The sequence below is a fragment of the Thermogemmatispora sp. genome, assembly GCF_019683755.1.
Lineage (GTDB): Bacteria > Chloroflexota > Ktedonobacteria > Ktedonobacterales > Ktedonobacteraceae > Thermogemmatispora.
The window spans coordinates 1-41,695 of record NZ_JADGHT010000005.1 but is presented as its reverse complement, the minus strand read 5'-3'; the positions used below and the strand labels follow the sequence as shown (position 1 = coordinate 41,695).

Here is a 41,695-nt window from a genome sequence, read left to right as displayed (position 1 = left end):
CAAGGTCTAGGCCTTGCGCTATATTTATGTGGAGTAATCCCTACTATGTTACTTGGGATAACATAGAGGACAAAGAATATGGGGAACTTTCGGGATATCAGCAGGGAAGGAGCAGCAGACTATGCCCCAGATCAATGAGGCCGATGTGATCGAGGCCTTACGGGAATGCTATGATCCAGAGATTCCTGTCAATATCTATGATCTCGGCCTGGTCTATGGGATCGATATCAATCAGGAAACCGGCCATGTGCATATTAAGATGACGCTGACCTCAATGGGCTGCCCGTTGGTCGGCGATGTGATGTCTGAGGTCGAGATGCGCGTTAGCCAGGTCGAGAATGTGAAGTCATGCGACGTGGAGATGACTTTCGATCCACCCTGGACTCCCGATCGCATGACCGAAGACGCTAAGTGGGAGCTGGGCCTGATCTAGGTAGGTCTGGTCTGGCACGCCTCGCGCTCGGCTCAGCCCTTCTCTTCCAGGGACTCGCCTGGCTCTCCTTTGTATCTCTCTTGCCACAAGGCCTATCCTAGCACGTGACGACCCCACTGGCGCTTAGGAGCTTCTGTTCGCTTTTCGCAGCGATGGTGGTCCGCTACCTGCCGGCTGTGGTCTGTCACGTGTTATTTTTTTCTCTTTTTACTCTTCCCTTCGACAAAGCAGTGTGTTATACTGAGTGCTATCAATCAATACATTTATCTTCATGATATGAATGGATGGGGAAGAAGCATCCTTCTCGCAGGGAGCAATACCTCTAGCCTTTTTTCTTCTACGATCTGTCCAGTCACACCAGTCTCGATCTAGAGACAAGGCAGGAAGAGCAGGCGCAGAAAGAACACCCTGGAGACATCAAACCTACCGGCTGAGTCAAAGAGCTGGCAGCCTGCGATGGGGGGAGCATTGGTCCTGAGTTTTCCGAAAACAGCTTGCTGAAAGCGAAAGAATCCTAGAGAGGCAAGGAGCTAACAATATCGATATAAGGATAGCAAAGGAGCTAGATATTCAGCAGACGAAGAGCAAGGAGCTTTTGTCTCAGAGAAGCAAGCGGAGACGCTGATAGCTACAGCAACGAGGAGGCCGATGTGCGGCCCACTGAGAGCAGGAGGTTGAAGAGATCTCATGATCAGGCACTGTGAGTTTTGCTACGCAGCGGTGCCCGAGAGCTACACCACATGCCCTGTCTGCGGGGCGGCGCTGGGGGGCGGCCGGGGTCCGGCTCAGCCCAGCCAGCACGCGGATGACGCTTCCTCTGCGATCGTCTCGCAGGCTACCCCAGTCGCTCCCGAGGCCAGCGGCGCTACAGCCGGGAGCGAGAGCGGCACAGGAGCAGGAGGCAGCTCCAGCACGGAGACTGGTTCTCCTCGCCCACCGGGGGCCTATGATGCAGCACCTATCGGCGCCGTGACTACACCGCGGCGCCTGGCCCATTTTCATCGTAGCGAGTTCAAGGCTGAACAGCGCCCTGCGCTCTCACGCTCGCTGCAAATGGGCTTTGTCTTGATGCTCTTGCTGTTTATGGCGGGAATCGGTTTAGTGATCTATGGAGGCCTGTACCATCCAGCCCGGTTGCGAGCGGGAGCCACGGCGACGGTCAGCGCCGCCCTGACGGCCCTTACTCAGGGGACAGCGCAGGCGCGTGCTCATGCGACGGCGACGGCCATCGCTCGGACCCAGGCCACGGCGACGGCTGCCGCGCAGGCCACGTCAATCGCTGTCGCTACCGCTACCGCTCAGCAGGCCACCTACGAGGAAGCAACGCAAGGGAATCCCACGCTGTCCGACCCTTTGACCGGACAGAATGGGAATCAGTGGACATTGGATAACAATCGGCGCGAGGGCTGTTTCTTCTCCGGGTCCAGCCTGCATTCGTTGGTCGCCAGCGATCATGTCTTTCTTCCCTGTCTGGCTGTGGCCACCAACTTTGCGAACTTTACGCTGCAGGTTCATATGCGGCTGACCCAAGGCGATGGTGGCGGCCTGGTCTTCCGCGCCAATGCAGATAACGGCACGGGCTATCTCTTTTTCGTGGGTAGCGACGGAAACTATAGCCTTATGCTCTCTGACGGGACGCAGGCCAATGCCCTGGTGGGCGGTCCGACAAGCGCCATTCACACGGCAACAGGCCAGGATAACCTGCTGACAGTGATCGCCCGCGGTTCCTCGATTCTGCTCTACGTGAACAAGCAGTATGTTGGTAGCGCTCAGGATGCCAACTTTAGTACAGGGCAGATCGGCGTGTTCGCTATTGACTTGGGCCATGTGACCGATGCCTCTTTCTCCCAACTTGAGGTCTGGTCACGTTAACGATCCTCCTGCCGCCTGCGCCTATTTCTCCCACAGTCATCCTTGTTGCTGATCAGGACAGGGAACTAAGAGTAGGGAACGGAATGCCAATAAGCAAAGCAAGACATTTTCCAAGGTGGAAGGGCCATTACTGGTGGCTGGCCCTACGCTAGCCAGTTGCCTACACTGAGATCGCTTGGCATAGATTGAAAAGCATGTTATGCTGATGATGCTTTAGGGAGTCTTTCTGTCCAGTCTTCGAGGAGGATTTTCTTAGCGATGCAATGCCAGATCTGCCAGGCCGAGCTACCCGCGGGGGCGCGCATCTGCCCCGCCTGCGGCGCTCCTACCCCTTACAATGTATTGGAGCCTGCGCCTTCTCAGGCTCCCTCGTCCTCGCCCGCCAGCCCGGACGCTACGCTGATTAAGCGCCGCTCCGAAACCAGCGAGCAGTCACAGTCGACCACCGTTGAGGATAGTGAGCGTACCTTGCGCGCCCCATATAGCGAGCCGACGGTACGCGCACCTTCACGCTGGCAGCAGTCCCAATCCCCCAGCGGGCAGGCTGAGGCCATTGCTCAGGCGGGGACAGCTCAGACAACTCCCTCCGAACCTGAGCGCGCGCCTCAGCAGACCAGTGCCGAGGCAGGAGCAGCGGCTTCACCCGCTTCTAGCGGCTCGGCGGCCTCTGCTCCCAGCAGTGCGACGCCAGTGCCTCCGCCACGCGACATCGCGACGAGCTATAGCTGGCCACCGGCGCCTTCTGGGCCTGCTACCCCTTCTTATGCTGGCCCGCCTGGTGCTTATCCGGCGCCGTCGGCCCAGACGCCAGCAACAGGCCAGCTACCGCAGCCTTCCGGCCAGCTCAGCCAAAGTGGAAGCTGGGCAACGTCACCAGGCTATCAGCAGCCTTCTGCGGCTCAGCCACCAGCGCCAACCAGCTTTTCTGGCTCCTTCTACCCCGGCTATCCTCCGCCGCCTTCTGCCTTGACCACTGGTCAGCTTCCTGCTGTGGGGGCAAGCAGAGAGGCCGGCGCAGGGCTGCCTCAGCAGGGACAAGTCGGTTGGCCGCCTCAGCCACAGCCGGCTCCTCTAGGAACGCCCGGGCCCGGCACTGGCTTCCCCCCCGTTGCTCCTACGCCCGCCGCCCCAGGAGCAGCCAGGGGAGGCAGGTCGGTGATAGTCTTTATTCTGGCCGTTCTGCTCATCTGTCTCATGGTCCTGCTGGGAACTGTTGTCTACCTTGGCGTCATTCGCCCCGGCCAGGAGCACGCCGCGGCCACAGCTACAGCCCAGAGTGCCACCGCTCTGGCTCGCAGCCATCAGACGGCGACGGCCATCGCCCGCGCCAACGCCACGGCAACCATAACTGCGCTGCAGAACGATCCTCAGGCGTTCTACAACTATATCATTTCTCAGTCCCCCCAGGTGAATGATGGGTTGAGCGGTCAGAGTGCCAGCAATTGGGACGATACGCTCAATAGCGACGGGAGCGGTTGCCAGTTTAACAATGGCGCGCTACATGTCCTGACAACGGCAGAGACACCACTTTGGGCCTGCATCGCCAATGCTCTCACGTATCAGAATCTGGCCTTTCAGGTCGACATGAAGATCATGAAGGGTAATAAGAATGGCCTCCAGACGCTGGGAGGCATGGTCTTCCGTTTCAATGAGGGGACACGCAGCTTCTATAGCCTTTTGATCAGTCCCGGTGGCGCCTATCTGCTGAGCAAGTTCTCCAACGAGGACTTTACCGCCCTCTCCGAGGGAGTCAGCAACGCCATTAACACGAATCTGGGCCAGAGCAATACGCTCACCGTCATCGCCCAGGAGAATATACTCATGGTGTTTGTGAACCAGCACTATCTTGCCACGGTTCATGACAGCAACCTGTCAAGCGGGCAGATTGGTCTAATCGCCCTGGATACTAGCAAAACGCCCGTTGATGTCGCTTTCCAGAACATGAAAATCTGGCGGCTCTAGCGAAAGAGCTAAGCCTTTCTGCCTGCGCACGAGAAGCATGGAAGCATGTGCGTTAGACGGAAAGCGCTGCCTCGCATGGTTCAAGGGCAGGAATGCTGGCTATGATCACGGGAACTAGCGGTCCAGACGCCTGGACTTCCCCGAGACTGCCAGCCCTTTTCTCCTTGCTCTTCTCGCGCGCCCTCGATTGTTTGTTGCCTTTGAGCTTGAGCTCCGGCTCGTCGGCGCTTTGCCAAAATGATTCAGGGCTAGCCTTACTAGCAGCGCTCATGCTATAGTAGCAGAGAGAAGCGAGCAGAAAGGGAAAAGGCTACTGTCAAGCGAGGGAACGCCACGTATGCCAGGGAAGCAGCAAGCAGGCCGCCCGCCGGCGAAGGATAGCCAGTCTGAGCCGGAGCGGCTGCCAGTCTATGGGAGGGAGCCGATGACTCCAGGGGAACACGAGGAGTCCCTGGCCAAACCGACCGAGGCGGAGGAGCAGACGAAGACAACCGCGCTCGTTCAGGCGCCTGTGGTTGCGCCTGCCCCTTTTCGGCGCAGGCGCGCTGGACTCTCTCGCGGGCAGTGGTGGCTTGCCGGGACACTTGCCGCCCTGCTGCTGTTAGCGAGCACAGCCCTCTTGGTGACGCTGACTACCGGCCAGGCTACGGCGGTGCTCCAGGCCCAGGCCACAGCTCGCACCCAGGCTACACGCAATGTCCTCTCCAGCGCAAGCGCCCAGGCCGCCGGCACGGCCCAGGCTCTGTCTACTCAGCAGGCCGCTATCTATGCCACCGCCACAGCCCAGAGCCTGGCAACAGCGCAGCATAGCCAGCTCACTGCAACCGCAACCGCCTATGATGAGCGCCTGAGTCAGATTACGCAGGGCCAACCAGCTTTCAGTGATGATCTCAGCTCTCCCGACGCAACCCACGGCTGGGACCAGGGCTTTAGCGATGCCGGTACCGGTTGTTTCTTTAACAACGGCGCCTATGAGGCGCGCGCAGGTCATCCTGGGTTGCTTCAGCCCTGTTTGGCCCATAGCACGCACTTTAGCCAGTTTGTCTACGAGGTGCAGCTAACGATTATCCACGGTGAGGAGGCTGGTCTGCTCTTCCGCGCCAGCACCGACGGTCAGCGTTACTATCTCTTTCGTATGAGCGTCACTGGCTCCTTCGCCCTCGATCTCTATGAGGGTACTTCGGCCCAAACCCTGCTGACGGGGTTCAGTCCGGCGATCAGCAGCGGCCTGACCCAAACTAATATTCTGAGTGTCCTGGCTACACAGGACACCATTGTGCTCTATGTGAATGAGCAGGCCGTGGGCAGCCTTCATGATCACTCGCTCTCGTCAGGCGCGATCGGCGTCGCCGCTATCGATGATCAGTTACCCTGCGTGGCTCAATTCAGCAATGCTCACGTCTGGCTATTGCCTCAGTGAAGCAACGAGCGCACGGGCTGCCCCACGTCGCTCGCGCCCAGCGAAAGCGGTCGCTGGGACTGTGACAGCCAGCCCCGTGTGATTGACAGAGCGCGCCCGCGTCTGCTATCCTATCGCTAGGAGCGAAGGAGAAAGGCGCAACAACGCCCCAATTCAGCAAAGGCGAAGAACAGGATCAGTACCTCATGGGCCAGACGCCAGAGAGCTGCGGGCCGGTGCAACGCAGTGTCGGACATGAGGGAATCCACCTGGGAGCCCACGCGATGAGCGTCTGCGGTTGCCCCCGTTAACGGGCCAATGAGGGGCTGCTCTGCCCAAGCCGTCAGGTCGCGGCCTGGCGCTTGCCATGTCAGCCGACTAGACATGCGAGGAGCAGAGCGCCTGAACGAAGGTGGCACCACGGCCTACGCTGTTGATCAGCGTTGTCGTCCTTACGCATAATGGACGATAACGCTTTTTTTATTGTATGAGACAGCCAAACCAGACAAGAGGCAGAGGGAGAGGGGAGAGAGCAGCGACGCCGCCGTCAACCAGCTAGTCAATGCTCAGCGGCTGGGCTAACAGAGGGAGATATCTCTTGTCAAGAAGCATAGGAGCATACACTAAGCGGAGCAAGTGGAGGATTTTTCATGCTCGATCTCGGTTTTATTCGTACGCATCCCGAGCTTGTCAAGGAGGCCGTGCGTCTCAAGCAGAGCGACTTTGATGTTGATCAGTTTCTCGCCCTTGACCGCCAGGTGTTGGAGTTACAGCATCAGGTTGAAGCTCTGCGTGCAGAGCAGAACCAGCTTTCAAAACGTATTGGGCAGGCCGGCAAGGACAAGGAGCTGCGCGAGTCGCTCATCGCCCAGGGCAAGCAACTGGCAGCGCGCCTGAAGGAGCTAGAGCCACAGCTCGAGGCACTGACCGAGCAGCGTCAACAGCTCCTTTACCTGGTCCCACAGATCCCTGACCCCTCGGCCCCAGTCGGCGCGGGTGAGGAAGATAATGTTCCGGTGCGCTATTGGGGAGAGAAGCCGCAGTTTGACTTTCCACTGCTGGATCACTACACCCTCATGCAAAAACTGGACCTGGTTGACATGGAGCGCGCCGCCAAAATTGCCGGCTCGCGCAGCTATGTGCTCAAAGGCGATGCTGCCCGCCTCGAAATGGCCCTGTTGCACTTTGCTTTCGACCGCATCGCTGCCAAGGGCTTCACGCCGCTGATCGTGCCGGCAATGGCGCGCGAGTTCTGCTTTATCGGTAACGGCCAGTTTCCACGCGGACGCGACCAGGTCTATGCACTGGAAGGAGAGGATACCTTCCTCGTAGGCACCGCCGAGGTCTCGATCACAGGCATGTTCAAGGATGAGATCCTCAGCTACGAGGAACTGCCCCTGACCTTCGTTGGCTTCTGCCCATGCTTCCGTAAGGAGGCCGGCACCTATGGCAAGGATACGCGCGGCGTCTTCCGCGTCCATCAGTTCAACAAAGTCGAGCAATATGTGATCTGCGAAGCCTCACATGAAGAGTCGGTTCGCTGGCATGAACAGCTGATTCGCAACGCTGAGGAGCTGGTTCAGGCGTTGGAGATTCCCTATCGCGTGGTCAACGTCTGTACGGGCGACATGGGCGATGGCAAGGTTGGCATGTACGACCTGGAATGTTGGGTACCCAGCGAGGGCCGCTATCGCGAAACGCATTCCTGCTCATACTTCCATGACTGGCAGGCGCGACGCGTGAACATCCGCTATCGCGACCGCGATGGCAAAGTGAAGTTCGTCCACACCTTGAATAATACCGCGATTGCCTCGCCCCGGATCTTGATCCCGCTGCTAGAGAATCATCAGCAGCCCGACGGCTCTGTCCGCATTCCAGAAGCCCTGCGCCCCTATCTGGGCGGGCAGGAGGTCCTACGCCCGCGCCACTCCTAGCTTGCTTCTTCGGCCAGGATGAGCCGGAAGCAGCAGAGAGGCTACAGGGGGATGATTTCCCCACGGGGGTCGCCGCTGGCGTCTTCAATGTAGAGGCGACCAATCGTACAAGTTGGCTGGCTGCGGCGATCGGTGGCGCTGCCGGGATTGAAGAGGAGCAGGCCGTCTTGCTGACGCAGATAGGGAACATGCGTATGGCCGAAAATCACGCAGCGCGCTTGCGGGAACTCGCGGCGAGCCGCCTGCAGGCGCGCTTCATCTTCGGTGCGCCTCCGAGGTGCGCTGTCAGGACTGAGAATGTGAACGATCCCGATACGGCAGCCGCCAATCACCAGCTCGCGCTTGAGGGGCAGCTTGCGCCGCACTTCGTCGCTCTCAACGTTGCCTTGCACAGCTACCACAGGAGCAATGGTCTCTAGCTCGTTGATAACCGCCAGCACCGAGAGGTCGCCAGCGTGAATGATCAGCTCGACATTGGCAAAATGGTGCCAGAGGGCCTCGGGTAGGGCTTTGAAGCGCGGAATATGGGTATCCGATAGGACGCCGATGATGTGCTCCATCGGCTCTCACCTCCGTTGCTGCAGTCAGACGCTTGCTTCTCGCTTGCGGATGATGCGATCTGGATCAGGCTCAGCGTAAGCCCGGGCGCGCGGGCGGGGCTCTCGCTGACCAGAGCCGGCGCTTTTCCAGGGCGATCGAGGCACTGCAGCCAGCTCGCCTCTGGTCGTCTTCTCTGCCCGCCTGGTAAGGCCAACCGCCTGTCCTTCCTTCTCTATCGCTTGCTCTTCTAAGGAGAGGATAGCAGATTGACTATGCGCATTGCCATTATCTCCGATATTCATGGAAATCAGGTGGCCCTGGAGGCCGTGCTCGAAGATCTGGGGCGCCAGCCAGCGATCGACCAGATCGTCATTGCCGGCGATCTCTGCCTGAATGGTCCCCGCCCGCGCGAGGTACTCAACATTGTTCAGCAGCTCGGCTGTCCGGTTATCAAGGGCAATGTTGATGAGGAAGTGGTCACCGCCGCCCCTGAGAAGGGGCGCAAGAAACAGAGTACCGTGGCCTGGACACGCGAGCAGATCGGCCCGGCGGGCATCGCTTACTTGCGCGAGCTGCCTTTCTCGTATCGCGTAACGAACCCTGGCGGCAGTGATGCCCTGATCGTCCACGCCAACCCCCATAATTTGGAGGAGGCCATCGCTCCCAATGCCTCCGATCAGGAGTTGGAGCGCCTGCTTGCGGGTTTAGATGAGGGGATCGGGGCTTTGGCCTTCGGCCACTTGCACATCGCTTATCGGCGCCGCTGGCGACACCTGCTGCTACTGGATGTGGCTAGCTGTGGCCTGCCTCGCGATGGGGACCAGCGCGCCGCTTACGGTATCCTTAGTTGGCAGGGCAGCGACTGGGAGGGCGAGATTCGTCGCGTCCCTTACGATCTGGAGGCGGTGATCGCCCAGATCCGTGCTAGTGGCATGCCCTACCCCGAGCGGCGCATCAAGATTCTGCGCGAAGCCCACTACTGAGGTCCCTGCGCGCTGCTGCCCCCCTCATCGCCTGAGGCAGAACAACGGGGCGTAGGCCGTGCTGGGGAGTCGCCATAGCCTACGCCCCGTTGTCTCAGTGAAGCGCTGAAGCGGAGCAGCTATCGTGCTCTATAAGACATGTAATAATTGACAGAAGATGCAGGTACAGGTCGGTGGATGGCCAGGAGCATGCTCAAGGAGCGACTGCGGTTGCTCGGTACGGGGCAGCTCCTGCAGCGGCATCGCTTCCTCTCCAAGGTAACTGGCAGCATCGCCGATATCGACCAGCTCAAGCTCACGCATAATTTCTTTCAGTTCACTCGTAGTCGCCATGCTCAGTGATCCCTCTTCTCTCGCAGGACACTCAGCCCCGGGACGCAGAGAGCCCGCACGAGTGGCATACTCCCGCCGCAACAGAGAGAACACACATGTTGCATCCGGGAAATGCTTGATAATGCACTCCAATCAATAAATTTCAATAATTAAGCAATAAAACCAGGCTCTGCTTGACCTTACCCCGCTCACTGCGAGCAGCAAGGCCACCGCCAGCGAGGGGCCGGCTAGCCAGGGCCTTTTTCTCTGCGCTCGGCCAGAGAGTCGGCGCTGGTCGCGAGCTGGAAGCCAGCCAGATAGCTTCCATTTATATATACGCGTCCTAGTTGGCTTTCATCGCTGGCAGTGCAAGCGAATAGACCAGTTGGGTCAGGCAAGCGAGCAAGGACAGGCGCCAAGGCAAGAGCAGGCGAGAGGGATGCAGAGCAAGAGCAAGACCAGAGAGGAAGCGAAATGGAGCGGCTGACAGTTCGGGCAGCTTCTGCCAGTCCGGTCAGGCGCCTCTCAGGGGCTGATCAGGCGCTCTCCAAGCTCACCGGCTGCCCTGCAGCCTGCAGGACAGCAGAGCGAGGGCAGCCGGTCGTCATGAGCAACCACGCACCAGGGCAGACAGGGAAGAAAAGGAGCGAGCTAGTGAGCCTGGCTTAGAAATGAGACTGGCTGGCAGCCACTCCAGTGAAATCGGGCGAGATCGGCTTGACACCGGCGGGCTGGGTAGCATCTACCTGATAGATCACCGAATCGCGGGTCGGCACGCGCTGATCGGGAGTCGAGCCATAGTGCGCCGGTGGCAGGAGACCGCCCATATCCACTGACTGCAGCGACTCAAAGGCGCGGAAGAGGCCATCGCGCGTCAGGTCGCCGTTCTCCATCGCCTTTTTGAGAATGGCGTAGGTCACATAGGACTCGGCATAGCCAAACTCAAAGTAGCCATCGGGCTGCTGCTTCGGGAAGTACTTGGCCTGATCCTCTAACATCTGCTTCATGCCCGGCACGCTGGTATCGCCCCAGGCCGCCCCCTGAGAGACCACCCAGGCCCGGCTGATCAGTGGCTTCAGGGCCGGTACCGCCAACAGTTGAATCGAGAAAGCCGGGCTTTGCAGAATCCACTGCGGATTGTAGCCCAGCTTGTAGGCCGTGGCGATAATGGTCGCCGTTGCCGTTGGTAGCGTTGTCATAAAGACATACTTCGCCCCAGAAGCCTTTAGCTGCGCCACCTGAGCCGTGAAGTCGGTGTCATTGACCGCGAAGGAGACCTGAGCCACGTCGTGCAGATGATAGACGCTGACCGCTTCGCGGTAGCCTGTCAGGCCGTCCTGGCCATAGTCATCGTTCTGGTAGATGATGGCCGTGTCCGGATTCTTGACCCCAAGCTTGTTGACAATGTAGTCAAAGGCGTTCTCAACCTGCAGACGGTAAGGCGTGCCGACTAGAATCAGGTACTTCTCACGCGCCAGCGCCGATGAGAGGGTAGCCGCCGAGACCAGCATGTGATCGGCTGCCGCCAGGTCCTTGATGGCAAAGGTTGGCTGCGTTCCAAGGCTGTCGGCGATCATCAGCACCTGGTTGCGGATCTGATTATATTTCTGTACTTCTAGCTGCGGGCTGTACTGCGTATCCTGTTCAATAAACTGAACTTTGAAACCGTTAATCCCGCCGTGATCATTGACGTGGTAGAAGAAGGCTTTGACGCCATTAGCAATCGGGATGCCAACCGGCCCGGCCACCGGTCCCGAGTAGGGCGAGAGAATGCCCAGCGTAATCGTCTTCTTGTTAAGATCGACGCCAGGCCCCGCCTTCAGTCCACCCGTAGTGCTGCCGGTGCTGCTGCCCGCGCAGCCCGCAAGAATCGGTAGACCGGCCAGGAGGATGAGTATACAGGTAAACAAGAAGCGTTTGGTGACCATGAGCGATTACCCCCTTATCGAGCCAAAGGCACAAAATACTACAGAGAACCGGCTGGTTTGTTTCTAATGGTCTTTTTGACTGCCGGAAAGCTCAGATGAGCCTCTCTGGAAGGCGGCCGAGAGAGGAGAACAGGGGCAACGACAGCAAGCTGATCCTGGCGCACCAGGCTCGGCTTAAGATGTGCGGCCCCCGCGCGGCCCCCTTCCTTCCTCGCCGCTCTCAGGTGCGTGTTGCAGCAGATCGACCACCTCAATATTTTCACCCCCTTCATTGACTGCAGCCTTACCCACTCCCGCCCCCACTGGCCGGAGCCGACGCGCGGTGGGGCGCAAGCGGCGCAGCAGACCAATGACTCCGCCAGGCTCAAACAGCAGGAAGACAATGATCAGCAGTCCATAAAGCAAGGCATTCAAGTCGCCGCTGCTGAGGCCCCCGCCGCCGGTACTGGGCGGCAGCAGTGAGAAGTAGTCGATGATCTGGGGCAGAGCAAAGACGAAGGCCGCCCCCAAGATGGACCCCCAGACATCGGCGATTCCCCCGATGATGATGGCCGCCACAAACTGGATCGAGAGGCTCAAGCTCCAATAGTCGGGGATCACATAGCGCGCATAGGAGACGTAGAGCGCGCCGGCCACGCCTGCTAGAAACGAGGAGACCACGAAGGCCCCCATCTTGACCTCAAAGAGGTTCACCCCCATGATGGCAGCGCCCACCTCATGGTCTCGCACGGCCCGCATGGCGCGCCCGACGCGCGATCGGCTGAGATTGTAGACAAAGAGTGCCGAGAGCAGGAGAACCAGCAGCATGAGTAAGAAATACTGCTGCCCTGAAGTCAGAGCAATGCCCAAGAGGCTATTCTGCTGATCGAGCGAGACGCTGCCAAAGGTTGGCACCGGGAAATTGCGTCCCTGTGGCCCCCCAGTGATGAAGCGCAGATTACGGAATAGATAATTGCCGATGAAGACCAGCGCCAGGGTCACAATGCCCAGGTAGAAACCGCGCAGACGTAGGGCGCTCGGGCCAACCAGTGCCCCGACCAGAGCCGCAACCAGGCCTGCCGCCGGTAGCCAGACGAAGACGGGCAGGCCCAGGCCCCAGGGATCAAGCGGCCCTACAGGCGGATTGCCCCCCAGGAGCGCCGCCGTGTAACCTCCCAGGCCCATGAAGAAGGCCAGTCCCAGCGAGATCTGCCCAGTGTAGCCCGAGAGCAGATTGAGCGCCAGAGTGGCGATCGCCGCAATCAGGCAGTAGTTGACAATGGTGAACCAGTCGTCGCCGGCCAGCGAGAAGAAGAGAAGCAGCGCCAGTACACCAACCCCCAACCAGAGCCAGCGTCCAGGACTCCCCAGCAGGCGCGGCGGCTCGGCTTCGCGCGGCAGCTCTTGACGGTGATGACGGCTATGGCTGTGCTCCCGTGTCGCGATCATACGCGCTCTACCTTTCTTGAGCCGAAGAGACCGTAGGGACGAATCAGAAGGATGAGGATCATCAGCAAATAAGGTGTGACCTCGTGCAGACCAGTGCCAATGACCGCCGGTAAACGGCTCTCGTAACCAGCGGTCAGGACGCTGGTCAGACCGATGATGACGCCTCCGACAACCGCGCCACTGATGGAGTCGAGACCACCCAGAATAATGGCCGGAAAGGCGACCAGGGCCGCATTGCCGAAATTGGGATCAATCGCCAGACTGTCGATGGCCAGCAACACGCCCCCGAGCGTCGTGATGGCCGCCGCCAGACCCCAGGCTAGCGCATAGACAGTGCGCACATCGATGCCAATGGCTAGTGCCGCCTCCTGATCGAGGGCTGTGGCCCGCATGGCTAGACCGTAGCGCGTGTGACGGAAGAAATAGTAAAGGGCGGCGCAGAGGACTACCGTCACCGCAATTGTCCAGAGGTCGCTACTGCCCAGGTGTACCCCAGCCACATTGAAGCCGCTGGTGACGCTGAAGGGCGTGGCCGCTGGAATGGTACGTGACCCCCAGCCTACGATGACCAGCGTGCGCAGAATGATGTCCAGACCAATGGTAATCATGAGGATAGTGAAGGGCGGACGACCAATCATCCTGCGCAGAACAAGGCGTTCAAAGAGCAGGCCGATGACCACGGTGACTAGCAAGCCCAAGGGCAGAGCCAGCAAAAAGGGTAGATGCCAGTTGAGGACAGCGCTTGCTACAATGTAGGTTCCGACAAGCAACAGCTCACCCTGGGCGAAATTAATGACCTGGCTCGCTTTAAAGATGATGCTAAAGCCCAGTCCAATGAGAGCATAGATGCAGCCCTGGGCTATGCCCGCAAAGACCAACTGAAGGAAATAGGCCATCGCTCATTGCTCCTCCTGCACAAGTAGATAGCCAACCGCAACAGCCTACTCAAGACCTGCTCCACGGTAGGCCAAGGCAACAGGCGCCTGCAGCAGGCAAGCTGTATGTTACCAGTTCCAGGCTGTCCCTAGTTCTCGGAGACGGCGGGCAGATCATCGACGGGTGCCGGCAGTTGTTCTGATTCCTCGCCCAGATAGGCCTTGATGACTGCCGGATTGGCCTGGATCTCTGCCGGCCTGCCCTCAGCGATGACGCGGCCAAAGTCCAGGACAAGAATACGGTCGGCCAGGCCCATCACCAAAGCCATATCGTGCTCAACGAGGATCTGAGTAATGCCGAGCTGCTCTTTGATCTCGAGAATGACCTCGGCGATCTCTTCGACCTCCTCCAGGCTCATGCCCGCTACTGGCTCATCCAGGAGCAGCAGACGCGGCTCCATTGCCAGCGCGCGCGCCAGGTCGGCCCGTTTCTGCAAACCATAGGGCAGGCTGCCCAGAGGTCGATCGCGCACCTCTTTCAGGTTCAGCAGATCGAGGATATGGAGACAGTAGGCCCGGTTCTCCCACTCCTCACGGCGTGTCGGGCCGATAAAGAGGCCGGCGCGCAGGATACCGCTACGCATGCGTGTGTGACGACCCAGGAGCAGGTACTCCAGAACAGTCATGGTGGGGAACTGGCCCATATTTTGGAAGGTACGCGCGATCCCAGCCCTGGCCACTTGATGGGGCTTGAGCCGCAGCAGATCCTGGCCTGCAAAGGTAACATGACCTGTCTCGGGCTGGTAGACGCGCGAGAGCACATTGAAGAGGGAGGTTTTGCCGGCGCCATTAGGGCCAATGACAGCAAAGAGTTCGCCCGGCCAGACCTCAAAAGAGACATCGCTGAGGGCCCGTACTCCGGCAAAGCGGACCGAGAGCTGCTCAACGCGCAAGAGTGGCTCATTCTTCCCTGGCTGGTGGTTGTCGCTAGCCAGGTTGAGGCGATTAGGAACCTCGCTCATGCCTGCCACCTCCTCTCTGCCGTCTGGGCTCGCCGCTGGCGAAGGCGCCCAAGCGCTAGCTGCCGTTCTCCTTCACGCAGCCCCAGGTAGAACTGACGAATGTTTTCCTCTTGCAAGAGGCGAGCAGCGGGCGCGGCCAGGGCCACCTGCCCAGTTTCGAGGACGTAGCCGTAGTGGGCGACGGAGAGAGCCATTTGGGCATTCTGCTCGACAAGCAGGACCGCAGTGCCTTCGGCATTGATCTCAGCGATAATGCTGCGAATGCGCTGCACCATGAAAGGGGCCAATCCTAGAGAAGGTTCGTCGAGAAGTAACAGGCGCGGCGAGGCCATGAGCGCACGCCCAATGGCTAGCATCTGCTGTTCTCCCCCCGAGAGGTAACCAGCACGACTGGTCCGCCGCTCGGCGAGGTTCGGGAAGAGGCTCATGACACGATCATAGGCACGCCGTACAGCCGCGGGATTGCGCACCGTGATGGCCCCAGCGTAGAGGTTCTCGTCTACTGTCAGGTCTTCAAAGAGACGGCGCCCTTCCAGTACCTGGGCAATACCTAACTGGACAATGCGCGTGGGCGAGAGGCGATCGATCCGCTCGCCCTCAAAGAGGATTTGACCGCCAACCAGCGCGCCTCGATGCAGCGGGAGCAGGCCGGAAATGGCGCGCAGGAGGGTTGTCTTGCCAGCTCCATTCGTTCCCAGCAGGGCAACAACTACCTTGTCAGGGACCTCCAGCGAGACTCCCCGCAGCGCAGGGATGACATTCTGATAAGTGACGGCAACGTCCTGCAGCACGAGCATAGGCGCTTCCTCCGTCGGCAGCGATGCTGACTGATTCTCGTTCGGTCCGCTTCCCTGCTTAGGCTACCCGCACAGACAGAGCGCAGCGGCTCTGTCGCTCACCCCAGGCAGCTTTCTATCCGACACCTGCCAGGCGGCTACCACCGCTTAGAGAGGCTGGCCCATTCTGGCGAGTGCCCGGTTGTTCGGCTGGCCCTCTCTTTCCTCGCCTCCATCGCCGCAGGCCTGGCTCCTTACCGCTGGTAGCGACCCTGGCGGCCTCTGGCGTTTCGTGCAAGCCTATTGTAAACAGGCAGCGTGATGGTATACAATGTCTTCATCTACAAATTGGCGGATGGCTATTTGTTGGCTTCCACAATGGCGAGGGCGCCACTATGCAAGAGCATTCTCCAGATCCCTGGACCCCCGTGACTCATGCCCTGAAGAGCGCAGCCCTCTGCCCAGAGCAGCGCGATGACGCGATCACGCGCGCTCTCCAGGAGTTGCTGCCCCGCATGCCTGCCGTAGCCACAGCTTTGATCTGGCCCTCTCCACAGCGTAAGGGGCCGTGGAGGGTCTATTACGCTGGTATCCGACGCAATGCTATGCACCGCTGGCTGTCAGCGCGCCTCGATCCTTCCCCCGAGGTCGTGGCCGGCACACTCGAACGCGATCTACGCACCGGCTTGAGCGATATGCCCCCGGCGCTCTTCCTGAAACTCGCTTCCCCCGCCAGCGGTCGGTGTGCGTTCTGGATTCTTTGGCCCACACCAGGCGAGGGCGGCGCTTTCGCTCTCCCTCCAAGCGAAGGATTGCTCCGCGTTCGCCAGACGCTGGAGGCCCTGCTAGAGGTGGAGGAAAAGGAAGAACAGTATTTCTCGCCTAGCTCGCCCGTGCACGACCGCGCTTTGATTGAGGCCCTGGCTCATGGCGATACCCAGGCGCTGGCCGCTATTTTGAGCCTGGCGCGCATTGTGACCCATGCCGATTTCACCTTCTGGGGCCGCGCCTATAACGATGTGGTGGAGATCGCCGGCCATTTGGGTGCCCTCCATCACAATTTCGGCTTTGCCCTGGGCCTGGGACGCGGCATCGGCGGTCGCGTCGCCGCCTACGGAACTCCTATGGGGCGCGGCGATTACCGCAATTCACCCTACCGCGACCCCAGTGTCTGCGACATCGTCGATCGCGAACAGGTGCGCTCGGGTATGGCTCTGCCGGTGCGCTCGCAGAGGATCTCCGATGGCAGCGCTCATGTGGCCGCGGTGCTCTATACAACGCGCCGCACCGTCGCCCCCTTTTCACTGGCCGAGTTCCTTCTTGGCCAGCGCTTGACTCGCTTGCTCGAGCCGTTGCCACCCGCCGAACGCCCTGCTGTGATCCATTGGCCTGGCCTGACCCGTACACCCGATGCTAAGACGGCCTGGTATGAGCTGCTGCTACACGCTAACCGGATAGAGGCCGTTGAGAATTGGGCCAGCCAACTGATCAAGGGACCGGTGATTGTGACCGATGGCAGCGGCAAGCCCTATGTGCTGGCTCGTAGCGAGGAGCTGGAGCAACTGCGTGCCGAGCGTGCTCGTCAGCCAGAAAAGGTGCAGGTGGTGCCGCTGGCGCTAGCTGGCCTTGAGCGTCCCGGCTCGATCTATCTTTCTCCCGCGGTGCCACTGCCACCGCCGCAATGGCCGGATTTCCTCTACGATCTGGTAGTGGCCTGTAACTTGGTCATCACGCGCCTGGAGCAGGCGCAGGATCAGCTTGACCGCCGCCGTGAGCAGTGGCTTCGCTCGCTGCTCAAGAGTCAGTCTTTGCAATACGTAGAGCAGGATGGCTATCGGCTCGGTTTGCCAGTCGAGCGCGGACAGTTCTGGGTGCTGGCCTGGCCCTTAGAGGGTCTGCAGGCCATGAAGTCGGCTCGCAAGCGCATGATCGCTGAGAGCGTGGTCCTGGATTGCCTGAAGAGTCCGCTGATCTTTGTCGATGACGATACTGCCATCGTTTTGTTGGAGGGCCAGGCGCCTCAGCCACCCTCAAAGGTGCGCGATGCTTTGTTGCAGCACTGCGGCGTTCAGCCCCTGTGGATCGTCTACGGCGGACGCTACCACTCGCTGGAAGACCTGAAGATGGGGCTGACCCACACTATCGCCCTGGCGCACAAGGCTCGCCGCGAGGGCTACGGTGAGTACCTGCTTGACGTCTATACCTTCGGCCTCGATAGCCTGCTCGAGAATCCGCGCCTGATCAAGGACCTGGAGGCCTTCGCTGCCAAACTGCTTAAGCCCCTGCTCGACTACGATCGCGCCACCGGCTCGCATCTGACCGAAACCTTTGTGCTGGCCCAAACGCTCGGCTCGGCCCAGGCAGTAGCTGAGCGCCTCGGCGTCCATGTTAATACGATCCGCTATCGTCTGCACCGCGCCCAGGACCTGCTCGGCAGCGATGAGCATACGCCTAAGGAGCAAACGGCGATGGCGCTGGCGGCCTTCATCTGGCAGCGCACCCACGCGGAACAAGGAGCCAGCTCCACAGGCCGCTGAGTGCGCGCGCCCTGGTCCCCAGCGCAGCGCTTCGCTCGAACCAGCTCAGCGGGCCAGCCTGACAGGGAGTGCAGTCCGCCTTTCCCGGCCTGACACGGCGGGCACTCCCTGTTTCCTACGACAAAGGAGCGGCCTTGAATTTGTCAGTCAAAACATTGCCTTCCCCCGTTGTTCTCCCCATACAATAGCTCTGTACCCGGACCAGGCGTCCTGATCAGCCCTAGCTGCTGGGCTGTCGGCTGACCAACCGATCGGCTGACCAGATGACATCTTGAGGCCATCCAATCTGCGGCCCAAAGATGGCTAGTGCAGACCATAGAGCCTGGTCAGCCGAAGCAGCGCGGCCCAGTTCCAGCTTGATGGGAGAGCACGAGCTGCGAGCAACCAACGAGGAGGAGAACTTTGGATTTCCGCCTGACAGAAGAACAGAAGATGATTCAGGAGACGGTGCGCGCCTTTGTCAAGAGGGAGCTGATGCCACTGGAAGGCGAGGTCTTGCGCAACGAGCGAGAGGGACGCCCCGGCTTGGACCGCGCCAAGCTCCGCGAGCTGCAGCAGAAGGCTCGAGAACTGGGCTTTTGGGGTATTAATACGCCCGAGGAGTACGGCGGGGCTAATCTTGGCCCGATTATGACCGCGGTCATCACCATTGAACTCTACCGCACCTTTGTGCCTTTCACCTTCGGCGGCTCCGCCGACAACATTCTCTACAGTTGCAACGAAGAGCAGAAGAAGCGCTACCTGATCCCAACCATTAACGGCGAACGCCGTTCCTGCTTTGCATTGACCGAGCCAGGGGCCGGTTCCGATGTCTCTAACCTCAAGATGCGGGCCGTCAAGGATGGCCATGAGTGGGTCCTCAACGGCGAAAAAATCTTTATCACCAACGGCAACGAGGCCGACTTTGCTATGGTTTTCGCCCTGACCGACCCTGAGAAGGGGGTACGCGAGGGCCTGACCTGCTTCCTGGTCGATCGAGAGATGGGCTGGCGCTCGAGCTACATTCCCACAATGGGCTCCTGGGGACCAGCGGCCCTCTATTTTGAGAACGTGCGTGTTCCCGAGGAGAATATTCTCGGCGGCTTAAACCAGGGCTACCAGCTCGCCATGAAGTGGATCGGCGCCGGTCGCTGGCACATTGCCGCGCGCGCTGTCGGGGCCGCCGAGCGTTTGCTGGAGATGGCGATCGAGTATTCTCGTACGCGCGTCACCTTCGGCAAGCCAATTGCCGAGCGCCAGGCCATCCAGTGGATGATCGCCGACTCCTACGTGGAGATCGAGGCTGCCCGCTGGCTGACCCTGTTCGCCGCCTGGCAGGCAGAGCAGCAGATGGATAACCGCCATGCCGCCTCGGTAGCCAAACTGTACGGCGCTAATATGGCCAATCGCGTCGTCGATCGTGTGCTGCAGATTCATGGCGGCATGGGTTATACCAAAGAACTGCCTATCGAGCGCTGGTATCGCGAAATGCGTGTCTGGCGCATTTTCGAGGGGACCGACGAGATCCAGCGCTTTATCATTGCCCGCAACCTGTTGCGCGGTCACGTCAAGGTCGGTGAGACACTCTAAAGCTGGCTGGCTTGCGGGCCAGCTCGCGCCGCCCTTGAAGAGTCAGTTTCCTGATCCGCCGCCAGCAGGAGCGGGCAGGCAAGGAAGGCAGAAAGAAAGGCCTTCTCTGGCAAGGACAGCCAGACCTCGCCTAGGGACGGGTGGGAGAGCGGTTGTGCATTGGTTTCACCCTGGAAGGAAGAACGTAGGAGCTGGCTATGTCCGTATCCGAAGAGCAGCCCGGCACAGATGGGTCCGGGTCCAGGTCTGAGGTGGCCCGCCTGCTCGCCCAGATTCAGGCCGAGTATGAGGCGGCTGAACGTGGCTTACAGGGCCTGGCCCTGGGAGTGAGCCGCCATCGCTTTATCACGCGGCGCATGGAACGCATGGGGGAGATTCACGCGCAGTTGCGGGCCTTGGTTGGTGAGCAGGCCATGACGCTGATCGCTCGCCATCTCGATGGCCTTCCAGAGAGCTAAGAAGCCTGTCCCCTCTCCATCCACATGCTCAGCCCGCACGAGCCAGCAGTTGGCCCCGGCCGCCCTGGTCTCCCTCACCGCCACAGGGGAGATCAGGGGGCGGGGCTAACTGACTCTTAGGCTTGTCGCTGAGTACAATTTCTCCTTTGCAATTTGTCCTGCCAAACATTGTCTACCTGCCACTTTTTCTCTACAATGGCTCTGCATATGTCGCCTTCTCATATGCTGCCTGAGTGGATAACAAGCGTGTGAAGACAAGCATTCTGGCGTTTCTTGATTTTGTGCTCAGGGAGGCCATCAGGGATCAGAGAAAAGAATATGCCCTCTTCTTGTAAAGAAGCTGATTTCCCAGACGTAAAAGCAATAGGAGTACAGTATGTCAGCTCAAGCGAGCAGAGTTGTCTTTCCTGGCCAGAAGAAATCGCGCGTTGCGGCGGCGATCATTGCCCGGCAAGACCGTATTCCGATCTGGGCCTTACCGCGAACTGTGCTGTTGGTGATTGGTCTGGGGTTGCTCTTCACGTTCTACGATATCGGCGACATCAATGTCTCCTTCATTCAGACCTGCACCCAAATTATTGTTGGCTGCCTCCCGCTTACAGCCAGCCAGTATCTGGGCTTCCCTGTTCTTATGAATCTGCTAGGCTATGTCGTGGGAGCCTTGATCTTTAGTCCGCTGGCAGACCGCTACGGACGCCGCGACATGATGGTAGTCACTATGTCCATTACCGGCCTTGGCTCCCTCTACACGGCCTTTGTGGGAGACTATACACATTTTGTGCTGGCGCGCACGTTGACCGGCGTTGGGATCGGGGCCGATCTGGCCCTGGTCAATACCTATGTGAATGAGCTGGCCCCGCGCGGGGCGCGCGCCCGCTACACAGCTCTCACTTTCATCCTGTCTTCGCTGGGAGGCTCCTTGGGCGTCTGGCTCGGCTTTTATTTGACGACGCCGCCAGAACCGTTTCCCTACGGATTGCCCATTGCGCTGGCCGGCCCACATTTTACCTTCGGCTGGCGCGTTGTTTATGCTATTGGCGCCTCGTTGGCCTTTATCGGTCTACTGCTGCGCTTCCAGCTCCCTGAATCGCCGCGCTGGCTTATTACCAAAGGCCGTATCTATGAGGCCGAGCGCGTTGTTGAACGCATGGAAGACTACGCCCGCCAGCATCTGGGTGGCGAGCTGCCGCCGCCGGAGCCGGAGCTCCAGGTCCCCATCTACGATCGGCGCACTGGCTACAAGGAGATCTTCAGCAATACGCTCTATTTCAAACGCACCATTCTGCTCCTGGTCATCTGGTTGCTGGCCTATATCACGGTCTATTCGAATATTTCAGGCATGACGACCTTGTTGGTGGCCCTCCACTATCCAGTTGCCGAAGCCGGTCTGATCACTTCATGCGGTATCATTGGCAGTACGATCTGCGCCCTCTCGGCTTACTTGCTTGGCGAATACGTCGAACGCAAGATCTGGCTGCTGGTGGCCGCTTTGCTGACAATGTTGGGAGAGGTCACTGTTGCTTTCAGTGGCAACAGCTTTGGACTGGCGGCTCTCGGAACCATCGTGCTGGGAATGGGCTGCTACATCTGGCTGCCAATGGTCTACTCCTGGTCGACGGAGAATTACCCGACGCGAGCGCGTGCCAGCGGCTTCGCCCTGGTTGACGGCATTGGCCATGTCGGCGGTGGCATCGGCGTCAGCTATGTGACGTCGCTGGTGACGCGTCTGGGGCCAGGTGGTACCTTTGTGCTCATCGGCAGCTTTCTGCTGCTGGCCGCCCTGCTGGCACAGTTTGGCCCTTCCACCCGGCAGAAGCGCCTAGATGAGGTTTCACCCTAGGCGGTCTTCCCGTATGAACTTGTATGCAGGGCCGACCCTCAGTCAGCGCCGGCTCTCGCTCTGTCTGGCTCGGCTCTGTTTTACCTGTCTTCTATTCGTTTATTCGTTTTGTTGCACTCTATCTAACTATCTCATTGCTCAACGATGAGCAGGCGTGCTCTCTGTCCAACTGATGAGATCGACACTGAGACCTTGCACCACTCTTCTTTATCTAGCATACCAGGTGTATATGAGGCGAGAATAGAAAAAACGAAGTTGTTAGCAGTTCATCTGGCTCGGAAGCCAGAAAAGGAGAGGTAGCGTATGCGGTGTCCACGTTGCGCATACGAGGGAATGTTCTTTGACGGTCGTTGTCCGCGCTGTGGCTACCAGTCAGCAATGACGCCGCCCACCACAGGCACGCTCCTTGGCTTACCTCAGCCTCAGCAGTATTTACTCATGCGTGGTGACAGCCTAGCGAAGGGTCGGTACCGCATACAGGGGCCGGTACCTCTGCCGGAGACGCAGCGTCGCCAGGGGCGAGCCTGGTCAGCCATTGATCAGGAATTAGGACGCCGGCCGGTGCTGATTCGTGAGGTGCTCATGCCACCGGAACTACTGCAACGCACGAGCGCGAACCAGGTGATTGCCCAGGTGATGGAGCGCCAGCAGCGTCTTGGTCAGCACCAAGGCTTTCCCCAGGTCATAGATGGCTTCAGCGAGCGTGGCAGCTATTTTTTGGTGTTGAGCCAGCCAGAAGGGGAGACCCTGGGGACGCTGCTCAAGCGTCAGGGGGGAGCCCTGCCCGAGGCTCAAGTGGTGCACTATGGCTATCAGCTCTGCGGCCTGTTGGCCATTCTTGCTGAGCAGCAACCACCGATTGTGCACGGCTCCATTAACCCGGAGACCATCATCATCAACACGGCCCAGCAGACGGCCTGGCTGATCCACATTCCCCTCTTTCCCCCCGATCCCCCTCTGGAGAAAGGAGACAAGGTCGCGGCAGGCTATTACGCCCCGGAGGAGGTCCGCGGCGAGCTTGATCCTTCTGCCGACCTCTACAGTCTGGCAGCCACCCTACACCATGCCGTCACCGGTTATGACCCCAATGAACGCCTGGTTTTCTTCCATCCGCCGGCGCGGCGCTTGAATCCCGCCGTCAGTCCCCAGATGGAGATGATCCTTGTACGTCAGCTTAGTCTGTCGCGGGCTCAGCGCTATCCCCATCCCACGGCCATGCAACGGGATCTAGAGGCTCTGCTAGAGCGTTACCTTGAGCAGCAAGACGACGAGTTCGCGCTGAGCGCCTCCCCCGACCCGCTGCGTCTTCCATCGGAGCAATTTCGCGAGCAGGCGCGCAGCAATATGCTGCTGAACGCGGGAGTCTTCGCCGCCATCGGCGTCCTCTTGCTGCTGGGCGTACTGTTGGTGCTCCTGCGCCCGTGAGCGTCCGAGAGAGGGGTAGTCGGAGTAGCGTGCTCGCCGAGCTGCAAGCTACAGGACGGCGATGCGGTGCGGCTGAGCCAGAGTGATCAGAAGAAAGCAGGCTGCTGGTCGCGCTCTCTGGAACGTGCTATACTGACTGAGGTACCCACAACGCAAATGGGTTGCAGGAGAGAAGTTCCATGACCAGTAGCCACTATGATGTAGCTGTGATTGGCGCCGGTCCAGGCGGGTATGTGGCAGCCATTCGAGCGGCTCAGCTTGGTGCTCGCGTGGCCATCGTCGAGAAGCAGTATCTTGGCGGGACCTGCCTGAATGTCGGCTGCATTCCCTCTAAGGCCATGCTGCATGTCGCAGAGAGCCTGCACCGTCTCGCTTCGCTGGCGGAGCTGGGGATCACGCTGCCGCAGCCACCGACCTTCGATATGCGCCGCGCTATGGCTTTTAAGGATAAGGTAGTCAAACGCATGACGAACGGCGTGGGCACGCTGCTGAAGGGCAACAGCGTGACAATCTACGAGGGACTGGGCAGCGTCGAGGCCAATCGCACAGTGACGGTAACGAAGAGCGATGGCAGCCGCGAGCAGTTCAGCGCCGAGAAAGTAATTCTGGCCAATGGCTCGCTGCCGCTGATGCCGCCGTTCCCTGGCATCGACGGGCGTAATGTCATCAATAGTGATACGTGCTGGAATCTGACAGAGGTGCCCGAGAGCGTGGTGTGTGTGGGTGGCGGCGTGATCGGGGTCGAGCTGGCCTGCATGTTCCAGGCCCTCGGCTCGCGCGTGACTATTGTCGAGATGCTGCCCGATATTTTGGCCCCTGTCGATGAGGAGGTACGCCGCCTGCTGGTGCGCATCCTGAGCCGCCGCGGCATCACGATCGCCACCGGGGCCAGGGTCGAGGCTATCGAGGACGACGCTGAGCAGAAGAAGGTGATCGCCCGCGGCGAGCAGGGCGAGCAGGTCTTTCACGGCGCCTACGTGCTGGTGGCAGTAAGCCGCCGCCCCAATACCAGCGGTCTGGAGCAGTTGTTTGAGCAGGGCCTGGACCACGACCGCGGCAGGGTGCGCGTCAATGAGCGGATGGAGACAAATTTGCCCGGCATCTACGCTATCGGCGACCTGGTGCACGGGGCCGGGCTGGCACATGTGGCCTCGATGGAGGGCGAGGTCGCAGCAGAAAATGCTCTCGGTCATGCCGCTAAGATGGACTATAGCGTCGTGCCTAATCCTATCTATACCTTCCCCGAGGTGGCTTTTGTCGGCCTGACTGAGGCCCAGGCCCGCGAACAGTATGGCCAAGAGATCCGCGTCGAGCGCTTCCCCTGGAGTGCCATCGGGAAGGCGGTGGCCATCGGGGAGACCGATGGCTTTACCAAGGTCATTCTGGGTAGGTATAACGAGATTCTCGGCGCCCACATTATTGGCCCCGATGCAACCAACTTGATCAGCGAGTATTCGGTGGCGATGCGCGGCGAGTTGACCGGCGATGAAATTATTGAGACCATTCATCCGCATCCTACGCTGAGCGAGGGCCTGCGCGAGGCTATCCTTGCCGCTGAGGGGCGCCCGCTGCATATCCCGCCTAAAGCCCCTAAGGCCGCCGCTCGCACTCGCTGAGTCAGCTTCGCCTGGCTTTCTCCCCGCAGCCGCTCTCATAGACTGACTGGCCTGCCGATCCCCTCTCGGCAGGCCCTTCTTTGAGCCTACTGCTACGCTACCTCAGCGCTCTCTCCTTCAAAGGCACTGCCTTGCTTGTCCCTCTCCTCTACCACGATTGGGCGAAGCCTCTCCTGAGTGTAACAGCAATTGAGGCATACTGTGATCGCTGAGGCCCGCCAGTAGGGCGCTTTGTCCAAAATTTTCGGGGAGCCTGCCCTTTAAAGCTTTCTCAAAAACGACGTTTGGCCGCTTGCGAGACGCGTACACTTGCAGCAGAGGCGAGCGAGCCGAGCAAGCCGAGCGAAGGCCAGCGGATTAGGCTCGCTGCCTGCTCTTCCTGTTCTTCATTGCATGCGGCCAGAGAGACAGGAGGGTTTGCCTTGAAGCCTTTTCGTTTTGAACAGCCAGCGCGTTCGGGTCCAGCCACTGGCAACAGCAACAGTAGCCATAGCAGCGGGGGCTTGCAACCGCTGACACCGCTGCCGACGACTCGTCCTCTTGGGCAGTTTGGCAGCAGTGCGCCCCAGCGCCGGCCCTGGCTCCCAACGATCATTGTGGGCATGGCCCTGGCGATTTCGCTGATAGTTTTGCTGATCAGTGGCGGCCTCAATCTCCTCCCCTTCGCGCACAGTAGCGGCTCCGCGTCTCAGCCAGCAGGGGCTGGCACCACCAGCCATATTATTGGTCATGTCTTCTTCTTGAGCAGCGGTCAAGTCAATGTGAGTACCAGTCAAGGCATTGCTGATCAGGTGCAAGTGGATCTTAGCAAGGTTCCGCCTCCGGCGCCCGGCAAAGCGTATTATGCCTGGCTCCAAAGCGATAACACAGTCGAAAGCCAGTCGATCCTTTTAGGTAAGCTCAGTCTGAGCCAGGGCGCTGCCCACCTCTTTTACAAGGGCGATTCGCAGCATACGAATCTGCTGAGCATCGCCAGCCGTTTTTTGGTGACTGAGGAGGATGCCTCAACCACGCCAACAGTGCCGTCGCTTGATCGCAGCACCTGGCGCTATTTGGCTGTCATTCCCAACACTCCCGATCCTCAGGATAGCGAGCATCACTATAGCTTACTGGATCACCTGCGCCATTTGTTAGCACTCGATCCCACCTTGCAGAAGCTGGGCCTGCCCGGCGGCCTCGACATCTGGCTCTTTCGTAACGGGCAGAAGATCCTTGAATGGGCAGGGGCAGCTCGCGACGACTGGAACCACGGTAGTACCGATTTGATGCATCGCCAGTTTATTCGCATCCTCGACTATCTCGACGGCATCGAGTTTCTAGGCACCGACGTGCCGCCCGGCTCGCCGGTACTGGTGGACCCGCACATTGGTCGCGTGGGCCTGTTGCAGTTCGCCGCCAATCAGCAGCCGCCTGGCTATCTGCATCACATCGGCATCCACCTGGAGGGAGTGGTCCAATCGCCCGGCTCAACCCGCGAGCAAGAAGAGCTGGCTCAACAGATTAACGAGGCCCTCAATAAGGTTCAGAGCCTCTATCAGCAGATTCGCCAGGAGGCCATACAGCTTGTTCACATGAGCAATAGCCAGCTCCGGCAACCGCAGGCTCTGGCGCTCCTGGACACCTTGGTCAAGCAGGCTCAGGACGCCTTTGTCGGCCAGTTTGATCCTCAGACGGGCGAGCTGCAGGATGGCGTCACCCAGATCCACTATGCGATCGAACGGCTAGCTACCCTGGATGTGACCCCTCTCAACTCGTCATCGGCAGGGCAGTGAGTGGCAGCCATCAAGCTAAGGCAAGGGAATCAATCAAAGACACAGTGTGTAGAAGAGAGGAGACAGGTGTCTATGGCGCGTGATCCTGACTACTATGTGCAGACGATTACGCGAGGGGTGCGAGAGGCGCGCACCCTCGCTCAGGTGCAGAGCCAGAGCGAGGAGCCGAGTCAGAGCAAGGCGCTCAGCCAGCGCCGCACCGACGAGCTGAGTGAGCCGATCCGTCACGGCGCCTCCTTGGCCGAGCGCATCGCCCGCTTTGTCAGTAGCCGACAGCGAAGCCCGCTCCCGTCCTACTACCGGCCACGCATCGGCGTGCTTTCCTCCAGCGGCTGCCTGCGTGACGGCGGCTGGCCCGTCTATGCTGGTGACGCCGCCACCGTCAACGCCGTCTTTGAGAGCGGCGGGGAGCCGCTGGTCCTGCCAACGTTGCCCATGCTGCAGAGCTGCGACCCCTTCGACATCCTGAGCAACGAGGATATTTTCGAGGAGGTCTTTCGCATTATCTGGCCCATCGTGCGCAACGTCGATGGTTTGGTCTTTGCCGGCGGCGGTGATTTCTATTCTTGCCTCTACGGGGATGTGATGCATCCGCAGACTCAGACGCCCGAATTATGGCGCGACATCTGGGAGCGCTACTGTGCGCTCCTGGCCTGGCTGCTCTGCATTCCGACGCTAGGGATCTGCCGCGGCATGCAGGTGATGAATGTAGTCCGCGGCGGCGGCCTCTATCAAGATATCCGTTCGCAGTGGCCCCGCACCATGCCGCCCTTAATCCCCCATCGGGCGCGGGGACGCATCACTGCCGACAACTGGATCGAGCATCCCATAGCCGTCAACCCGCGCAGCCGCCTGGCTCGCATCCTGCGCGGCCCAGAGGCTCGCGGCCCACAGCGCAACTATATCGATGCTGTGCTATCCATGCACCACCAGATTGTGGGCTACGTGACCCCCGAGGGTGAGCTGATTGGCTATCTGGCCCCGGGCCAGATCGTCGCGGCAACAGCTCCCGATGGAGTGATCGAGGCCATCGAGGATAGTGACCCTCGCCGCTTCTGGCTGGCCGTGCAGTTTCATCCTGAGTGGGTGGTTTATCTGGGCTGGGCCCATAGCCTGTTTGCAGCCCATGTGGATGCGTGCTATCACTATGCTTCCTTACCGCTAGAGGAGCTGGACCAGTTCTTGCCCGAGATCCGCACCTGGCTGCGCGAGTGCGATCAGGCTCTGCTCTATCGCCAGGAGCCTCCGCTGCTGGCAACCACGATCAGTAGTGAGCCTGAGACAGCGGCACCAGAGAGTAGCGGCAAGCGCTTGCGAACACGTCTGCAGCCAGTGCCGGAGGAGGAAACTTTCCCTCCACTCTGATGTGAGCACGCAGGGCCACCTAGCCTCGGTATAGGTAGGTATTGGCAAAGAGACTTTGATGAACTACAAGAGCATTATATTGGCGAAAAACTCGCTCTCAATCAGCTATGATCTCAGGTCATAGAAAAGCGACAAATGCTCTTTTGATGGCTGAGCGGCGACTGGATGCTGCCATCGGCGGGCGCCTCTTAAATGCTTGCTGGCTGAGCGGCAGTCTGGGCTTGAGCGTGCTGCAGATGCGTCTCCTGGGACAGAGCTGGTTTCAGGGCCGGGAGGCCCTGCTGACAGCTTTGATCGCGACGGCCTGGTTAGCTGGCTCGCTGCTGGCCGCCACGCTGCTCACCACAAGCCGGCGAAACAGCGCCCGCTACTGGGGAAGCGGCTTGCTGCTCTGCGCTTTGACACAAATGGCGCTGCCTGTGATGCGACCGCTGTCGGGACCGCTGTGGTTGACGACTGTCGAACTGGGTCTGCTCTCGTTCTTTTCTTCCCTGATCGGCAATGCCTGGCTGCTCCAGCGCCGCCCCTGGCCAGCGGTCGAGGAACGGATTGCTTTGATGCGCGCCGCTCTGGGGACCATGTTCGGGCTGAGTCTGGTGTGGCTGCTGCCCACCTGGTCGGGTCTGCTCACCATTCTCTGGCTGCTGCCGCTGCTCATCCTCGACTACTGGCCCGAGGCTCGTGCCCCCCTCCCAACGCCTGGGCGCATGGTTGATAACTGGTTCGATTTGACGGAAGGGGCACGCCGCTGGCGCTTGCAACTCACGCTTGACTGGCTGCTACAGGGAGGCTGGTGGCGCTATCTGGCACGCCGCGGACAGCTCGGGCTGGTCCTGCTGGCCAGCGGCCTGGCGATCGTGCTCGGTAGTATCTGGAACGCAGTGCCAACGCCCTTTGCCTCGATCCTGCAGGCCCAAGGAACACTACCGATCCTGCTCTGGCTGCTGCTGGCTCAGACCCTGGCCCTGAGCTTGGTTTTCGCTTTACAGGTTCCCCTGCGCAGCATGCTCGGGCCGCCCGATCGTCTGATTCCCGAGCGCTGGCGGCCCTGGTGCCAGGCGATCGCACTTTGCCAGCCTTTCGTGATGGCAATCAGCCTGCTGGCTCTCGGCCTGCCCAACCTGCAAGCACCAGCCTGGTTGGCCATTAGCCTGGGCTTCTATACGTTGGCCGCCGCCATCTGGGGTATGCTGCTCCCACGTCTGCGGCCCAGCCTCAGTACCGTGATCTTCTCCCAGCGCCATCTGCTGCCACCGGGCCTGGCCCTTGATCAGGGGCAATTGGCCTACGAGCGCGCTCAAGAGGAGCATGTTAATCGCTTCCTCTTTGTCACTGAGGGGCTGCTCACGCTGCTGTTGACTCCCCTAGCCGGCTGGCTTGCCGAGCGCTGGACCGTTGACGGCTTGCTGATTTTCGCTGGGCGTGGACTGCTGATCCTGCTAGTACTCTCGGTTGGCCTGGTTGGAATCCGGCAATTCACTGGGTATAGAGCAGAGGAGAGCCAGCCTGCAGCCTTCCGGCCTACGCCGTGGGAGCGGCTGGGGCATCAGACGGGTCAGACCCCTCCACCAGGGTCTGTCTCGCCTCAAGAGCAGGCTTCTCTCGTAGAGGAGATCGAACAATTTCTTCGAAAAAGTCATTATGAACAGTAGCAAAAATCAGCAGCGAATTATACCAACTCGGACGGGCGATGATCGTCAAGGAGCCGTCGCTACTAGCGAGACGACGCCAGAGCCGCAGCCGCTGCGTTTAAGCCGTCAGAGGCTGCCTGGTAAGGCGAGCCGCTCCTATCAAGGGGTGGCAGCGACCGAGGGGGGGCGCGGTGAGTCTCGCGCAGCCCCAGCCGTTAGCAGTCAGCAGGCCACCGACGAAAGCACAGACACAGCCAGGTTGCCGCTTGGAAGCGGAAGCCTGCTCCTGGCGGGACTACTGATTGTCACAGTGCTTTTTTCCGTGACCCTGCTACCTTCCATTGAAACAGCGCTTCAGCTCCCGGCTCACAGTGCTGCGTCGAGCCAATCAACCGGTCAGCCTAGCGCTCTAGGCACAGGCCAAAGGGGTACGCTGTCTGTCTCACCAGGCCAGCAGGGGGCGACGCCGACGGCCCTGCCCGGAGGCATGAGTCTGCTGGCCACGGATACCTTTCATCGTCCTGATCAACGCGGCTGGGGTGCTGCCAGCGACGGTCACCTCTGGCAGAGCGATGCTCGGCTGAGCGCCATCTTTTCCATCAGCCATCAGCAGGGCCAGTTAGTTGGCGGTCAGGGAGCCTACAATGCCATCTTAGGCCCAGCCTTCAGCGACGGCGAGGTCTTCTTTACTGGGGCAATCAATAGCTTCCAGCAGGCTAACCTGGGCGCAGTCTTGCGTTGGATGGACACCAATAATTGGTACAAAGCCTATCTCGATGGCTCTCAGCTTGTGCTCCTCAAGAGCAGCGGCGGCATGCAGACGCGTCTAGCTGCCGTGCCGTTTGCAGCCCAGGCTAACCGTCCTTACCATCTGCGCTTTCGCATCCAGGGCGACCAATTGCAAGCCCGAGCGTGGCTGGCGGGAACGCCCGAGCCAACTCAATGGCAGGTCAGTGCACGCGACGATAGCTTCCAGAGCGGTTTTGGCGGCCTGCGTCTGGTTCTGGCTCCGGCCACCGTTATCACTATCAGCGCTTTCCAGGAGCTGGCGCTTGCCAGCTCAGCAGCCGCTGCCCGCAGAAGCGGGCATACGTAAATTAGTTTCTCGAGTCACTCAACTAGTACTTTTTCGCTACGTATTCTCCCCCTCTCCTCAAGGCAGCACACTCCTCAAGCCTACTCAGGCAGCGCCCTTCTCGCCAGCTTCGCGGGCGCACTGAGTAATATCATGGGCAGAAAGAGCCAGTGGAGCCAATGCTGCTGGGCTTGGTGCTCAGCACAGGTCGAGTTGCTTGACGACCTACTACGCCGTGCGAGTACCAGCTATGCCATCCTGAATCCTGGGCGAGAAAGCAGCTCCACTGGTAGCCGCATCAGAGAAGGAGGAGAAGGGCAATGCGTATGCCACAGGAGCAAGGCAGGGTTGAAGCCAGCAAAGCCGGGGGAAACCTCCACAGCTTCCACAACGCACCGCTTTCGACGGGCGCTCGCCCTCTGGCGTCCAGTGACTCTACAGAAGAACTGGAGGGAGAGGAGCGAGAAGCATGGAAAGCGGCCTTGCCCTCAGAAAGCTACGTACCGCGGGTGATGCCGCGCCTGCTCAGTACAGGGGACATGGTGGCCACCTTCCTACTGATCGTCTTCTTCATCACGAACGCCACCACCGCGGTAGCAGGTGGCGCGGCGGCCTTCACCTACTGGGCCATTGGCGCCCTGGCTTTCTTCATCCCAGGCGTCATTGCTACGGCTCAGCTCGGAGTGATCTTTCCACACGAAGGCTCGCTCTACAACTGGACCCACAAAGCCTTTGGCGGCTACTGGAGCTTCTTCGCGGCCTTCTGCGCCTGGTTCCCCGGCGTCCTCGTCATCATCAGCGCAGGTGATGTCATCGTTTCCTACTTGCAGGGGCTAAACCCCGGCTGGCTCACCGAGCCGTGGCAACAGGGCCTTTTCATCATCGTCCTGATCGCAGTGACCAGTACCCTGGCCATCCAGCGTTACAGCGCTGTCCAAAAGCTGGTCAACCTGGTAGCTGGCCTGACATTAGTGGCTGTCATGCTACTTGGATTGGCCGGGCTAGTCTGGCTCCTGCGTGGTCATCCCTCGGCGACCAGTTTCAGCCACCTTTCCGACTGGAGCATTCGTTTCGATAAGAATAGTGGCAATCTCTACCTCTTCGGCCTGATTACGCTGGCTTACCTGGGGACCGAAGTCCCGCTCAATATGGGAGGCGAGGTCGCTCGTTTACGCGTGATTACCCGCCATCTCTTCTGGGGTGCTGTGCTGGTCATTGTCGGCTACGGCATTGCAACTTTTGCCCTGCTCGTTATCGCCGGTCCGCAGAACGGGGCTGCGCCTTTCGCACTGGTGCATGTAGTCGATCTGGCCCTGGGCAAATTTATGGGCAACGTTGTGGCCTTCTGTCTGATGAGCTTCTTCATCATGGCTATGGTTGTCTATAACTATGCCTACGCCCGTCTGCTGATGGTCGCTGGCATCGACCAGCGTTTACCGGTGAAAGTAGCGCGGCTCAATCGTCAGCGTGTCCCGGCCAACGCCATGATCTTTCAAGCGGCGGTAGCTATTGTTGTCACGGCCTTTGTCTTCCTGCTGGCCCCCTACACGGTCCAGATAACGACGCCGGCCAATCTCTCGACTGAGGTCTATAACGTCATGCTGGCCTCTTCGACACTGGTCTGGGCCTTCTCAGCGGGCTTTCTCTTCTTCAACCTGATCCGGCTCCACGGCATGCGTCATCCCCTACTACGCGAGCGGCGCATTGTCCCGGCACCTCTCCTGTGGGGCAGTGTCCTCTGCGGATCGGTGGCCTGCTTCCTGGCCATCATCGGCACGCTCTTCTACTCATGGACCAACCTGATCAGCAATACACAATGGTTTATCATTATCAGCGTCCTGACTTTCGCTTACCTGGTGATAGCGGCCATTGGCAGTATGTTTGCCAACAGTGAAGCCAACTGGGAGAGCGCTCGCCTCTAGCTACAGAGCGTGAGCCGGCGAAGGGAAGTGTGTTGCTTCACCTTCTGCCTGCCCAACGCGCTGCGTAGCAGCCTCCAAAGATTGAGGGCCACCTGTTGCTCTTGCGTGGTCCTTCAATCTTTGGAGCGCGGATCAAAGGCGTCGCGCAGGCCATCACCGAGGAAAGAAAAGGCCAAGACGATCAAGGCCAACACGGTGGTGGGAACGAGAATCTCCCAGGGATGAGTATTGATATAGGGCGTGGCATCGGAGATCATCAGGCCCAGGCTGGAACCGGGCGCCTGCACGCCCAGGCCAAGCAGGCTGATGCCGGCCTCACCAATGATGGTGTTAGAAATGTTGAGCGTTGAGGCCACCACTACGATGCTCATGAGATTGGGAATGATATGGCGGAAAATGATGCGCAGGTTGCTGCTGCCAGAGGTGCGCGCCGCCTCGATAAATTGCTGCTCCTTGAGCTGTAGCGTTTGCCCACGCACGTAGCGCGCCATGAGCGGCCAGACCGTAATCGCCAGGGCCAGCGAGACCAGTAGCAGGCGTCCATTGCCATTCGGGCCGATGATCGGCAGTTTGGCCAGGGCATCGGAGGCGCCAGGGCCAATGATGCCGGTCAACATGATGGCAAAGAGTAAGCCCGGGAAGGCAAACATCAGATCAGTGAAGCGAGCCAGGACCTGGTCGATCCAACCTCCGAAATAGCCGGCCAGCACTCCCACAGTCAGGCCCAGCCCAATATCGACGACCTCAACGAGAGCAGCAACAATGATAGAGACCAGCATACCCTGCATCAGCCGGGCCAGAATGTCACGTCCCAGATCATCGGTCCCAAGCCAGTACTGAGCCGAGGGACCTTCATCCTGGCGAATCAGCTCTTCGTGATAGTAGCTATGGTAGACACTGGCGGGGACTGGCCCGTTTTGCGGACTCTGGTAGACGCCGCCGATATGCTGGTAGATAGGGGGACCAAAGAAGGCGACCAGCACGAAGAAGATAATCAGGCCGAGGCTGGCCATTGCACGCTTGTCACGGCGCAGCCGACGCAGCGATTCCCGCCAGGGTGAGGCCGCACGACGCTCTTGGTCTGCTTCTTCTTCGCCGGGTGGGGCACCGAGCGGAGGCGCTTCGCGCAGGCCGGCGGCTAATTCCAATAGCTCAGCCGGCGGGGGCTGTAGCCCGGCATCAGGTTTCACGAAGCTCTCGCCGGCGGTCTCAGATGGCTTGTGGTGTGCATCCATAGACATAGGTTTCTCCTCTGCTCCTCCCCCTATTCGAGCCTGATGCGCGGATCAACAATAGTGTAGAGAATATCGGAGATGAGATTGCCGATCACAACGCCGACCGCCAACAGGACTACTGTGGCCTGGATCACCGGGTAATCGAGATCAATCACCGATTGCAGTGAGATGCGCCCAATCCCCGGAATGTTGAAAATCTGCTCGATGAAGAAAGTGCCAGCGACCAACAGACCAATGGCGACGCCAAGGACAGTCACCAGCGGAATGAGAGCGTTGCGCAAAGCATGCCAATAGATGACGACGCGCTCGTGCAGGCCCTTGGCGCGCGCGGTACGCACGTAGTCTTGACGCAGTACCTCTAGCATTGTGGTACGAGCCAGGCGCGCAAAGTAGGCGTAGCCCGCCGCTCCATAGACGAGGATCGGAACAATCTTCGGCTGCAGATCAGTCCAATCATATTGCCAGGGGGCACCCCAGGATGAGGATGGCCAGCTAGCCCCAGTCTTGCTATCGATCCAGACAATAACCACCTGGGCCAGGATGGCAATGACGAAGGGCGGCAGGGCGTAGATGATTAGAGCCACTCCCATGTTGAGCGTGTCAATCCAACTGTTGGCTTTAATGGCCGAGAGAATGCCCACAGGAATACCTAGCAGGAGTTCAACCACCAGGCCCCAGAAGGCTAGCTCTAGCGAGACTGGGACGCCGTCCTTGAGAATATCCCACACCGGTCGGTTCTGGTACTTGAAGGAGATGCCAAGGTCAAAATGGGCCAGGTGCACCAGATAGTTGTAGTATTGCTGATACCAGGGGAGGTCTAGCCCATAGGCATGACGCAGCATCTGCCAGGTGTGGTAATCAAAATGGTCGCCCATCTGGGCCCGAATGGGATCACCGGGGGCCAGATAGCCCATGATGAAGGTGATGAAGGTGATGCCCACAATCACAAAGATCAGCCCGATCAGGCGCTTCACCAGGAATTGGAGCATGTGCTTTACTCCCTCTCTCCTTTGCTTCTCTGCCCCCCTCACCAGGCCTGGCTCTCCCTACCTGGGATGAGCTTGCCGGCGAAGGACCAGCCAGGTCAGGTCAGGCACTCGCCCTACGACAGGCTCTGTCTCTGAGTATGCCTGGCCAGGCATGGTATAGGCAAGCCTGGCATTCGCAGCCGCGCCCAGGCTGAAGGTCGGACCTCCCCCTAAACGGGCCGGCAGAATGCCAGGCTGTGCTTATGTGAGGCGTGCTACTAGCTAGCTAGCTAGCTAGCTAACCCACTAGCGGGCTAGTGGCGTCAGGCCTCAGACGGTAAAGTAGATGTTCGCCCAGTCGTCAGGCGGAATGATCGACAGGCCGTTGTAGACGATACCATGCAGCTTGGTGCTCTGCATGAGCTGGATCTTGTTCTGGTAGATGGGAATCCAGCCAACGTCATCGACGATCTGCTGCTCCGCCTGATTGTACTGCTGCATGCGCTCCGTCTGATTCAGGTTGACATCAGCCTCTTCGAGAAGCTTCTGAACCTGTTGCTGCTTCGCCGCATCGGTCGAGTGATTCTGACCGTAGTTCATCTGGTTGTAGCCAGAGCCTTTGTCAAAGAAGACCGACAGGAAGTCCTGGGGATCGGGGTAGTCAGCCAACCAGCCGGAGATCCAGACCTGCAGGCCGTTGGGGTTATTGACGGTAGCGTTCTCCAGCGTAATCAGCTTCTCGTAGGTGGTGCCGACTAGCTTGACGTTAGCCCCAAGGACGTTCTCCCACATCTGGGCGATGGCCTGTGAGGCCTGCACAATGGCCTGGGCATCGGTGTAGTAGTTGAAGGTGATGGTTGGCAGCGAAGTCATCCCCTCTTCCCGCAAGCCCTGCTGCAAGAGCTGCTTAGCCTTCACCCTATCACCTGACAGGCTACTGACGCCCGCTGGACCGACCAGATTGGGGTTATAGCCTGGCATGCCCTTGGGCACAATGTGGTTAGTGGCTTCGACGGCGTTTCTGAAGACAGTCTTCTGCAGCAACTCCTTGTCAATGGCCAGCGCAAAGGCCTGGCGAATATGGATGTTGTCAAAGGGCTTCACCAGGTAATTCATGGTGATGTACCTGATGCGGAAGTTCACGTACTCGTGAAACTCCGGCGAGTTGCGTACAGAATCGATCTGAGCCGGCGGCAGGCCAACGACGCCGGTATAGTCAAACTGATGCGACTGGTAGGCGCGGAAGGTAGTATCCTGGTCGCCAGAGATCAGGTACTCCAGCTTCTGGATCTTGGGTTGGGGGCCATAGTAGTAGGGATTGGGCACCAGGACGATGCCTTTGGTGTGGTCATAGCTCTGAACCTTGAAGGGTCCGGCGCCACCGCCCTCGGTCAGGTGATCAGTCCACTTGCTGCCGTACTTGTCGATCAGCTTCTTCTCGACAACGTACGAACAGGGATAGGTCAGAGCCTGCAGGAAATAGGCCGCGGGTTTGCTGATCTTGATGACCACCGTGTTAGGATCAGGCGCCAAGAGGCTATCGCCAATCAAGGTCGGGATCTTGCCGCTGGTGATCTTGTCGTAATCCTTGATCAGGTTGAGATAGTAGGCAACCTGTGACTTGGTGGCCGGCTGCAGGGTACGGTCGATGCTGTAAATAACGTCCTGCGAGGTGAGCGGTGTACCGTCGCTGAATTTGAGATTGGGTCGCAGATGGAAGGTGTAGGTGAGGCCATCAGCAGAGATCTCGTGAGACTGGGCGAGTTGGTCGCGGAGCTGAATGTTGTGGTCCCACTCCACCAGGCCGGTCCAGATGGCCTCAATGGTGTTAGCATCAATGGCAAGCTGCACCAGGGCAGGGTCCAGTGTGCCAAAATCAGTGGGTCCAATGGGAATGCGCAGCACCTGCTTATCAAGCGGCGCAACTTGCGTGCTGCTGCTGCTGCTGCTGCTCTGGCCGCCACCACAGGCGACAAGCAGCGCAATCAGACAGAGCAAGGCCGGAATCAAGACAAAGGGAAATGGTCTGCTCTTACGCACGGGTAACCTCTCTTCTGGCTTCTGTCCTGTCGGGACGGAGCAGATGGTACTGAGTGGCTTTTACCAGCCGGCACCGACTGGTAGAATGAAAGAAGATACTTCCCGCTCAGCATGCTTCTGATGGCTACAGCGTTTCTCCCTGTGCTTCATTGCCCCCTTTCGGTCTGGGAAACGTGCGCCTGGCTCACCCCTTGTCACAGGCTGAGCTGTATAGATATTACGTCCATTCTGGGAGGAATCTCTCAACCATCTGCGCCTGCTTACTTCTCCCCGCTCACCAGCTCTCTCCTCCGATTCTGGTCATCCGCCGTCTCTCGTCAAAGAGGCTGCACTAACGCAGTGGGGGCGCTCATGCGAATTGCTCCTGTATTCAAGCGACGATCATCTTGCCCTAAAAGCCCTTGCGTTTCTGCGCTTTGTCCTCTTTTCTTGGTTGGCTAGCCAGGAGGCCTGCCTTGTGGACACACAGTCAGCAGGGCTCGCCCTCTCTCCGCCATCGTCAGCGCGGCCTCTCGCCTATCAAGACTATAAGAATTCCCCTATCGACAAGGGCGGCAAGCCCCAGGCAGCCGCGAGAGAAGCTGCGGGTCCACAGCATAAAAAAACAGCAAGAGCCTGGTCAGCGACCGGCCAGCGCACCAGGGTGCGCCTGGAGGGAGACCAGTGCTCCTGCCTACTTTGCGGAGAGAGCAAGCCAGTTCTTCTTTCCCGCCAGTGAGCCTGTTCGCGCAACTGGCGGCGCGGGGTTGGGATAGAAGAGAGAGGGCTAATGCTCAGCGAGATGGATACGTAAAATCTCTCCCTGACCGGGACCGTAGCCGAACCCCTTGTTCGACACATAGAGGTCGCCATCCGGTCCGAAGGTCATAGCCGTCGGGAAACTCAGCCCCGAGGCGATCAGTACCTGGCGTCCGCGCTCGCTGACGCGCACAATTACCCCCGTGCCTGGCACTGGGCCAGCATTATTGGCCGTCGTAGTCTCCAGGACATAGAGCCGTCCACGCCGATCGAAAGCCAGCCCAAGTACCGCTGTTAATCCGCTCATCAAGACACGCACGTGACCACGCGGTGTGATGACCAGCAGCTTTTCTGTCCCCACGTGCACAGGGAAGGTACCCAGATTAGCCACATAGAAGAGACCACGATGAAAGACCACCGCCGTCGGCACAATGTGGCCCTGGCTGGCGGAGATATCCGCCACCCGTTGGATCTCGCTACCCGCATGCCGAGCACGCTGCCAGCGTGGCGTGATCCGGTCCAACTCGCCATGATTTGGCTCCAGCGCATACAGGCTGCCATTGACCGCCACCATGCTATACCAGGTCCCGTCAGGCTCGAAGTCCTCTTGATCAGGATGCTTAACGGGATGCGTCTGCAGAAAATGGCTGAGATCGGCGATGTAGAACACGCGATGATGCTCCGGCTCAAAGCGGAAAATAGCATTGGGTACCTGGGGTATACCGTGGGAACAGCCTGCACCAGCGAGCAGGCCATAGAGGGTATGGCCGATAAAAGCGAGATCCGAGACACCGCTCACCGTGCTCTCGCTGGCCGGGCTTGTCTGGCTGGAAGGGAGATGATCGATCAGAGTGACGCGCTTGCCATGCCGATCAATGCGCGAAATGCGGGCACTGAAGCCACCGGTGTACGGACCAATTGGCGGTGGCACTTGCTGACAACGACCAACCGTTGATTGCCGGCCCCCAAGGCCACCCTCGGCAACGTAGAGTTGCCCATCGGGACCAAAGTGCAGGCCCCGCGGGTTATTCAGCCCGGTTGCAAAGACGCTGATGCTAGCAATCGGCGCGGGCCTGGCCTGAGATTGAGCCCGCGCCCACGGCGGAACGATCACTAGCGACGTCGGTAAAACCAGCCCGAGAGCAATGACCCTGACGAGTATGCATCTCAGACGCGTGCTGTTCATGACTCTCCTCTCTGCTTTCAGCATTCTCTTTTGCCAAATTGGATATATGCTTTTCGATAAGCATATATCCCTGTGTTCCGCTACTACTATAGAGAGGAGAGAGAAACACAAGCAGGCGCTGGTTAGCAAGGAGCCTGAGGTAGCGGGAGTTCACCACAGAGGCAGAGCCTCAGTCAGCGAACCAGAGGCACCAGGGTCTTGATGCGACTCAGCTCCTCACACCGTTGTTGGCGATAGCGCAGATAATCATCAAGCACGCGCAGCGAATGGCGGTCCATGCGCTGCCGCAGCTCGCCCTCCGTGAGCCAACACGGGCGGCCCTCCATACCAGCCCGTAGCTGTCCACCGCGCACGCGTGCATGATAGACAAAGCTAATCGTACTAAGTGCACCCCAGCTAGTGGTTGCCAGCGAATAAAAGTTGATCAGATCATCGGCTTCCAGCACCAACCCGGTTTCTTCACGTCCCTCGCGCTCTGCCGCCTCACGTGGATGCTCACGCCAAGTCATAAAGCCACCCGGAAAGACCGCCCGTCCGCCAGGGAGAAGCATCACCAGGAAACGCCCCTGCTCTTCCACAACCACCGCTGCGCTTCCGAAGGGAGGCAACTTCTCCCCGAGCGCGAGATTCGCCAGATTAAAACAGAAGCTGACCCAGTGCTTGAGCCATCCATAAAGCATCGTTTTTACAGTGTTCATAAGCATTCTATTTACAGCCTCTTCTTTCATTTGAGGATATAATCAGGCATGCGATAGCCTGTCCCGGCAACAAGTCAGACGCGCCGCCCAGGGAGGGCGCTCTGACTCGGTCCAGGAGCAAAGATAACCTCTTCCTGTCGCAATTCGCAGAGCGCCCGATCGCAAAATTGTCGCAGGCTCATCACCGAGCCATTGCAAGGCCGGCCTGACTAAGTTCAAGAGCAGACAGGCACGAGCTTCATATGCTATGCTCAGAAAAAGATACGCTCCTCCAGGCCTGGTATTGGTGTCTTCACGGCAAGCCGCCAGAGGGAGAGCGTGCCAGGTTCAGCAGGCAGATCAAGCGGGCGAGGTTGGTGAGGGGCAAGGGAAGATGACAAAGCGCAGCCACCTCCAGCCCAGGCCAGGAGGAGTTGATCTCCGTGCACACAAGCCGGAGCAGAATACAAGGGAGCGAGCGATCATGCAGCTAGAGACTCAGCCTTTGCAGCTGAAGCTGAGCACCCCGTTCCGCATCGCGCGCGGGGTTGAAGAAATTGCAGACAATCTGCTGGTGACGCTGAGTCACGACGGTCTCAGCGGCTACGGCGAGGCGGCACCCTCAGCCTACTACGGTGAGACTGCCACCACCGTCAGCGCCTGTCTGGAGCGTTTTGCCCGGGAACTCGGAGACGACCCCTTCCTGATCGCAGACATCCTTGAGCGCCTCGATCATGTCATCGGGCGCAACCCTGCGGCTAAAGCAGCGATCGACATGGCGCTCTACGACCTTGTGGGCAAGCTCCTCAATCTGCCGCTTTACCGGCTGCTCGGCCTCAACCCAGCGCGCAGCGCCCTTACCTCTTTCACGATCGGCCTCGACACTCCCGAGCACATGGCCGAGAAGGCCGCCCGCGCCCAAGATTACCCCATTCTCAAGATCAAGGTAGGCACCAGGCATGACGTCGAGAACGTACGAGCCATTCGCGCGGTCTCTCAGGCCACGCTACGTGTCGATGCCAATGCCGGTTGGAGCGTCAAAGAAGCCATTCGCACCATCAACGCCCTGGCCGAGTACGGGATCGAGTTTGTCGAGCAACCTATTGCCCCCGGCGACCTGGAGGGTCTGCGTCTCCTGCGTCAACAGATCCCCGTGCCTATCATCGTTGATGAGAGCTGCGTCTCTCTGGAGGACATCCCGCGCCTGGCTGGCTGCGTTGATGGCATTAACATCAAACTGATGAAATGCGGGGGGATCAGCCACGCCCTCAAGATGATCCATACAGCCCGCGCCCATCATCTGCAAGTCATGCTCGGCTGCATGATCGAAAGCTCGTTGGCGATCACGGCAGCCGCCCACCTGACACCGCTCGTCGACTATGCCGATCTCGATGGCAACCTGCTCATCGACAACGATCCCTTCTGCGGCGTGCGCGTCATTCAAGGCAAGCTAATTTTGCCCGAGAGGCCTGGCTTGGGAGTGGTCCCCCGCGTTCATACCGGAGGAGAGAACGACAAGCAGGGCGTCGTTTGAAAACTTGAAAAAGAGAGGAGGGGAGGAGCATACCTAGTATGAAACGAGGAGAGCGACAGACAAGCCTCTACTCAGAGGAGAAGAGACCGGGCACTAGCCAGTTGGTGGCAGGCTAGACGCTCAGCGCTTCTCTCCGCCAACAGGTCGCTCTCCCCTTCTTCACCTAAGCATCAGCAACTGCAAGGCTACTATTTAGCAAGTAAGCATGGTAAGCAGGCAGTTTTAAGCCCAAGGGTTGTTAATCGTCTTAACCGCGGCGTGAACGACGGAGCTTGCGGCGCAGGTTAGCCGCCTTTCGTTTGCGGCGGTCCTGTGGACTCTCATAGCGCGCACGACGGCGGGCCTCTGAGAGAATGCCATCCTGCTGCACGCGGCGGTTAAACTTCTTGAGGGCGACATCAAACGGCTCGCCCGGATTCACCTTGATCTCGCTCATCGAGAAAACCAGCCCCTATCTAGATCTGCCGCTACCCGCAGCGGCCCGCACGCAGCCCGCCGTCGGTAACAGGCATAAAATAGAAGGATGAGAAAAGCTGCAATGAATGAACCATTCTCACGAGGAGCACGAGGTCAGCGCTGCAGAGGGACAGAGCTAAGAGCAGCGTGCCCTTCATGATTGCTCCCAGTATAGCATACTTGATAG

31 protein-coding genes are annotated in these 41,695 nt (G+C 59.4%); 18 read left to right on the top strand and 13 right to left on the bottom strand.

The window, feature by feature from the left end; translation table 11 throughout:
- Positions 1–121: 121 nt before the first annotated feature.
- The 5 genes from IRZ24_RS01135 to serS all read left to right on the top strand — a co-directional run bounded on the left by IRZ24_RS01135 (position 122) and on the right by serS (position 7,600).
- Entirely contained in the window at positions 122–433 is a 312-nt protein-coding gene (locus IRZ24_RS01135) for an iron-sulfur cluster assembly protein (RefSeq protein WP_297159774.1), read from the top strand.
- 687 nt (positions 434–1,120) lie between these two features.
- Positions 1,121–2,305 carry a LamG-like jellyroll fold domain-containing protein gene (locus tag IRZ24_RS01130; protein ID WP_297159773.1) on the top strand — a complete coding sequence of 395 codons (1,185 nt, stop codon included), beginning with the start codon at positions 1,121–1,123 and terminating at the stop codon, positions 2,303–2,305.
- Positions 2,306–2,563: 258 nt separating this feature from the next.
- Positions 2,564–4,267 carry a hypothetical protein gene (locus tag IRZ24_RS01125; RefSeq protein ID WP_297159771.1) on the top strand — a complete coding sequence of 568 codons (1,704 nt, stop codon included), beginning with the start codon at positions 2,564–2,566 and terminating at the stop codon, positions 4,265–4,267.
- A gap of 337 nt (positions 4,268–4,604) precedes the next feature.
- The gene (locus IRZ24_RS01120; RefSeq protein WP_297159769.1) at positions 4,605–5,687 is read left to right on the top strand and encodes a hypothetical protein; all 1,083 of its coding nucleotides are present in this window, start codon (positions 4,605–4,607) and stop codon (positions 5,685–5,687) included.
- 629 nt (positions 5,688–6,316) lie between these two features.
- Positions 6,317–7,600, top strand: a complete 1,284-nt coding sequence (gene serS / locus IRZ24_RS01115) for a serine--tRNA ligase (protein WP_297159767.1) — start codon at positions 6,317–6,319, stop codon at positions 7,598–7,600.
- Between the two features lie 41 nt (positions 7,601–7,641).
- Here the strand turns inward: serS and IRZ24_RS01110 are convergent, their stop codons facing one another.
- Entirely contained in the window at positions 7,642–8,160 is a 519-nt protein-coding gene (locus IRZ24_RS01110) for a metallophosphoesterase family protein (RefSeq protein WP_297159765.1), read from the bottom strand.
- A gap of 252 nt (positions 8,161–8,412) precedes the next feature.
- Here IRZ24_RS01110 and IRZ24_RS01105 point away from each other — a divergent pair, with 252 nt between their 5' ends.
- The gene (locus tag IRZ24_RS01105) at positions 8,413–9,123 is read left to right on the top strand and encodes a metallophosphoesterase family protein (protein ID WP_297159776.1); all 711 of its coding nucleotides are present in this window, start codon (positions 8,413–8,415) and stop codon (positions 9,121–9,123) included.
- 129 nt (positions 9,124–9,252) lie between these two features.
- Here IRZ24_RS01105 and IRZ24_RS01100 read toward each other — a convergent pair whose 3' ends face one another.
- The 6 genes from IRZ24_RS01100 to IRZ24_RS01075 form a co-directional block, all read right to left on the bottom strand.
- Positions 9,253–9,456, bottom strand: a complete 204-nt coding sequence (locus IRZ24_RS01100) for a hypothetical protein (protein WP_297159763.1) — start codon at positions 9,454–9,456, stop codon at positions 9,253–9,255.
- A gap of 644 nt (positions 9,457–10,100) precedes the next feature.
- Positions 10,101–11,363: an ABC transporter substrate-binding protein gene (locus tag IRZ24_RS01095; RefSeq protein WP_297159761.1), complete on the bottom strand. Its 1,263-nt coding sequence runs from the start codon at positions 11,361–11,363 to the stop codon at positions 10,101–10,103.
- Positions 11,364–11,537: 174 nt separating this feature from the next.
- Entirely contained in the window at positions 11,538–12,791 is a 1,254-nt protein-coding gene (locus IRZ24_RS01090; protein ID WP_297159759.1) for a branched-chain amino acid ABC transporter permease, read from the bottom strand.
- A complete protein-coding gene (locus IRZ24_RS01085; protein ID WP_297159758.1) occupies positions 12,788–13,687 on the bottom strand; it encodes a branched-chain amino acid ABC transporter permease in 900 nt (299 codons plus the stop codon). The genes IRZ24_RS01090 and IRZ24_RS01085 overlap by 4 nt, the downstream gene beginning before the upstream one ends.
- Positions 13,688–13,815: 128 nt before the next feature.
- Positions 13,816–14,688, bottom strand: coding sequence for an ABC transporter ATP-binding protein (locus IRZ24_RS01080; protein ID WP_297159756.1), 873 nt, complete (start codon positions 14,686–14,688; stop codon positions 13,816–13,818).
- A complete protein-coding gene (locus tag IRZ24_RS01075; RefSeq protein WP_297159754.1) occupies positions 14,685–15,485 on the bottom strand; it encodes an ABC transporter ATP-binding protein in 801 nt (266 codons plus the stop codon). The genes IRZ24_RS01080 and IRZ24_RS01075 overlap by 4 nt, the downstream gene beginning before the upstream one ends.
- 374 nt (positions 15,486–15,859) lie before the next feature.
- On the opposite strand from IRZ24_RS01075, the gene IRZ24_RS01070 reads away from it, so the two are divergent.
- The 11 genes from IRZ24_RS01070 to IRZ24_RS01020 all read left to right on the top strand — a co-directional run bounded on the left by IRZ24_RS01070 (position 15,860) and on the right by IRZ24_RS01020 (position 32,674).
- On the top strand, positions 15,860–18,001 hold the full coding sequence (locus IRZ24_RS01070; protein WP_297159753.1) for a PucR family transcriptional regulator: 2,142 nt from the start codon (positions 15,860–15,862) through the stop codon (positions 17,999–18,001).
- 402 nt (positions 18,002–18,403) lie between these two features.
- The gene (locus IRZ24_RS01065) at positions 18,404–19,570 is read left to right on the top strand and encodes an acyl-CoA dehydrogenase family protein (RefSeq protein ID WP_297159752.1); all 1,167 of its coding nucleotides are present in this window, start codon (positions 18,404–18,406) and stop codon (positions 19,568–19,570) included.
- Positions 19,571–19,767: 197 nt separating this feature from the next.
- Complete coding sequence (locus IRZ24_RS01060; protein ID WP_297159750.1) at positions 19,768–20,028, top strand: hypothetical protein; 261 nt, start codon at positions 19,768–19,770, stop codon at positions 20,026–20,028.
- 376 nt (positions 20,029–20,404) lie between these two features.
- On the top strand, positions 20,405–21,868 hold the full coding sequence (locus IRZ24_RS01055; RefSeq protein WP_297159748.1) for an MFS transporter: 1,464 nt from the start codon (positions 20,405–20,407) through the stop codon (positions 21,866–21,868).
- Between the two features lie 303 nt (positions 21,869–22,171).
- Positions 22,172–23,293, top strand: coding sequence for a hypothetical protein (locus IRZ24_RS01050; RefSeq protein ID WP_297159747.1), 1,122 nt, complete (start codon positions 22,172–22,174; stop codon positions 23,291–23,293).
- Positions 23,294–23,472: 179 nt separating this feature from the next.
- Positions 23,473–24,909 (top strand): dihydrolipoyl dehydrogenase, encoded by a 1,437-nt coding sequence (lpdA, locus tag IRZ24_RS01045; protein WP_297159745.1) that lies wholly within the window; start codon positions 23,473–23,475, stop codon positions 24,907–24,909.
- 422 nt (positions 24,910–25,331) lie between these two features.
- On the top strand, positions 25,332–26,681 hold the full coding sequence (locus IRZ24_RS01040; protein ID WP_297159744.1) for a hypothetical protein: 1,350 nt from the start codon (positions 25,332–25,334) through the stop codon (positions 26,679–26,681).
- Positions 26,682–26,753: 72 nt separating this feature from the next.
- Positions 26,754–28,046 (top strand): gamma-glutamyl-gamma-aminobutyrate hydrolase family protein, encoded by a 1,293-nt coding sequence (locus IRZ24_RS01035; RefSeq protein ID WP_297159742.1) that lies wholly within the window; start codon positions 26,754–26,756, stop codon positions 28,044–28,046.
- A gap of 146 nt (positions 28,047–28,192) precedes the next feature.
- Positions 28,193–29,698 (top strand): hypothetical protein, encoded by a 1,506-nt coding sequence (locus tag IRZ24_RS01030; protein WP_297159740.1) that lies wholly within the window; start codon positions 28,193–28,195, stop codon positions 29,696–29,698.
- Positions 29,688–30,773 carry a hypothetical protein gene (locus tag IRZ24_RS01025; protein WP_297159739.1) on the top strand — a complete coding sequence of 362 codons (1,086 nt, stop codon included), beginning with the start codon at positions 29,688–29,690 and terminating at the stop codon, positions 30,771–30,773. The genes IRZ24_RS01030 and IRZ24_RS01025 overlap by 11 nt, the downstream gene beginning before the upstream one ends.
- Positions 30,774–31,078: 305 nt before the next feature.
- Positions 31,079–32,674, top strand: a complete 1,596-nt coding sequence (locus IRZ24_RS01020; RefSeq protein ID WP_297159738.1) for an APC family permease — start codon at positions 31,079–31,081, stop codon at positions 32,672–32,674.
- 113 nt (positions 32,675–32,787) lie between these two features.
- Here IRZ24_RS01020 and IRZ24_RS01015 read toward each other — a convergent pair whose 3' ends face one another.
- The 5 genes from IRZ24_RS01015 to IRZ24_RS00995 form a co-directional block, all read right to left on the bottom strand.
- Complete coding sequence (locus IRZ24_RS01015) at positions 32,788–33,915, bottom strand: ABC transporter permease (protein ID WP_297159736.1); 1,128 nt, start codon at positions 33,913–33,915, stop codon at positions 32,788–32,790.
- Between the two features lie 23 nt (positions 33,916–33,938).
- Positions 33,939–34,898 (bottom strand): ABC transporter permease, encoded by a 960-nt coding sequence (locus IRZ24_RS01010; RefSeq protein WP_297159735.1) that lies wholly within the window; start codon positions 34,896–34,898, stop codon positions 33,939–33,941.
- A 309-nt stretch (positions 34,899–35,207) separates the two neighbouring features.
- Positions 35,208–36,917: a peptide ABC transporter substrate-binding protein gene (locus tag IRZ24_RS01005; RefSeq protein WP_297159733.1), complete on the bottom strand. Its 1,710-nt coding sequence runs from the start codon at positions 36,915–36,917 to the stop codon at positions 35,208–35,210.
- A gap of 766 nt (positions 36,918–37,683) precedes the next feature.
- On the bottom strand, positions 37,684–38,841 hold the full coding sequence (locus IRZ24_RS01000) for a ScyD/ScyE family protein (protein WP_297159732.1): 1,158 nt from the start codon (positions 38,839–38,841) through the stop codon (positions 37,684–37,686).
- Positions 38,842–39,014: 173 nt separating this feature from the next.
- Complete coding sequence (locus IRZ24_RS00995) at positions 39,015–39,539, bottom strand: NUDIX domain-containing protein (RefSeq protein ID WP_297159730.1); 525 nt, start codon at positions 39,537–39,539, stop codon at positions 39,015–39,017.
- Positions 39,540–40,002: 463 nt separating this feature from the next.
- Here IRZ24_RS00995 and IRZ24_RS00990 point away from each other — a divergent pair, with 463 nt between their 5' ends.
- The gene (locus tag IRZ24_RS00990; RefSeq protein ID WP_297159728.1) at positions 40,003–41,052 is read left to right on the top strand and encodes a dipeptide epimerase; all 1,050 of its coding nucleotides are present in this window, start codon (positions 40,003–40,005) and stop codon (positions 41,050–41,052) included.
- Between the two features lie 247 nt (positions 41,053–41,299).
- On the opposite strand, the gene rpsU is transcribed toward IRZ24_RS00990, so the two are convergent.
- Positions 41,300–41,488, bottom strand: coding sequence for a 30S ribosomal protein S21 (rpsU, locus tag IRZ24_RS00985; protein WP_052890055.1), 189 nt, complete (start codon positions 41,486–41,488; stop codon positions 41,300–41,302).
- Positions 41,489–41,695 lie beyond the last annotated feature (207 nt).

Bases quoted from the DNA above. Each gene is read 5' to 3' on its own strand.
- IRZ24_RS01135 (WP_297159774.1), top strand. From the start codon at position 122: ATGCCCCAGATCAATGAGGCCGATGTGATCGAGGCCTTACGGGAATGC.
- IRZ24_RS01130 (WP_297159773.1), top strand. From the start codon at position 1,121: ATGATCAGGCACTGTGAGTTTTGCTACGCAGCGGTGCCCGAGAGCTAC.
- IRZ24_RS01125 (WP_297159771.1), top strand. From the start codon at position 2,564: ATGCAATGCCAGATCTGCCAGGCCGAGCTACCCGCGGGGGCGCGCATC.
- IRZ24_RS01120 (WP_297159769.1), top strand. From the start codon at position 4,605: ATGCCAGGGAAGCAGCAAGCAGGCCGCCCGCCGGCGAAGGATAGCCAG.
- serS (WP_297159767.1), top strand. From the start codon at position 6,317: ATGCTCGATCTCGGTTTTATTCGTACGCATCCCGAGCTTGTCAAGGAG.
- IRZ24_RS01110 (WP_297159765.1), bottom strand. From the start codon at position 8,160: ATGGAGCACATCATCGGCGTCCTATCGGATACCCATATTCCGCGCTTC.
- IRZ24_RS01105 (WP_297159776.1), top strand. From the start codon at position 8,413: ATGCGCATTGCCATTATCTCCGATATTCATGGAAATCAGGTGGCCCTG.
- IRZ24_RS01100 (WP_297159763.1), bottom strand. From the start codon at position 9,456: ATGGCGACTACGAGTGAACTGAAAGAAATTATGCGTGAGCTTGAGCTG.
- IRZ24_RS01095 (WP_297159761.1), bottom strand. From the start codon at position 11,363: ATGGTCACCAAACGCTTCTTGTTTACCTGTATACTCATCCTCCTGGCC.
- IRZ24_RS01090 (WP_297159759.1), bottom strand. From the start codon at position 12,791: ATGATCGCGACACGGGAGCACAGCCATAGCCGTCATCACCGTCAAGAG.
- IRZ24_RS01085 (WP_297159758.1), bottom strand. From the start codon at position 13,687: ATGGCCTATTTCCTTCAGTTGGTCTTTGCGGGCATAGCCCAGGGCTGC.
- IRZ24_RS01080 (WP_297159756.1), bottom strand. From the start codon at position 14,688: ATGAGCGAGGTTCCTAATCGCCTCAACCTGGCTAGCGACAACCACCAG.
- IRZ24_RS01075 (WP_297159754.1), bottom strand. From the start codon at position 15,485: ATGCTCGTGCTGCAGGACGTTGCCGTCACTTATCAGAATGTCATCCCT.
- IRZ24_RS01070 (WP_297159753.1), top strand. From the start codon at position 15,860: ATGCAAGAGCATTCTCCAGATCCCTGGACCCCCGTGACTCATGCCCTG.
- IRZ24_RS01060 (WP_297159750.1), top strand. From the start codon at position 19,768: ATGTCCGTATCCGAAGAGCAGCCCGGCACAGATGGGTCCGGGTCCAGG.
- IRZ24_RS01055 (WP_297159748.1), top strand. From the start codon at position 20,405: ATGTCAGCTCAAGCGAGCAGAGTTGTCTTTCCTGGCCAGAAGAAATCG.
- IRZ24_RS01050 (WP_297159747.1), top strand. From the start codon at position 22,172: ATGCGGTGTCCACGTTGCGCATACGAGGGAATGTTCTTTGACGGTCGT.
- lpdA (WP_297159745.1), top strand. From the start codon at position 23,473: ATGACCAGTAGCCACTATGATGTAGCTGTGATTGGCGCCGGTCCAGGC.
- IRZ24_RS01035 (WP_297159742.1), top strand. From the start codon at position 26,754: ATGGCGCGTGATCCTGACTACTATGTGCAGACGATTACGCGAGGGGTG.
- IRZ24_RS01030 (WP_297159740.1), top strand. From the start codon at position 28,193: ATGGCTGAGCGGCGACTGGATGCTGCCATCGGCGGGCGCCTCTTAAAT.
- IRZ24_RS01025 (WP_297159739.1), top strand. From the start codon at position 29,688: ATGAACAGTAGCAAAAATCAGCAGCGAATTATACCAACTCGGACGGGC.
- IRZ24_RS01020 (WP_297159738.1), top strand. From the start codon at position 31,079: ATGCCACAGGAGCAAGGCAGGGTTGAAGCCAGCAAAGCCGGGGGAAAC.
- IRZ24_RS01015 (WP_297159736.1), bottom strand. From the start codon at position 33,915: ATGTCTATGGATGCACACCACAAGCCATCTGAGACCGCCGGCGAGAGC.
- IRZ24_RS01010 (WP_297159735.1), bottom strand. From the start codon at position 34,898: ATGCTCCAATTCCTGGTGAAGCGCCTGATCGGGCTGATCTTTGTGATT.
- IRZ24_RS01000 (WP_297159732.1), bottom strand. From the start codon at position 38,841: ATGAACAGCACGCGTCTGAGATGCATACTCGTCAGGGTCATTGCTCTC.
- IRZ24_RS00995 (WP_297159730.1), bottom strand. From the start codon at position 39,539: ATGAACACTGTAAAAACGATGCTTTATGGATGGCTCAAGCACTGGGTC.
- IRZ24_RS00990 (WP_297159728.1), top strand. From the start codon at position 40,003: ATGCAGCTAGAGACTCAGCCTTTGCAGCTGAAGCTGAGCACCCCGTTC.
- rpsU (WP_052890055.1), bottom strand. From the start codon at position 41,488: ATGAGCGAGATCAAGGTGAATCCGGGCGAGCCGTTTGATGTCGCCCTC.